The following is a 56623-nucleotide window of genomic DNA, read 5'->3' on the forward strand; positions in this document are numbered from 1 at the left end:
GTTGCTGCTGGTGTGTTCGATGATTGGGTGGGTGGCAGCGTGGCTGGCAACCGTTCAACATTTACGTCACTTTACTCCCGACTAATAAAAGCGTGATATAATCTTTCCCTGCACCGAGATGTTCGCTCTGCAGGGAAAGCGTCCCTGTTGTCTCTTCCCCTGTTATCATCTCCATGTCACATTTTGTGCGTAATTTATTCACCGTTGCACCTGGAACTTGTGGATAAAATCACTGTCTGATAAAAGAGTGAATGCTAATCTCGTTGCTCAAACGCTTTGGCATGGTTGTTGCCTGACGGGGACAACCTGGACCAGAAGAAACACTGAGAGGAATGAATGACCAAAGAAATGCAAACTTTAGCTTTAGCCCCTGTTGGTAACCTGGAATCTTACATCCGGGCTGCGAACACCTGGCCGATGTTAACGGCCGAGGAAGAAAAGGAGCTTGCTGAAAAGCTGCATTACCAGGGCGATCTGGAAGCAGCGAAAAAGCTGATCCTGTCTCACCTGCGCTTTGTTGTTCACATTGCTCGTAATTATGCGGGCTATGGCCTGCCGCAGGCGGACTTGATTCAGGAAGGTAACATCGGCCTGATGAAGGCTGTGCGTCGCTTTAACCCGGAAGTGGGTGTGCGACTCGTCTCCTTCGCCGTACACTGGATCAAAGCAGAAATTCATGAATACGTGCTGCGCAACTGGCGTATCGTGAAAGTCGCCACGACAAAAGCGCAACGCAAACTGTTCTTCAACCTGCGTAAAACCAAGCAGCGTCTGGGCTGGTTCAATCAGGATGAAGTGGAAATGGTGGCGCGCGAGCTGGGCGTATCCAGCAAAGACGTGCGTGAGATGGAATCCCGTATGGCCGCGCAGGACATGACCTTTGATATGTCCTCCGACGACGACGCATCCGACAGCCAGCCAATGGCACCGGTTCTTTATCTGCAGGATAAAACCTCTAACTTTGCTGACGGCATCGAAGAGGACAACTGGGAAGATCAGGCCGCGAACAAGCTGAGCTATGCGATGGAAGGCCTCGACGAACGTAGCCAGGATATTATCCGCGCCCGCTGGCTGGACGAAGACAACAAGTCCACGCTGCAGGAGCTGGCCGACCGCTACGGCGTCTCTGCGGAACGTGTCCGTCAGCTTGAAAAGAACGCCATGAAAAAACTTCGCGCCGCTATCGAAGCGTAATTTCCGCGAAGTACACCGAGAACCCCTGGATGAGAGTCTGGGGGTTTTGTTTTTTTAGCGCCCGCTCTGGCGAATTCCCTCCCCCTGGCAAACACTTACTGATGCGCTAAGCAGGCGACTTTCTCAGGGGGACAGGGTGAAAAACAACGAACTGAACGACCGGCGTTTACAGGCGACGCCGCGTGGCATCGGCGTGATGTGTAACTTCTATGCCGATAAAGCAGAAAACGCCACGGTGTGGGATGTCGAGGGCAATGAGTACATCGACTTCGCCGCCGGTATCGCGGTGCTGAATACCGGCCATCGCCATCCCAAAGTCATTTCCGCCATCGAAAAACAACTCCACGCCTTTACCCACACGGCGTACCAGATCGTGCCGTACGAAGGCTACGTGGCGCTTGCCGAGCGCATCAACGCACGGGTGCCGATTGACGGCCCTGCCAAAACGGCGTTCTTCTCGACGGGCGCAGAAGCTGTGGAAAACGCCGTAAAAATTGCCCGCGCCTTTACCAGACGTCCTGGCCTTATCACCTTCGGCGGCGCGTTCCACGGCCGCACCTTTATGACCATGGCGCTGACCGGCAAGGTTGCGCCGTACAAGCTCGGCTTTGGGCCCTTCCCCGGCTCGGTGTATCACGCGCAGTATCCGAATGAACTGCACGGCGTCAGCACCGCTGAGGCGTTGAAAAGCCTGGAACGTATCTTTAAAGCGGATATTGCTCCTGACCAGGTCGCGGCGATCATTCTCGAACCGGTTCAGGGGGAGGGTGGCTTCAACATCGCTCCTGCTGATTTTATGCAGGCGCTGCGCGCCCTGTGCGATACCCACGGCATTTTGCTGATTGCCGACGAGGTCCAAAGCGGCTTCGCCCGCACCGGCAAGCTGTTCTCGATGGAACAGCACTGCGTGAAACCGGATCTGATCACCATGGCGAAAAGCCTGGCGGGCGGGATGCCGCTCTCGGCGGTGTCGGGACGTGCTGAGGTGATGGATGCGCCCGCGCCGGGCGGGCTGGGTGGCACCTACGCAGGTAACCCGCTGGCGATTGCGGCGGCGCATGCCGTACTGGACGTGATTGATGAGGAAGATCTCTGTACGCGATCGGCGCATCTTGGCCATCACCTGGTGGAAGTGCTGAACAAAGCGAAGGAACACTGCCCGTATATCGCGGATATTCGCGCCCAGGGCTCGATGGTGGCGGTTGAGTTTAACGACCCGCAAACGGGCCAGCCTTCGCCGGAATTTACCCGCCAGGTGCAGGAGCGGGCGTTGCAGGAAGGGCTGCTTCTTCTGAGCTGCGGCGTCTACGGCAACGTCATTCGTTTCCTGTATCCGCTGACGATTCCCGAAGTGCAGTTCCGTAAAGCGCTGGACATTATCTCCGCCTCGCTGACACGTTAAAGCCATATGCCCGGCGAAAACCTCTGCCGGGCCTATCATATATTCATTTCAAATTAGCTATTCCAAAATCATAAAAATCGGGTATGTTTTAGCAGAGTATGCTGAAAAAGCGCGAACAGCACACCTATAACTGACATAAAGCGCTGCACAACAACATCACAACAATCGTAATAACCATAATAATGGGGAATCTCAGGATGAACATGAAGGGTAAAGCGTTACTGGCAGGATGTATCGCGTTGGCATTCAGCACCATGGCGCAGGCAGACATTAAAGTGGCTGTGGTTGGCGCCATGTCCGGACCGGTAGCGCAGTACGGCGACCAGGAGTTTACCGGCGCAGAACAGGCGGTTGCAGACATTAATGCCAAAGGCGGTATTAAGGGCGAAAAACTGCAGATCGTAAAATATGATGATGCCTGTGACCCGAAACAAGCGGTCGCGGTCGCGAACAAAGTGGTGAACGACGGGATCAAATACGTTATCGGTCACCTGTGCTCTTCTTCTACTCAGCCCGCGTCTGACATCTACGAAGACGAAGGTATCCTGATGATCACCCCGGCTGCGACCGCACCGGAGCTGACCGCGCGCGGCTACAAGCTGACCCTGCGCACCACCGGGCTGGACTCTGACCAGGGCCCAACCGCGGCGAAGTACATCGTTGAAAAAGTGAAGCCGAAGCGCATTGCCATCGTTCATGACAAGCAGCAGTACGGTGAAGGTCTGGCGCGTTCAGTGCAGGACAACCTCAAGAAAGCCAATGCCGATGTGGTGTTCTTCGACGGGATCACCGCCGGTGAGAAAGACTTCTCCACCCTGGTGGCGCGTCTGAAGAAAGAGAATATTGACTTCGTATACTACGGCGGCTACCACCCGGAAATGGGCCAGATCCTGCGCCAGGCGCGCGCAGCGGGTCTGAAAACCCAGTTCATGGGCCCGGAAGGGGTGGCGAACGTTTCTCTGTCTAACATCGCAGGTGAATCCGCTGAAGGCCTGCTGGTGACCAAACCGAAGAACTACGACCAGGTCCCTGCGAACAAACCTATCGTAGATGCCATCAAGGCGAAGAAACAGGATCCAAGCGGCGCGTTCGTCTGGACCACCTATGCGGCGCTGCAGTCTCTGCAGGCGGGCCTGAACCAGTCAGCCGATCCGGCTGAGATTGCCACCTGGCTGAAAGCGAACACGGTTGAGACCGTCATGGGGCCTCTTTCCTGGGACGCGAAGGGCGACCTGAAGGGCTTCGAGTTCGGCGTGTTTGACTGGCATGCTAACGGCACGGCGACCGACGCAAAATAAACGCAAATGGCAACCGTAAGGTTGCCATTTTAGTGTTTGCACCCTCTCCCCGTGGGAGAGGGCCGGGGTGAGGGCATCAGACCGCACAGCACCTCGTAGGCCGGGTAAGGCGCAGCCGCCACCCGGCTTTCTTTTAGCGCTTCTCCCACCCGCTCTCCTGCGCCGTAAAGCCTAACGCCTGCATAAACGCCGCCATCACGTCGCGGTCTTCCACGCCAACGTCGGCCATCCACCAGGAGGTCACGCTCGGGTTTTCGCGGATCACTTCTTCAATTAAATACTGTCCCACGCCGCGACGACGGGTGACGTCACGCACGCGCAGCGAGTCCAGCGCCCCTTCTGTACCGCTCAGGGTGACGCGAACCGCTGCCAGCAGGCGCTCGTTAAAACGCGCGGCATAAATGCGGTGGGTCTCATCCACGCGTAGCGACGAAGGGGAATATTCCGGCCAGATCTTGCCCAGGTCGATATGATCCTGGTCGCTAAAGGTCACCAGACGCACGATAGTCAGTTTCATTAGCTACTTGTCCAAATCAAATTGAGTAGAGGCAGTGTACTCAATTTATTCACTCAGGGGCTTCCTCTTTTTATTCTCATTCGCCAGGTGATTAGTTTTTTGGCAACGCGTTGGGCAGTTTGAAAACACATGGATCGAAAAATACGCAGAATTTTAACCTGATGGGTAGTGATTTATTCGGCGCTTTGTACCGTTATTTTATGCTGCAAACTGCACTTTTAGTTGTTTATCTCTGCCTGATTTCAGAATATTATCTTTGCTTAATCGCCTGAAAAATAGAGATTTTAGTCTGGTTTTTGACAAAAACCTGCGCTAAACCATTAAAGGCACTGGTAAAAATAGCGTTGTTCATTAAAAGTACAGAATGCTTTTTAACCATAATAAAACAAAATATAAACACGACATCACGAATGGGGATTCAGAGATGAAAAGGAACGCGAAGACGTTAATCGCGGGGATGGTCGCACTGTCGATCTCGCATGCCGCCATGGCGGAGGACATTAAAGTTGCGGTAGTGGGTGCGATGTCCGGCCCTGTTGCCCAGTGGGGTGACATGGAGTTCAACGGTGCGCGCCAGGCCATCAAAGACATCAACGCTAAGGGCGGCATCAAAGGCGACAAGCTGGTGGGCGTAGAATATGACGACGCCTGCGATCCGAAACAGGCCGTCGCGGTCGCTAACAAAATCGTCAACGATGGCATCCAGTATGTGATCGGCCACCTGTGCTCGTCGTCCACCCAGCCCGCGTCTGATATCTACGAAGACGAAGGCATTCTGATGATCACCCCCGGTGCGACTAACCCGGAACTGACCCAGCGCGGCTATCAACACATTATGCGTACCGCGGGGCTGGACTCCTCTCAGGGGCCAACCGCCGCCAAATACATCCTTGAAACCGTCAAGCCGCAGCGTATCGCCATTATTCATGACAAGCAGCAGTACGGTGAAGGCCTGGCGCGCTCCGTTCAGGACGGCCTGAAAAAAGGCGGCGCAAACATCGTCTTCTTCGACGGGATTACCGCCGGTGAGAAAGACTTCTCCGCGCTGATCGCTCGTCTGCAAAAAGAGAATATCGACTTTGTTTACTACGGCGGCTACTACCCGGAGATGGGGCAGATGCTGCGTCAGGCGCGCGCCACCGGTCTGAAGACCCAGTTTATGGGGCCAGAGGGTGTGGGCAATGCTTCCCTGTCCAACATCGCCGGGGATTCTGCCGAAGGCATGCTGGTGACGATGCCAAAACGCTATGACCAGGATCCGGCCAACAAGGCTATCGTGGATGCGCTCAAGGCGCAGAAGAAAGATCCGAGTGGTCCGTACGTCTGGATCACCTACGCCGCCGTGCAGTCTCTGGCCACCGCGCTGGATCGTACCGGCAGCAAAGAACCGCTGGATCTGGTGAAAGATTTAAAAGCACACGGGGCGAACACCGTGATTGGGCCGCTGAACTGGGATGAGAAAGGCGATCTGAAGGGATTTGAGTTTGGTGTCTTTAAGTGGCACGCCGACGGGTCATCCTCGGCCGCCAAATAATTATCCCACCGCCCGGACTGACGGGCGGGTATAAAAAGGTTTACATATGTCCGAGCAGTTTCTCTATTTCCTGCAGCAGATGTTTAACGGCGTCACGCTGGGAAGCACCTACGCGCTGATCGCCATCGGCTATACGATGGTTTACGGCATTATCGGCATGATTAACTTCGCCCACGGCGAGGTCTACATGATCGGTAGCTATGTCTCCTTTATGATTATCGCCGCCCTGATGATGATGGGCATCGACAGCAGCTGGCTGCTGGTCGCCGCCGGGTTTGTCGGCGCGATTGTGATTGCCAGCGCCTACGGCTGGAGCATCGAGCGCGTGGCCTACCGGCCGGTGCGCAGCTCCAAACGCCTGATTGCGCTGATTTCCGCCATCGGGATGTCGATCTTCCTGCAAAACTACGTCAGCCTGACCGAAGGCTCGCGCGACGTGGCGCTGCCAAGCCTGTTTAACGGCCAGTGGATTGTGGGGGCCAGTGAAAACTTCGCGGCCTCTATCACCACCATGCAGCTGGTTATCTGGGTCGTGACCTTTATTGCGATGCTTGCCCTGACGCTGTTCATCCGCTACTCGCGGATGGGACGCGCCTGCCGCGCCTGCGCAGAAGACCTGAAGATGGCGAGCCTGCTCGGCATCAACACCGACCGCGTGATTGCCCTGACCTTCGTGATTGGCGCCGCGATGGCGGCGGTGGCGGGTGTCCTGCTCGGCCAGTTCTATGGCGTGATCAACCCGTACATCGGCTTTATGGCCGGGATGAAAGCCTTCACCGCGGCGGTGCTGGGCGGTATCGGCAGTATTCCGGGCGCGATGATTGGCGGCCTGATCCTGGGCGTGGCGGAAGCGCTCTCCTCGGCGTATCTGAGCACGGAATATAAAGATGTGGTGTCGTTTGCCCTGCTGATTCTGGTTCTGCTGGTCATGCCTACCGGCATTCTGGGCCGTCCGGAGGTAGAGAAAGTATGAAACCGATGCATTTTGCAATGGCGCTGCTCTCTGCCGCCATGTTCTTCGTGCTGGCAGGCGTCTTTATGGGCGTCCAGTTAGGTCTGGATGGGACGAAGCTGGTGGTGGATACCGCACCCGACATCCGCTGGCAGTGGGTATTTATCGGCACTGCCGTGGTGTTCCTGTTCCAGCTGTTGCGTCCGCTGTTCCAGAAGTCGCTGAAAAACGTCTCCGGGCCGAAATTCGTTCTGCCGGCCATCGACGGGTCTACCGTTAAGCAGAAGCTGTTCCTCGTGGCGCTGCTGGTGGCTGCCGTGGCGTGGCCGTTTGTGGTCTCTCGTGGCACCGTGGATATCGCTACCCTGACCATGATCTACGTGATCCTCGGTCTCGGTCTGAACGTGGTGGTGGGGCTCTCTGGCCTGCTGGTGCTGGGCTACGGCGGCTTCTACGCCATCGGCGCCTACACCTTCGCGCTGCTGAACCACTATTACGGCCTCGGCTTCTGGACCTGCCTGCCGCTGGCGGGGCTGGTCTCAGCCGCGGCAGGCTTCCTGCTCGGCTTCCCGGTACTGCGCCTGCGCGGTGACTACCTGGCGATTGTGACCTTAGGCTTTGGCGAAATCGTCCGTATCCTGCTGCTGAACAACACCGAAGTGACCGGCGGCCCGAACGGCATCAGCCAGATCCCGAAACCAACCTTCTTTGGCCTGGAGTTCAGCCGTACCGCCCGCGAAGGCGGCTGGGACACCTTCAGTAACTTCTTCGGCGTGAAGTATGACCCGTCCGACCGCGTCATCTGGCTCTATCTGGTGGCGCTGCTGCTGGTGGTGATTACCCTGTTCGTGATTAACCGTCTGCTGCGCATGCCGCTGGGCCGTGCGTGGGAAGCGCTGCGCGAAGATGAGATTGCCTGCCGTTCCCTGGGCCTGAACCCGACCCGCATCAAGCTGACCGCGTTCACCATCAGCGCCGCGTTTGCCGGTTTCGCCGGGACGCTGTTTGCCGCGCGTCAGGGCTTCGTCAGCCCGGAATCGTTCACCTTTGCCGAATCCGCTTTTGTGCTGGCGATTGTGGTGCTCGGCGGGATGGGCTCGCAGTTTGCCGTTATCCTCGCGGCCATCCTGCTGGTGGTCTCGCGCGAGCTGATGCGCGACTTTAACGAATACAGCATGTTAATGCTGGGTGGTTTGATGGTGCTGATGATGATCTGGCGTCCGCAGGGCTTGCTGCCGATGACCCGTCCACAGCTGAAGCTGAAGAACGGGCAAGCGAAAGGAGAGCAGGCATGAGTCAGCCATTATTATCCGTTAACGGTCTGATGATGCGTTTTGGCGGCCTGCTGGCGGTCAACAATGTGTCACTGGATCTGCACAAGAAAGAGATTGTCTCCCTGATTGGCCCGAACGGCGCGGGGAAAACCACCGTCTTTAACTGCCTGACCGGTTTTTACAAGCCGACGGGCGGCACCATCATGCTGCGCGACAAGCATCTTGAAGGGCTGCCGGGCCAGCAGATTGCCCGCATGGGCGTGGTGCGTACCTTCCAGCACGTGCGTCTGTTCCGCGAGATGACGGTGATTGAGAACCTGCTGGTCGCGCAGCATCAGCAGCTGAAAACCGGGCTGTTCTCCGGCCTGCTGAAAACCCCGGCCTTCCGCCGCGCCCAGGATGAAGCGCTCGATCGCGCCGCCACCTGGCTCGACCGCATTGGCCTGCTGCAGCACGCCAACCGTCAGGCGAGTAACCTGGCCTACGGCGACCAGCGTCGTCTGGAGATTGTGCGCTGCATGGTGACCCAGCCGGAGATCCTGATGCTCGACGAACCGGCGGCGGGCCTCAACCCGAAAGAGACCAAAGAGCTGGACGAGCTGATTGCCGAGCTGCGCGATCACCACGACACCACCATTCTGCTGATTGAGCACGACATGAAGCTGGTAATGGGCATTTCCGACCGTATCTACGTGGTTAACCAGGGTACGCCGCTGGCAAACGGCACGCCGGAAGAGATCCGCAACAACCCGGACGTGATCCGCGCATACCTGGGCGAGGCATAAGATGGAAAAAGCGATGTTAACGTTCGACAAGGTCAACGCGCACTACGGCAAGATCCAGGCGCTGCACGATGTCAGCCTGCATATCAATCAGGGTGAAATCGTTACCCTGATTGGCGCCAACGGCGCGGGCAAAACCACGCTGCTCGGCACCCTGTGCGGCGACCCGCGCGCCACCAGCGGGCGGATTGTGTTTGATGGCAAAGACATTACCGACTGGCAGACGGCCAGAATCATGCGTGAGGCGGTGGCGATTGTCCCGGAAGGGCGTCGCGTCTTCTCGCGTATGACGGTGGAAGAGAACCTGGCGATGGGCGGTTTCTTCGCCCATCGCGATGAATACCAGACCCGCATCAAGTGGGTGTACGAACTCTTCCCGCGCCTGTGGGAGCGTCGCATTCAGCGTGCGGGCACCATGTCCGGCGGTGAACAGCAGATGCTGGCAATTGGCCGCGCGCTGATGAGCCAGCCGCGTCTCCTGCTGCTGGACGAGCCGTCGCTCGGTCTTGCGCCGATCATCATCCAGCAGATATTCGACACCATCGAGCAGCTGCGTAAAGAGGGGATGACCATCTTCCTCGTCGAGCAGAACGCCAACCAGGCGCTGAAGCTCGCTGACCGTGGCTACGTGCTGGAGAACGGCCGCGTGGTGCTGGAAGACACCGGCGATGCGCTGCTGGCGAACGAAGCGGTGCGGAGCGCTTACCTGGGCGGCTGAGCCGTCTGTATCGCCCGGTGGCGCTGCGCTTACCGGGCCTACAGGGATCGAGTAGGCCGGGTAAGGCGTAGCCGCCACCCGGCTTTTTTAACCACTACACCCCTTCACACAACCATCATCCCCCTGACCCTTTACTGTCACTTATCTGTAAACAAACAGTTATTTTTCTGTCATTCGAGCATGTCATGTTACCTCGCGAGCATAAAACGCGTGATATCGCGCATCCGGCACAATAAGAGAGATGACAATGACATCGTTACGACACACAGCTTTGGGTCTGGCACTGGGTCTGGCTTTTGCGACGAACGCAATGGCTGTGACGACCATTCCGTTCTGGCATTCCATGGAAGGGGAGTTGGGTAAAGAAGTTGACTCCCTGGCGCAGCGTTTCAACGACACCCATCCGGATTACAAAATTGTGCCGGTGTACAAAGGTAACTACGAGCAGAGCCTGAGCGCGGGCATCGCCGCCTTCCGTACCGGCAACGCGCCTGCACTGTTACAGGTTTATGAAGTGGGCACCGCCACCATGATGGCCTCCAAAGCTATCAAGCCGGTGTATGAAGTGTTCAAAGAGGCGGGTATCAACTTTGATGAATCCCAGTTTGTGCCGACCGTAGCGGGTTACTACACCGATTCCAAAACCGGACATCTGCTGTCTCAGCCGTTTAACAGCTCCACGCCGGTGCTGTACTACAACAAAGACGCCTTCAGGAAAGCCGGTTTAGACCCGGAGCAGCCGCCAAAAACCTGGCAGGACCTGGCCGAATACACTGCGAAGCTGAAAGCGGCGGGGATGAAGTGCGGCTACGCCAGCGGCTGGCAGGGCTGGATCCAGATTGAAAACTTCAGCGCCTGGCACGGCCTGCCGGTGGCGACCAAAAACAACGGCTTCGACGGCACCGATGCGGTACTGGAGTTCAACAAGCCGGAGCAGGTGAAGCACATTGCGCTGCTGGAAGAACTCAACAAGAAGGGCGACTTCAGCTACTTCGGGCGTAAAGACGAATCCACCGAGAAGTTCTACAACGGCGACTGCGCCATTACCACCGCCTCGTCCGGCTCGCTGGCGGATATCCGTCACTACGCCAAATTCAATTACGGCGTGGGCATGATGCCGTATGACGCTGACGTGAAGGGCGCGCCGCAGAACGCCATCATCGGCGGGGCGAGCCTGTGGGTGATGCAGGGTAAAGACAAGGGCACCTATAAAGGCGTGGCCGAATTCCTCGACTTCCTGGCGAAGCCGGAAAACGCTGCCGAATGGCACCAGAAGACCGGCTACCTGCCGATCACCAAAGCCGCGTATGACCTGACCCGCGAGCAGGGCTTCTACAGCAAGAACCCGGGCGCGGACATCGCGACGCGTCAGATGCTGAACAAGCCGCCGTTGCCGTTCACCAAAGGCCTGCGCCTGGGCAACATGCCGCAGATCCGCACCATCGTGGATGAAGAGCTGGAAAGCGTGTGGACCGGGAAGAAAACGCCACAGCAGGCGCTGGATTCCGCAGTAGAGCGCGGGAATCAGCTGCTGCGCCGCTTTGAGCAGTCGACGAAATCGTAATCCGTGATTCGCCCGGTGACGCGTAGCGATCCGGGCCTACGGGGATCGTGCGGGCTGATGCCCTCACCCCAACCCTCTCCCACGGGGAGAGGGAGAAATATTTGTAGGCCGGGTAAGGCGCAGCCGCCACCCGGCATTGCTCAGGAACCCAATCTCAATGTCATCATCCCGTCCGGTGTTCCGTTCCCGCTGGCTGCCGTACCTGTTGGTCGCGCCTCAGCTGGTCATCACCGTTATCTTCTTTATCTGGCCTGCGGGCGAAGCACTGTGGTACTCGGTACAAAGCGTCGATCCGTTTGGGCTCTCCAGCCAGTTTGTCGGGCTGGACAACTTTACCGCGCTGTTCCATGACAGCTACTACCTGGACGCCTTCTGGACGACGATGAAGTTCAGCGCGCTGGTCACCGTCAGCGGCCTTGTCGCCTCGCTGTTTTTCGCCGCGCTGGTGGACTACGTGGTGCGCGGCAGTCGTATTTATCAGACCCTGATGCTGCTGCCGTACGCCGTGGCACCCGCCGTCGCTGCCGTACTGTGGATTTTCCTGTTTAACCCCGGTCGCGGGCTGATCACCCATTTCCTGGCAGAGTTCGGCTACGACTGGAACCACGCCCAGAACAGCGGTCAGGCGATGTTCCTGGTGGTGTTCGCCTCGGTGTGGAAGCAGATCAGTTACAACTTCCTGTTCTTCTTTGCCGCGCTGCAGTCCATTCCCCGTTCGCTGGTGGAAGCCGCCGCGATTGACGGCGCAGGGCCGATTCGTCGCTTCTTCAGGCTGTCGCTGCCGCTGATCGCCCCAGTGAGCTTCTTCCTGCTGGTGGTTAACCTCGTGTACGCCTTCTTCGACACCTTCCCGGTGATCGATGCGGCCACCGCAGGCGGCCCGGTGCAGGCGACCACGACGCTTATCTACAAGATCTACCGCGAAGGCTTCGCCGGGCTGGATCTCTCCGCCTCCGCCGCGCAGTCGGTGGTGTTGATGTTCCTCGTCATCATCCTCACGGTGGTGCAGTTCCGCTATGTCGAAAGTAAGGTGCGCTACCAATGATTGAGAACCGTCGCGGGCTGACGATTTTCAGCCACACCATGCTGATTCTGGGGATTATCGTCATCCTCTTCCCGCTGTACGTGGCCTTTGTCGCCGCCACGCTGGACACCAAAGCGGTGTTCGACACGCCGATGACGCTGATCCCAGGCACACATCTGTTCGAGAACATGAAGACCATCTGGACCCAGGGCGTGGGCGCCAACAGCGCGCCGTTCTGGCTGATGATGCTCAACAGCTTCATCATGGCGTTCGGCATTACGGTCGGCAAAATTACGGTGTCGATGCTCTCGGCCTTCGCCATCGTCTGGTTCCGTTTTCCGCTGCGCAACCTGTTTTTCTGGATGATTTTTATCACCCTGATGTTGCCGGTGGAGGTGCGTATCTTCCCTACGGTGGAAGTGATCGCCAACCTGAAGATGCTCGACAGCTACGCGGGCTTGACCCTGCCGCTGATGGCCTCGGCGACCGCCACATTCCTGTTTCGCCAGTTCTTTATGACCCTGCCGGACGAGCTGATTGAAGCGGCGCGCATTGATGGCGCATCGCCGATGCGTTTCTTCCGCGACATCGTGCTGCCGCTGTCGAAAACCAACCTTGCGGCGCTGTTTGTGATCACCTTTATCTACGGCTGGAACCAGTACCTGTGGCCGCTGCTGATTATTCAGGACGTCAATCTCGGCACCGCCGTGGCGGGCATCAAAGGCATGATTGCCACCGGCGAAGGCACCACCCTCTGGAACCAGGTGATGGCGGCGATGCTGCTTACCCTTATCCCACCCGTAGTCATTGTTTTAGCCATGCAGCGCGCGTTTGTCCGCGGCCTGGTCGATAGCGAGAAATAAGATGGCAGGTTTAAAACTTCAGGCAGTAACCAAAAGCTGGGACGGCAAAACCCAGGTGATTCAGCCGCTCACGCTCGACGTGGCGGACGGGGAGTTTATCGTGATGGTCGGCCCGTCCGGCTGTGGCAAATCCACCCTGCTGCGCATGGTGGCGGGGCTGGAGCGCGTGACCTCCGGGGATATCTGGATTGACCGCCAGCGCGTCACCGAGATGGAGCCGAAAGACAGAGGCATCGCGATGGTCTTCCAGAACTACGCTCTCTATCCGCACATGAGCGTGGAAGAGAACATGGCCTGGGGGCTGAAAATCCGCGGCATGGGCAAAGGCCATATCGAGGAGCGCGTGAAAGAAGCCGCCCGTATTCTGGAACTGGACGGCCTGCTCAAGCGCCGCCCGCGCGAGCTCTCCGGCGGCCAGCGCCAGCGCGTAGCGATGGGGCGCGCCATCGTGCGCGACCCGGCGGTATTTCTGTTCGACGAGCCGCTCTCTAACCTCGACGCCAAGCTGCGCGTGCAGATGCGCCTTGAGCTGCAGCAATTGCACCGTCGTCTGAAAACCACGTCGCTGTACGTTACCCACGATCAGGTCGAAGCCATGACCCTCGCCCAGCGCGTGATGGTGATGAACAAAGGCGTTGCCGAGCAGATTGGTACCCCGGTGGAAGTCTACGAGAAACCAGCCACCCGTTTCGTGGCGAGCTTTATCGGCAGCCCGGCGATGAACCTGCTGGAAGGGCGCATCAGCAGTGCGGGCTCGCACTTTGAGCTGGAAAGCGGGATGGCATTGCCGATCAACTGGTACTATCGTGGCTACGCCGGGCGTAAGATGACGCTCGGTATCCGCCCGGAACATATCGGTTTAACCACTCAGGCGGAAGGCGGCGTGCCGCTGGTGATGGACACGCTGGAGATGTTGGGTGCAGATAACCTGGCGCACGGGCGCTGGGGCGAGCAAAAAATGGTGGTGCGGCTGGCACATCAGGAGCGCCCTAAAGCAGGCAGCACGCTGTGGCTGCACCTGCCGGAAAATCATCTGCACCTGTTTGACGGTGAAACAGGACAACGAGTATGAGCAACTGGCCTTATCCCCATGTCGTCGCCCACCGGGGCGGCGGTAAGCTGGCGCCGGAGAATACCCTGGCGGCGATTGACGTTGGCGCGCGCTACGGCCACACGATGATCGAGTTCGACGCCAAGCTGTCGAAAGACGGCGAGATTTTCCTGCTGCATGACGATAACCTCGAACGCACCAGCAACGGCTGGGGCGTCGCGGGCGAGCTGCCGTGGCGCGATCTGCTGAAAGTCGACGCCGGAAGCTGGTACAGCGGCGAATTCAAAGGCGAACCGCTGCCGCTGCTGGCGGAAGTGGCCGATCGCTGTCGCCAGCACGGCATGATGGCCAATATCGAAATTAAACCGACCACCGGCACCGGGCCGCTGACGGGCAAAGTCATTGCCCTTGCCGCGCGCGAGCTGTGGGAGGGGATGACCGCACCGCTGCTGTCATCATTTGAAATCGATGCGCTGGAGGCCGCACAGGCCGCAGCGCCGGAACTGCCGCGCGGACTGCTACTGGACGAGTGGCGCGAGGACTGGCGCGAGCTGACGACGCGCTTAGCGTGTGTCTCTATTCATCTGAATCACAAGCTGCTGGATGAGGCGCGGGTGAAGATGCTGAAAGACGCGGGCCTGCATATTCTGGTTTACACCGTCAATAAACCCCAGCGTGCGGCCGAACTGCTGCGCTGGGGCGTGGACAGCATCTGTACCGATGCGATTGACCTGATCGGCCCGGACTTTAGTTCTGCGGATTAAGCATACTGCCATTCGACTGCGGCGGCAGCATATGCTGCTGTCCGCTACCTGACGAGGTCATCCCACCTAACATTCCGCCGTTTTTGTTCGGCAACGGCTGCTCGCGCACCTGCCCCTGCTGCACGCGCTGGGTGTTGGCGTTCATCTGATTTTGCAGGCTTTGTTGCTGCATCTGGGTCTGCGTTCTCAGTTGCTGATTCAGCATCCCTTTTTGCTGCTGTTGCTGGCTCATCATCTCGGTCTGCATACGCTGCTGGCTCGGGATGACATACCCCTGCTGGTTCGGGTTATTCATGGTGTTGAGTGGCTGTGCGAGCGTCGCAAAGGGGATCAGCGCCGTAAGTATCAATAAGCGTTTCATTGTCATTTCCTCCTTTTGAGGTCTCTCTTAAGTTTACCCTGATTTCACCATGACGATGATTTTTTAGGAGTTGTGAACCAGGCTTAAGCGGGGAATATGGATCCCTTCACCTGGAGAACAATAATGATGAAACCAACGTTTTTGCGCTGGGTCGCCCTCGCCGCGCTGATGGCAGGCGGTACATTTAGCGTGGCGGCCAACCCGCCCGCGGCGCCTCCGGTCTCTTACGGCGTGGAGGAAGATGTTTTTCATCCCGTGCGGGCAACCCACGGCATGGTGGCATCCGTGGATGCGCTGGCGACCCGCGTGGGCGTCGATATTCTCAGGCAGGGCGGTAACGCGGTGGATGCGGCGGTCGCCGTGGGCTATGCGCTGGCGGTGACGCACCCGCAGGCGGGGAACCTGGGCGGCGGTGGCTTTATGATGCTGCGCACCAAAGACGGGAAAACCACCGCCATCGACTTCCGTGAAATGGCACCTTCTCAGGCATCACGGGACATGTTCCTTGATGACCAGGGGAACCCGGACAGTAAAAAATCCCTGACCTCGCATCTCGCGTCCGGCACGCCGGGTACCGTTGCGGGCTTCTCGCTGGCGCTGGAAAAATACGGCACGATGCCGCTGAATAAGGTTGTACAGCCTGCTATCAAGCTGGCGCGGGAGGGCTTTGTGGTGAATGACGCGCTGGCAGACGACCTCAAAACCTACGGCAGCGAAGTGATTCCGAATCACGAAAACAGCAAGGCCATCTTCTGGAAAGACGGTGAACCGCTGAAGAAGGGCGATAAGCTGGTGCAGAAGAACCTCGCTAAAAGCCTGGAGTTGATTGCGGAGCACGGTCCTGATGCCTTCTACAAAGGGGCGATTGCCGACCAGATTGCGCAAGAGATGCAGAAGAACGGCGGGTTCATCACCAAAGCGGATCTGGCGGACTACAAGCCGGTGGAGCGCGAGCCGATTAGCGGCACCTACCGCGGCTATGAGGTCTTCTCCATGCCGCCGCCGTCTTCCGGTGGCATTCACATTGTGCAGATCCTCAACATTCTTGAAAACTTCGATATGCACAAGTTCGGCTTCGGCAGCGCGGATGCCATGCAGGTGATGGCGGAAGCGGAAAAACGCGCCTACGCCGACCGCTCGGAATATCTCGGCGATCCGGACTTCGTGAAGGTGCCGTGGCAGGCGCTGACTAATAAAGCCTATGCCAAATCTATTGCCGATCAGATCGACATCAACAAGGCTAAGCCGTCGAGCGAGATCCGCCCCGGCAAGCTGGCGCCGTATGAAAGCAACCAGACCACCCACTTCTCGGTGGTGGATAAAGACGGTAACGCGGTGGCGGTGACCTATACGCTCAACACGACCTTCGGCACCGGGATTGTGGCGGGTAACAGCGGCATTCTGCTGAATAACGAGATGGATGACTTCTCTGCCAAGCCGGGCGTGCCGAACGTCTACGGGCTGGTCGGCGGCGATGCGAACGCGGTAGGGCCGAAGAAACGCCCGCTGTCGTCCATGTCGCCCACCATCGTAGTGAAAGAGGGCAAAACCTGGCTGGTAACCGGTAGCCCGGGCGGCAGCCGGATTATCACCACCGTATTGCAGATGGTGGTGAACAGCATCGACTTTGGGATGAACGTCGCCGAAGCCACCAACGCCCCACGTTTCCACCATCAGTGGCTGCCGGACGAGCTGCGCGTCGAGAAGGGCTTTAGCCCGGACACCATTAAACTGCTTGAGCAGCGTGGGCAGAAGGTGGCGGTGAAAGAGGCGATGGGCAGCACCCAGAGCATTATGGTGGGGCCGGACGGAGCGCTGTTTGGCGCATCAGATCCGCGTTCGGTGGATGATTTGACGGCGGGGTATTGATTATTCCCCTCACCCTAACCCTCTCCCCATAGGGGAGAGGGGATTGCACGGTGCGGTCTTTTCTCCCTCGCCCCTATGGGGAGAGGGCCGGGGTGAGGGGAGTGTGTCACTTCATTCTCGCCATATAATACGCGTCCACATATTCGCCGTTGCGCAGGGCATAGCGCTTGCCGGTGCCTTCAATTTCGAACCCGTATTTTTTGTACACCGCAATCGCCGGCTCGTTATCGACAAACACCGTCAGCTCAATGCGGTCAACGCGCAGCCAGTTATCGCACATATCAATCATGGTGCGCATCAGCGCGCTGGCAACGCCCCGGTTTTGCCACTGCGCGCCGACACAAATCCCAAAATCAGCCACATGGCTGCGGCGTGGGCGTTGCGCGACGGCGATGCACAGATGCCCGGCGACATTACCGTCTATACAGGCGACCAGTTGCTTAATGCCAGGCTGGTCGGTGAGTCGTTCTTGCCACATTTGCTCAGATGGATGAGGAACCTGTAGTGTGTTGTGGTACACCTCCGGTTGGGCGTGGATCTGACGAATGGCGTCATAATCTTTCGGTTCCGCATGGCGTATCACTATCTCACTCATTCCTTGTTCCTCAGTCAGTTAAACGTCCCTTCCAACATCAATGACTTTAAAATTTGAGTCAACCGCTATTTTTTGCAAAAAGTATTGGACAAGTGCGAATGAGAATGATTATTATTGCTCTGCATTCAGGAAGACCCCTACGGGAACCTGAAAGCACGACATTGCTCACATTGCTTCCAGTATTACTTTAGCCAGCTTTTAGCTGGCTTTTTTTTGTTATGGTTAGACTCAGTAACCTTCCAAAAGGACTGAGCTATGACACTACATTGCGCATTTATTGGATTTGGTAAAAGTACGACCCGCTATCACCTGCCGTATGTTCTTAACCGCAAAGACAGCTGGCATGTGGCCCATATCTACCGCCGCCGCGCGAAGCCGGAAGAGCAATCTCCGCAGTATTCCCACATCCACTTCACCAGCGATCTCGATGAGGTGCTTAACGACCCACAGGTGAAGCTGGTGGTTGTCTGCACCCACGCCGACAGCCATTTTGACTATGCCAAACGCGCGCTCAATGCGGGTAAAAACGTGCTGGTAGAAAAGCCGTTCACCCCGACTATTGCCGAAGCGAAAGAGCTGTTCGCGCTGGCGAAAAGCAAAGGCCTGACCGTCACGCCGTATCAGAACCGTCGCTTTGACAGCTGCTTCCTGACGGCGAAAAAAGCGATTGAAAGCGGCAAGCTCGGCAACATCGTGGAAATCGAAAGCCACTTCGATTACTACCGTCCGGTGGCGGAAACGCAACCCGGACTGCCTCAGGATGGTTCGTTCTATGGTCTGGGCGTGCACACCATGGACCAGATCATCTCCCTGTTTGGCCGCCCGGACCACGTGGCGTATGACATTCGCAGCCTGCGCAACAAAGCCAACCCGGACGATACCTTCGAAGCCCAGCTGTTCTACGGCGATCTGAAGGCCATCGTCAAAACCAGTCACCTGGTGAAAATCGACTACCCGAAATTTATCGTTCACGGCACTAAAGGTTCGTTTATCAAATACGGTATCGACCAGCAGGAGACCAGCCTGAAGGCCAATATCATGCCGGGTGAACCAGGCTTTGCCGCGGACGATTCCGTGGGCGTGCTGGAGTATGTGAACGACGAGGGCGTGACGGTCAAAGAAACGCTGAAGCCGGAAACCGGCGACTATGGCCGCGTCTATGATGCGCTGTTTGAGACCCTCACAAACGGCATGGCGAATTACGTCAAGGAATCTGACGTTCTGACCAACCTCGAAATCCTTGAACGGGCCTTCGAACAGGCTTCTCCTGCCACGATAACCCTCGCAAAATAAGCAAAAACGGCTCCTCTGCACTTGTTCACAATTTTTGAACAGAGGAGTCAATTTTCACCCCCTATGATCCCAGGCCGTTTGCGTCCACACTTACTCCATCGAAACGAACTGAGGGTGAAAACAATGATCTACTTACGCAAAGCAAACGAACGTGGTCACGCGAATCATGGCTGGCTGGACTCATGGCATTCATTCTCGTTTGCCGACTACTACGACCCGAACTTCATGGGCTTCTCCGCACTGCGCGTGATTAACGATGACGTGATTGATGCGGGCCAGGGCTTCGGTACCCACCCGCACAAAGACATGGAAATCCTGACCTATGTGCTGGAAGGCGCGGTTGAGCACCAGGACAGCATGGGCAACAAAGAGCAGGTTCCGGCGGGCGAGTTCCAGATTATGAGCGCGGGTACCGGGGTGCGTCACTCTGAGTACAACCCAAGCAAAACGGAAAAACTGCACCTGTATCAAATCTGGATCATTCCAGAAGAGACCGGCATCACGCCGCGCTACGAGCAGCGCCGCTTCGACGCGAAACAGGGTAAACAGCTGGTGCTCTCCCCGGATGCGCGTGAAGGCTCCCTGAAAGTGCATCAGGATATGGAGCTGTACCGCTGGGCGCTGGCGAAAGATGAACAGTCCGTGCATCAGATTGCCGCTAACCGCCGCGTCTGGATCCAGGTGGTGAAAGGCGACGTGTCCATCAACGGGACCAAAGCGACAACCGCCGATGGTCTGGCCATCTGGGACGAGCAGGCGATCTCCGTGCATGCCGACAGCGAAAGCGAAATTCTGCTGTTTGACCTGCCGCCGGTGTAATAAAACATAAATAAATCCCCATCCTTCCCTTTGACAGGGGAAGGATGGGCTTTGTCCGTGGTAAACTGAGCAAATCTCTCACTTCAAGATTTCTCAGGACGATGAAAAAGAAACGCCCCGTACTTCAGGATGTCGCCGATCGCGTCGGTGTGACCAAAATGACGGTCAGCCGTTTTTTACGTAACCCGGAACAGGTTTCCGTGGCGTTACGTGGCAAGATTGCCGCTGCCCTTGATGAACTGGGTTATATCCCCAACCGCGCGCCCGATATTCTCTCCAATGCGACCAGCCGCGCGGTGGGCGTTCTGCTTCCTTCTTTGACCAACCAGGTTTTCGCCGAAGTATTACGTGGAATCGAAAGCGTTACCGATGCGTTTGGCTACCAGACCATGCTCGCCCACTACGGGTACAAGCCGGAACTTGAAGAGGAACGTCTTGAATCGATGCTTTCCTGGAACATTGACGGCCTGATTTTAACCGAACGAACCCACACTGCCCGGACGCTCAAAATGATTGAAGTGGCCGGTATCCCAGTCGTGGAGCTGATGGACAGCCAGTCGCCGTGCCTCGACATCGCCGTGGGGTTTGATAACTTCGAAGCGGCGCGTCAGATGACGGCGGCCATCATCGCCCGCGGGCATCGTCATATCGCCTATCTGGGTGCGCGTCTTGATGAACGTACTATCATCAAACAGAAGGGATACGAGCAGGCGATGCTCGACGCGAACTTAACCCCGTACAGCGTGATGGTGGAGCAGTCCTCTTCCTATACGTCGGGTATTGAGCTGATGCGTCAGGCACGACGCGAGTATCCGCAACTGGACGGTATTTTCTGTACCAACGATGACCTTGCGGTCGGCGCAGCATTTGAGTGTCAGCGTCTGGGGCTGAAGATCCCTGATGATATGGCGATCGCCGGTTTCCACGGCCACGATATTGGCCAGGTGATGGAGCCGCGTCTGGCGAGCGTCCTGACGCCGCGTGAACGTATGGGCCGTATTGGCGCAGAACGCCTGCTGGCGCGCATTCGTGGCGAGACGGTGACCCCGAAAATGTTAGATTTAGGTTTCACCTTGTCACCGGGTGGATCTATTTGAACTGACAAATTTGAAGTAGCTCACACTTATTCACTTCGCGCACGTTTGGATATTGCTTCTCTTTTGCCCCAGCAGGACAATGTTACCGATAACTGTTACCCGTAACAATTGACTGAGGGACACCCTTTGAGCACGACTAATCACGATCACCACGTCTACGTCCTGATGGGCGTTTCCGGTAGCGGGAAATCAGCCGTGGCCAGCGAAGTGGCGCATCAACTCCAGGCTGCGTTTCTTGATGGCGACTTCCTCCATCCGCGCAGCAACATCATGAAAATGGCCTCCGGCGAGCCGCTGAACGACGACGACCGCAAACCGTGGTTGCAGGCGCTGAACGACGCCGCATTCGCGATGCAGCGCACCAACAAAGTCTCCCTGATCGTCTGCTCCGCGCTGAAAAAAACCTATCGCGACCTGCTGCGCGACGGCAACCCAAACCTCTCTTTCATCTACCTGAAAGGGGATTTCGAGGTGATTGAAAGCCGCCTGAAGGCGCGTAAAGGTCACTTCTTCAAAACCCAGATGCTGGTAACGCAGTTCGAAGCGCTGCAGGAACCGGGTGAAGACGAAAAAGACGTCTTAGTGGTTGATATCGATCAGTCACTGGAGGGTGTTGTTGCCAGCACCATCGAGGTCATTAATAAAAGGCAGTAAGTTTTGAGTACATTAACGCTAGTTTTGACAGCAGTGGGTTCGGTATTGCTGCTGCTGTTTTTAGTGATGAAGGCGCGTATGCACGCCTTTGTTGCTTTGATGGTGGTTTCTATTGGTGCAGGTCTCTTTTCCGGTATGCCGCTCGACAAGATCGCCGCGACGATGGAAAAAGGGATGGGCGGTACGCTGGGCTTCCTGGCGATTGTGGTCGCGCTGGGCGCGATGTTTGGCAAGATTTTGCACGAGACGGGTGCGGTCGACCAGATTGCCGTCAAGATGCTGAAATCCTTTGGCCACAGCCGTGCGCACTACGCGATTGGTCTGGCCGGTCTGATTTGCGCGCTGCCGCTGTTCTTCGAAGTGGCCGTTGTGCTGCTGATAAGCGTCGCATTCTCCATGGCGCGCCATACCGGTACTAACCTCGTGAAGCTGGTCATTCCGCTGTTTGCGGGCGTGGCGGCGGCTGCGGCGTTTCTGCTGCCGGGACCCGCCCCGATGCTGCTGGCATCCCAGATGCACGCCGACTTTGGCTGGATGATTCTGATTGGCCTGTGCGCGGCAATCCCGGGGATGATCATCGCCGGCCCGCTGTGGGGCAATTTCATCAGCCGTTACGTTGAGCTGCATATTCCGGATGACATCACCGAGCCGCACCTGGGCGAGGGCAAAATGCCATCCTTCGGCTTCAGCCTGTCGCTGATCCTGCTGCCGCTGGTGCTGGTGGGTCTGAAAACCATCGCTGCGCGCTTTGTGCCGGTGGGGTCCACTGCCTACGAGTGGTTTGAGTTCATCGGTCACCCGTTCACGGCAATTCTGGTGGCGTGTCTGGTGGCGATTTACGGCCTGGCGATGCGTCAGGGGATGCCAAAAGACCGGGTGATGGAGATTTGCGGTGCGGCGCTGCAGCCTGCGGGGATTATCCTGCTGGTGATCGGTGCAGGCGGCGTATTCAAGCAGGTGCTGGTGGATTCCGGCGTGGGCCCGGCTCTGGGTGAAGCGCTGACCGGGATGGGCCTGCCGATTGCGGTGACCTGCTTTGTGCTGGCTGCGGCGGTACGTATCATCCAGGGTTCTGCTACCGTGGCGTGTTTAACGGCCGTGGGTCTGGTGATGCCGGTGATTGAACAGCTGAACTACTCCGGTGCCCAGATGGCCGCGCTTTCTATTTGTATCGCGGGCGGTTCGATTGTGGTCTCTCACGTTAACGACGCCGGCTTCTGGCTGTTCGGTAAGTTTACCGGCGCCACCGAAGCGCAAACCCTGAAAACCTGGACGCTGATGGAAACCATTCTCGGCACGACGGGTGCAATTGTCGGGATGATTGCCTTTACGCTGCTCAGCTAAATGCGGTGATTTAACAAGGCTAAAAATAAGGCCCGGTAGCGTCAGCGCTTACCGGGCCTTTTTATTATCCAGGGCGTCAGGCCGGGCCATAACCCGGCATTGTGTTACTCACCCTGCGTGGCGCTCTCAATCGTCAAGCGCACGTCCGAGGTAATCAGCTCTGCCAGCATCTGGTACACCTTCAGCGTCTCTTCCGGCTCAGCATCACCCGTATCGCTGATGAAGCCTTCATCACGCAGCGTCAGCACCAGGGAACTGAAGACCGCTTTGTCGAAGAATTCAGGGGCGTTAATGCCGTGCAGAACGGACAGGCGCTGGGCCAGCGTCCGGCTCTCCTTCTCCAGCGTACCGCGGTTGATAGACGGATTCGCGCTCAGCAGCCAGAACGTAATGGCGTAGCGCTGCAGCGTTTCGCGCGCACCGGCCGCCAGCAGCTGCAGGGTGCGGGAGCGTGACGGATTGATGTGCAGCTCGTCGTTGTTCAGGGTAATCAGCCCCTGGCGACGCATCTCTTCCGTCATCTTATCCAGTTCTGTCGCCAGCTCATCCTTACTCCAGCGCAGGAACAGCTCCGCTTTCAGCATCGGATAGATGGTCTCAAGATGGCGCAATAGCTCCTGACGGGAGATATGACGATGCTGGGTAATAATGGCGGCCATGAGCGACGGCAGCATCAGCATATGCGTGATGTTGTTGCGGTAGTAGGTCATCAGCACTGCCTGCTCGCGCGGCAGAATGATGATGTCGCCGATCGTGTCCTTTTCGACTTCAAACTTGTTCATCTGCAACGCGTGATCGATAAGTTCACTGGCGGTTGCAGAAGGCACGGTCGAATCAACCGAATACGGCACGTTACGCATCATATCCAGATAGCAATCCAGCTGCTCCGTGAGCTGTTCACGGGTCAGCGAGCGCTGGCGTGAAGCCAGAAGTGCCGTACAGCACAGGTTCATGGCGTTAGCCGCACCGGCGTTGTTAATGCGCACCATCAGCTCGGATGCGATGCCGTTAACCGTTGGCGTCAGCCAGGCCGGACGCACCGCTTCGATAGGATCGATGGACTCGCGCCACTCCGGAACGTGGTGGTTCAGGTACGTCATCAGCGGCATCGGCTCACCGAAGTTCACGTAGCCCTGACCGAGATTGCGCAGCTTGCTCAAGCCGCGCAGCATCTGCGGCAGGCTCTCTTTCTCTTTGGTCGCACCACGCAGCTCTTTCGCGTACGTGCCCACTTCCATCACGTGCTCGTAGCCGATGTAGATAGGCACTAGCGTGATCGGACGGGTACCTCCGCGCAGCATCGCCTGGATGGTCATCGACAGCGTGCCGGTCTTCGGATCGAGCAGACGTCCGGTACGGGAACGACCGCCCTCCACGAAGTACTCCACGGAATAGCCGCGGCTGAACAGCTCGCCAAGATACTCGCGGAACACGGTGGAGTAGAGCTTGTTGCCCTTGAAGGTACGACGAATAAAGAACGCGCCCAGGCGGCGGAAAATCGGACCTGCTGGCCAGAAGTTCAGGTTGATACCGGCTGCGATGTGCGGTGGTACCAGCCCCTGATGATAGAGCACGTAGGAAAGGAGCAGGTAGTCCATGTGGCTGCGGTGGCAGGGGACATAGACAATCTCATGGCCATCATGCGCCAGCTGACGCACGCGCTCGGCGTTATGGACGTTAATGCCCTGATAGAGGCGGTTCCACGTAAAGCCGAGAATACGGTCAGAAAGGCGAATCATCTCGTAAGAGAAGTTCGCTGCAATCTCTTCCATCAGCGCAATGGCGTTCTGCTGGGCTTTCTCATGCGAAATTTTCTTGCTGCGCGCTTCATCTTCAACGGCGCGGGCAATCGCTTTGGAGGCCAACAGCTTGTTGAACAGATCCTGACGAGCCGGGAGGCGTGGTCCTACGGCAGCCAGGCGCTGACGGGCGAAGTGCATACGCGCCACGCGCGCCAGTTTTTGCGCGATGATCTTGTCGGTGCCGTGCTCGTCCGCCATGCGACGCAGCGAAACGGAAGGGGAGAAACGCACAAAGCTGTCGCGTCCCAGCCAGGAGACCGCGAAGAACTTCTGGATGCCGTTAAGCATGCGCAGCGGCGGATTCTCTTCGCCTTTTTCACGGCCCGGACGACGACCAAACATCACCGATACCGGCACCATCTGCACATCCAGATCGGGATTGCTGCGGTGCAGGTCGAGATAGTCATGGAACAGCTTGATGGACTCTTCTTTTGGCGTGTAATAGGTAAACACGCGCGGTCCACCGTGAATGAACACGTAGCGCGGCAGCAGCGTACCGTCAACTTCCAGCGGTTCAAGCGGGTCAGGTAAGTCATGCGCCAGACATTGGGCGCGAAGCGTCAGTAAGTCAGCCTTCGAGTTATAAGGCAAAACGTACATAATGGGGCGTGACGTATCGAGCCCCAATTCCAGCGCGGGTTCTGCTGGGATAGACTTGCTTTTTACCAGGATGCTTAATGGTAAATTAAGTAATTTGTAGTAAATTCGTGGCCAGCCGGACATAAACGATGTAAAGCCTCTGGTTAATAATGCAATTGCGGCGCAAGGATAACAGAAAGCGCGCAAAATTTCTGTTGTTACCCGTCATACTTCAGGCTGTAGCGAAACGCGCTACGGCTCCTGTTACTGACGCTCTTTTTTAAAAAAGGTTCTTTTAATGGCCAATAATACCACTGGGTTAACACGTATCATCAAAGCCGCCGGCTATTCATGGAAAGGTTTCCGTGCCGCATGGGTCAACGAAGCCGCCTTTCGCCAGGAGGGCGTCGCCGCTATCATCGCGGTGATCGTCGCCTGTTTCCTTGATGTTGATGCGATTACCCGCGTACTGCTTATCGGTTCCGTTCTTCTGGTGATGATAGTGGAAATTCTTAATAGCGCTATTGAGGCCGTTGTGGATCGCATTGGTTCCGATTTCCATGAGCTTTCTGGCCGTGCAAAAGACATGGGCTCTGCTGCCGTGTTGCTGGCGATTATCACTGCCGTTATCACCTGGGTCACGCTGCTTTGGTCACATTTCCGATGAGCCTCGAGGAATAATTAAGTCCCTGGTTTTTTGTGCAGTTTTTGGTTCCAAAATCGCCTTTGACTGTATATACTCACAGCATAACTGTATATACACCCAGGGGGCGGAATGAAAGCGTTAACGACCAGGCAGCAAGAGGTGTTTGATCTCATCCGGGATCATATCGGCCAGACGGGTATGCCACCCACGCGTGCGGAAATCGCGCAGCGTCTGGGTTTCCGTTCTCCAAATGCTGCCGAAGAACACCTGAAAGCGCTGGCGCGTAAGGGCGTGATTGAGATTGTCTCGGGCGCGTCACGGGGTATCCGCCTGCTGGTGGAAGAAGAGACGGGCATTCCGCTGATAGGGCGTGTTGCTGCCGGTGAGCCTTTACTGGCTCAGCAGCATATTGAAGGTCACTACCAGGTCGATCCTGGCATGTTCAAACCGAGCGCTGACTTCCTGCTGCGCGTCAGCGGCATGTCGATGAAAGACATCGGTATTCTTGATGGCGATCTGCTTGCGGTGCATAAAACACAGGATGTGCGAAACGGCCAGGTGGTGGTGGCGCGCATTGATGACGAAGTGACCGTTAAGCGTCTGAAAAAACAGGGTAACAGCGTACAGTTGCTGCCTGAAAACAGCGAGTTTTCACCCATTGTGGTCGATCTCCGCGAACAGAACTTCTCTATCGAAGGACTGGCGGTCGGGGTGATTCGCAACGGTGAATGGCTGTAACCTCTTCCTCACAGGCTATGGCACCGCTGTAGCCTGATTCATTCCCCACTCCCGGTATCTTTCATGTCACTGCTGACGGCATCCGATAAGGCATTGTGGCGTCTTGCTCTGCCGATGATTTTCTCCAATATTACCGTGCCCTTGCTGGGACTGGTCGATACTGCCGTTATAGGCCATCTTGATTCACCGGTTTATCTTGGCGGCGTGGCGATTGGCGCGACGGCAACCAGCTTCCTGTTTATGCTGCTGCTCTTTTTGCGCATGAGCACTACCGGTCTTACCGCACAGGCTTATGGCGCGAAAGATCCGCTGCGTCTGGCGCGCGCGCTGGTGCAGCCGCTGATCCTCGCGCTTGGCGCGGGTGCGTTCATCGTTTTATTGCGGGCACCCCTGATCGATCTTGCGCTTCATATTGTTGGCGGCAGCGAGGCGGTATTAGAGCAGGCGCGACGTTTCCTTGAAATCCGCTGGCTCAGCGCGCCCGCATCGCTGGCTAACCTGGTTCTGCTGGGGTGGCTACTGGGCGTGCAGTACGCCCGTGCGCCCGTGATTTTGCTGGTGGTGGGTAACCTGCTCAATATCGTTTTGGATGTCTGGCTGGTCATGGGTCTGCATATGAACGTGCGGGGTGCGGCGCTGGCGACGGCGATTGCCGAATACGGGACCTTTATCATTGGCTTGTGGATGGTCTGGCGGGTACTGGCCATGCGCGGGATCTCCCTGGCGCTGCTCAAAACCGCATGGCGCGGCAATATCCGTAAGCTGCTGGCCCTCAACCGTGACATCATGCTGCGCTCGCTTCTTCTCCAGCTTTGCTTCGGGGCACTGACGGTTTTCGGGGCTCGACTGGGGCCAGACATCGTCGCGGTCAACGCAGTATTGATGACGTTGCTGACATTTACCGCCTACGCGCTGGACGGTTTTGCCTATGCGGTTGAAGCGCATTCCGGGCAGGCGTACGGGGCGCGCGAAAGCGGGCAGCTACGGGATGTCTGGCGGGCAGCCTGCCGTCAGTCGGGACTGGTGGCGCTGGCATTTGGCCTGGTTTACGCCTGCTTTGGTGAGCAGATCGTTGCATTGCTTACCTCTCTCCCTGCGCTACGCGAGCTGGCGAGCCACTATCTCATCTGGCAAGTCGTTTTACCGGTGGTTGGCGTCTGGTGTTATCTGCTGGACGGCATGTTTATTGGTGCGACGCGCGGGGCCGAAATGCGTAACAGCATGGCCGTCGCGGCGGCCGGGTTTGGCCTGACGCTGCTGACGCTCCCCTGGCTGGGGAATCATGGTTTGTGGCTGGCCCTGGCCGTCTTCCTCTCACTGCGCGGGTTGTCGCTGGCGTTTATCTGGCATCGACACTGGCAAAACAATACCTGGTTTCCCCCACGCTCCGATATATCGTGACGGTTAAAGATTCCGAATATGAAATTAACCACGGAATCCTTAACTACAATAATTATCACGTCCAGCAGAAAAGAACGTAACGGACGTTACGACCCGACGCTTAACGAAGAGGACACGATGATGAATAAAGACGAAATCGGCGGCAACTGGAAGCAGTTCAAAGGTAAAGCGAAAGAACAGTGGGGTAAGCTGACGGATGACGACATGACCGTCATCGAAGGTAAACGCGATCAGCTAGTCGGTAAAATTCAGGAACGTTACGGCTACGCAAAAGACCAGGCGGAAAAAGAAGTGGGCGACTGGGAAAAACGCAACGACTACCGCTGGTAACGCTGAATAACCCACAGGGCGGCTCTAAGCCGCCTTTTCTTTTGCCGTTAACGCGGCTTTTTCTTCACCAGAATAGAGTGGTCGTGCTGACACGCGTCCTGATGACGACAGGCTTCCACCTCCACGCACGCGGAACAGAGCCCGTGCGCCTCAATCACGTTATGACGCAGGGCAAAACCCATTTTCGCTGCCAGCGTATGCATAATATCTTCCACGCCTTCCGCAGCCTCTTCTTTCACCACGCCGCAGCGGTCACAGATAAACATCGCCGATGTGTGGGTGGGCTGATCGAACAGATGGCACAGCACATAGCTGTTAGTGGATTCCACCTTGTGCACAAAACCTTGTTCAAGCAGGAAATCCAGTGCGCGATAGACCGTTGGCGGCTTTGCCTGCGGCTCGCTTTCGCGCAGCAGATCCAGCAGATCGTAGGCGCTGATGGCACCCTGCTGCAGGCTCATCAGGCGTAAGACTTCAAGGCGCTGCGGAGTCAGGCGCACATTGCGTTGCGCACACAGCTTTTCGGCCTGCGCTAACAGCTCTTTTGTGGACTTATCCATGTAGCACCCCGGATGTTATAGGACGGAAAACCCCCACTTTATCATGTTCTGCTAAAAACACCGAGATCCGCCAGTCTGTGCTATACCTGACCCATCGCAAACCGGGAGATGCATAATGAAAAGACCTGACTGTATTCGGCACTGGCGCGACGTGGAAGGCGCGGATGACTCGACCTACCCCGACAGCGATGAGCTGTTCTCTATCGGCGCACCGCTGGCTCGCAGGCTTGGGCTCGGGCGTATTGGCATCCATCATGAGCGCCTGCCGCCGGGGCGCAGAACGTCCTATCCGCATGCGGAGAGCGACGAAGAAGAGTTTATTTACGTGCTCGAAGGTTACCCTGAAGCCTGGATTAACGGCTACTTGTGGAAGCTGGAACCTGGCGACAGTGTAGGTTTTCCCGCCGGCACCGGCATCTGTCATACCTTTATCAACAACACGGACGACGAGGTTCGGTTACTGGTCGTTGGCGAGGCCAACAAGAAGCACAACCGCATCTACTATCCGCTCAACCCTGAGTATGCCGCCACGCGGGAAGATCGCTGGGTAGACCATCCCCCACAGTTTTTTGGGCCGCATGATGGAAAACCTGGGAAAAAATAATTTCCTCTTCTATAAATATTGAGGGCCGTCACAAAATATAACAGGCCGTAAGGGAGTTTTACTTAGGGAAAGAAATAGCGGGTCTTTTACTACTTATTCACAGCAATAGTTCGTTCCTGTTTGGGTGATAACAGACAGGGGTTATTTCATAACAGACTATAACGGGCATACTGTGAAAAAAAATTTTAAATTTTCGGTGGTTAGCATTGCTGTCTCCTTGTTTATGGCAAATCAGGCGGGAGCAGCCAATACCTGGACAGAATCACGCAGCGACGCAATGGGTGGCACCGGCGTGGCTTCGGGAAGCTATGGTAGTGGGGCGTTAATCAACCCCGCGCTGCTGGCAAAGGCAAAACCGGACGATGATGTGACGGTCATATTGCCTTCGGTTGGCGCGCAAATCACGGATGAAGACAATCTTCAGGACGAGATTGATAACATCAACGACAAAATTAATCACTACAAGGATGTGGTTGATAATCTCACGCCACGAGAAATTATCACCAATCCATTAGGTTCCATTAATCAATTCCAGGGCGCGGCCAAAGATCTGGCCGATGAGCTGGACTATCTCAAAGGCAAAACCGCACGCGCAACGGCAGGGGCAGGGCTTGCGGTGAGTATCCCTAACGATGTCCTTTCGGTAGCCTTCATGGCGAAAGGCTATGCCCATGGCCGGGTGAGCTCGTCTATCGATCAGCAAGATATTGATTATCTGCGTGGTATTCAACGAAGTAATGTGGTGGCGGCCGGTGTTGCGCTGGATGCTGCGCTGAACGGTACGGATCAGATCACCAAGAACCTCAACTCCACGGCGTCCGGCCGGGCGGCGATTGTCTCCGACTACGGTGTTGCCGTTGCCCGTCAGTTTGATCTCGGCGGCGTCCCGGTTTCCGTGGGCGTAACACCAAAACTGCAAAAAACCTGGGTCTATAACTACACCACGTCAATCTACGATTACGACAGTAACAAGTGGAACGACAGCCGCTACCGTACTGATGATACGGGCTTCAACGTGGATGCCGGTATTGCGGCCGATTTCGGCGAAAACTGGACCGTCGGCGTGAGCGGACAAAACCTGATGTCGCGTGATATCGACACCAAAGATATCCGTATCCGCAATGGCCGTACGGGAGAAGTGGTGAGTTATAAAGACACCTACCAGATCCGTCCGCTGGTGACCGCCGGTGCCGCCTGGCACAACGATCTGGTGACGCTGACCGCCGATGGCGATCTGACCGAAACCAAAGGCTTCAAGAGCGAAGATACGTCGCAGTACGTGGGTGTCGGTGCCGAGGTGACGCCGCTGAGCTGGCTGGCGGTCCGTGCGGGTTATCGTGCCGACGTGAAGGGTAACGACAGCAATGTCTTTACCGGCGGTGTCGGTTTCGCGCCGTTTAGCACCGTGCATGTTGACCTGATGGGCCTGTACGGTGAAGACGAAACCTGGGGCGCAGGGGCTCAGCTGAGCATGACGTTCTAAAGTTAACCGGAGGCGCTGCGCCTCCGGCTTTTCTTTGTGCTATAGTAGCGCCCCTTTTCCACCAGATGCTTAAAACTTCGCCATGTCGTCAGAATTACAGACCGCTTTCCCTGCACACCGTTTTTCCATTGCGCCGATGCTCGACTGGACGGACAGACACTGCCGCTATTTCCTGCGCCAGCTCTCCCGCCATACGTTGCTGTACACCGAAATGGTGACCACGGGCGCAATCATCCACGGGAAGGGCGACTATCTGGCCTATAGCGAAGAAGAGCATCCGGTTGCCCTGCAGCTGGGCGGCAGCGATCCGGCCGCGCTGGCGCAGTGTGCGAAGCTGGCGGAAGCGCGCGGCTACGACGAGATCAACCTGAACGTTGGCTGTCCGTCCGACCGTGTGCAAAACGGTATGTTCGGTGCCTGCCTGATGGGGAATGCCCAACTGGTGGCGGACTGTATCAAGGCGATGCGTGATGTTGTTTCCATTCCGGTGACGGTCAAAACCCGTATCGGGATTGACGACCAGGACAGCTACGAATTCCTGTGCGATTTCATCAATACGGTCTCCGGAAAGGGTGAATGCGAGATGTTCATCATCCATGCGCGAAAGGCCTGGCTCTCCGGCCTGAGCCCGAAAGAGAACCGTGAAATCCCGCCGCTGGACTACCCGCGTGTGTATCAGCTGAAGCGTGACTTCCCGCACCTGACCATGTCCATTAACGGCGGCATCAAGTCGCTGGAAGAGGCCAAAGCGCACCTTGAACATATGGATGGGGTGATGGTTGGGCGCGAGGCGTATCAGAATCCGGGCATTCTGGCGACGGTCGATCGCGAAATCTTTGGCATCGAAGGTGCAGACACCGATCCGGTTGCCGTCGTGCGGGCGATGTATCCTTACATTGAACGCGAGCTGAGCAACGGTACGTATCTCGGTCATATCACCCGCCATATGCTTGGGCTGTTCCAGGGCATTCCGGGCGCGCGTCAGTGGCGTCGCTACCTGAGCGAAAACGCACATAAAGCCGGTGCCGATATCGAGGTGCTTGAATATGCGCTGCGACTGGTGGCAGACAAGCGATAACTTTCGCTAAAAGTTCGTCAAATTCACCACGAACTGCGAATTCTCGCGGGGCGTTTTGCTTTAAGAACAACACGTTATGTCTGGCATGATTCTTGTAATGTTTGCAGCATCATTCGGGAACTCGTGGGAGAGCACCATGCTGGAACTACTTTTTGTGATTGGCTTTTTTGTCATGCTGTTAGCAACGGGCATTTCGCTGCTCGGCATTCTGGCGGCTATCGTGGTGGCGACGGTCGTCATGTTTATTGGCGGATTGTTTGCGCTGACGATCAAACTGCTGCCGTGGCTACTGCTGGCCGTGGCGGTGGTGTGGGTGATACGGGCGATTAAATCGCCAAAAGTGCCCAGTTATCAGAGCAATAACCGCTTCCGTTACTAAGGTATTGAGGGGTTCGTCACAGAGTTGTAACTTTTCCGGCAGCATGGCTTAGAACAGAATAGGATTTACTTATCGAATCTGTCACTATGACTGCCGTTAAAGAATTCATCGCGCTGTACCCTACATACAGCCGAACTAAAAAAAGAAAGGGCTTCCCACGGGAAGCCCAATTTCTTTTTGGGGCTCAGGGAATCAACAAACTCGACCCCTGCGTTGCCCGGCTCTCCAGCACCTCATGCGCACGCTGCGCATCGGCTAGCGGGTATTTCTGCGCTTCTGCCACATCCACCTTAATGACGCCGCTGGCGATCAGAGAGAACAGCTCATTGCTGGCTTCCTCAAGTTCTTCCCGGTTGGTGATGTAACCCTGCAGGGAAGGGCGCGTGACGTACAGCGAGCCTTTCTGGTTCAGGATGCCGAGATTCACGCCGGTGACAGCACCTGAGGCGTTTCCGAAGCTCACCATCAGCCCACGACGCTGCAGGCAGTCCAGCGATGCCTCCCAGGTGTCTTTCCCAACCGAGTCATACACGACACGCACCTTTTTGCCGCTGGTGATCTCCTTCAGCCGTTCGACAATGCTCTCTTCACGGTAGTTGATCACCTGCCAGGCGCCCGCCTGCAGTGCGCGCTGCGCTTTTTGGGCATTGCCCACGGTGCCGATCAGTTTTGCGCCCAGCGCTTTTGCCCACTGACAGGCGATGAGCCCGACACCACCCGCCGCGGCATGAAACAGGAACTGCTCATCGGGTTTAATTTCATAGGTTTTACGCAGCAGGTAGTAAACGGTTAACCCTTTCAGGAAGGAGGCTGCCGCCTGCTCAAAGGAGATGGCATTAGGCAGCAGGGCGGCTTTATCCGCCGGGACGTTGTGGACGGAGCTGTAAGCGCCCAGCGCAGATTGTGCATACACCACGCGGTCGCCCTCTTTAAGATGCTTAACCGCGCTGCCCACTTTGATGACGAGACCGGCTGCCTCGGTGCCCAGTCCGCTCGGCATCGACGGAGGCGGGTAGAGCCCGCCGCGAATATAGGTGTCGATGTAGTTTATGCCGATGGCTTTGTTTTCAACCTGCACTTCGTTTTCGCCAGGCGCGGTGGGGGTGAACTCCACCGCGTTGAGTACTTCTGGACCGCCGTGCTTAGCAAATTCTATTCGTAATGCCATGATTCCTCCGAGGCAGAGTTGTGGTAACCTTTGTGGTCCCTAATATATAATTAAATATTTATTTAATTATTCGATCTCGGTAACTCCATTCACTATGGCAGGAAACAAACCCTTCAACAAACAGACTGAACCTCGCGAGCGTGATTTCCAGGTCGCAGGGTTAAAAGTCCCGCCGCACTCGATTGAAGCGGAACAGTCGGTGTTGGGCGGTTTAATGCTGGATAACGAACGCTGGGACGACGTCGCCGAGCGCGTGGTGTCTGAGGATTTCTACACCCGTCCGCACCGTCATATCTTTACCGAAATGGCGCGCCTGCAGGAGTCGGGTAGCCCAATTGACCTGATCACGCTCGCGGAATCGCTGGAGCGCCAGGGACAGCTGGACAGCGTCGGCGGGTTTGCCTATCTGGCAGAACTGTCAAAAAACACGCCAAGTGCGGCAAACATCAGCGCTTATGCCGACATCGTGCGTGAACGTGCCGTTGTCCGCGAGATGATCTCGGTGGCGAATGAGATCGCCGAAGCCGGTTTTGATCCGCAGGGTCGCACCAGTGAAGACCTGCTCGACCTTGCCGAGTCCCGCGTCTTCAAAATCGCTGAAAGCCGCGCCAACAAAGACGAAGGCCCCAAAAATATCGCCGACGTCCTCGACGCCACCGTTGCCCGTATCGAACAGCTGTTCCAGCAGCCGCACGACGGTGTGACTGGGGTGAACACCGGTTATGACGATCTCAACAAGAAAACCGCCGGTCTGCAGCCGTCGGATTTGATTATCGTCGCGGCGCGTCCGTCGATGGGTAAAACGACCTTTGCGATGAACCTCGTCGAAAACGCGGCGATGTTGCAGGATAAGCCGGTACTCATTTTCAGTCTTGAGATGCCCTCTGAGCAGATCATGATGCGTTCTCTGGCATCGCTGTCGCGCGTGGACCAGACCCGCATCCGTACCGGCCAGCTCGACGATGAGGACTGGGCGCGCATCTCCGGCACCATGGGCATTCTGCTGGAAAAACGTAACATCTATATTGATGACTCTTCCGGCCTGACGCCGACGGAAGTCCGTTCCCGCGCGCGTCGTATCGCCCGTGAACACGGCGGTATCGGCCTTATCATGATCGACTACCTTCAGCTGATGCGCGTCCCGTCGCTCTCCGACAACCGTACGCTGGAGATCGCCGAAATTTCCCGCTCGCTCAAGGCGTTAGCTAAAGAGCTGCACGTGCCGGTGGTGGCGCTGTCGCAGCTTAACCGCTCTCTGGAACAACGTGCCGACAAGCGCCCGGTCAACTCCGACCTGCGTGAATCCGGCTCCATCGAGCAGGATGCCGACTTAATCATGTTTATCTACCGTGATGAGGTTTATCACGAGAACAGCGACCTGAAAGGGATCGCCGAAATTATTATTGGTAAACAACGTAACGGCCCAATCGGGACGGTACGTCTGACCTTTAACGGACAGTGGTCGCGTTTCGACAACTATGCCGGTCCTCAATATGATGATGAGTAATTTCTAAGGAATTCAAATGCAAGCGGCAACTGTTGTGATTAACCGCCGCGCTCTGCGACACAACCTGCAACGTCTGCGTGAACTGGCCCCCGCCAGCAAGCTCGTTGCAGTCGTGAAAGCGAACGCTTACGGACACGGTCTTCTTGAGACCGCGCGAACGCTCCCCGATGCCGACGCCTTTGGCGTCGCCCGTCTTGAAGAAGCTCTCCGCCTGCGCGCGGGGGGGATTACCCAACCGATTCTGCTCCTCGAAGGCTTTTTCGAAGCCGCCGATCTGCCAACTATCGCGGATCAGCATCTGCACACGGCGGTACACAACGAAGAACAGCTGGCCGCACTGGAAACCGCTGAGCTGAGCGAGCCGGTGACCGTGTGGATGAAGCTTGATACGGGCATGCATCGTTTGGGCGTGCGTCCGGAAAGCGCGGAAGCGTTTTATCAGCGTTTATGCCGGTGTAAAAACGTGCGCCAGCCGGTGAATATTGTCAGCCACTTCGCCCGTGCCGATGAGCCTGAGTGCGGGGCGACCGAGCGGCAGCTGGATATCTTTAATACCTTCTGCGAAGGCAAGCCGGGGATGCGCTCGATCGCCGCATCCGGCGGGATCCTGCTGTGGCCGCAGTCGCATTTCGACTGGGCGAGACCGGGCATCATTCTTTACGGCGTGTCGCCGCTGGAGAATAAACCCTGGGGGCCGGACATGGGTTTTCAGCCAGTCATGTCTCTGGTGTCTACTCTGATTGCCGTGCGCGAACACAAAGCCGGTGAGCCGGTGGGCTACGGCGGCACCTGGATCAGCGAGCGTGATACCCGCCTCGGCGTCGTGGCGATGGGCTATGGCGACGGCTATCCGCGCGCTGCACCCACGGGTACGCCGGTGCTGGTCAACGGTCGCGAAGTGAAGATCGTTGGCCGCGTGGCGATGGACATGATTTGTGTCGATCTGGGGCCTGAAGCCCAGGATAAACCCGGCGACGATGTGGTAATGTGGGGGGAAGGTTTACCCGTTGAACGTATTGCTGAAATCACGAAAGTAAGTGCTTACGAACTTATTACCCGCCTGACGTCTCGGGTGGCGATGAAGTACGTCGACTAACATTTTATTCCAGGGAAGGATAATGTCCCCTTCAGAAATCGCTGCGTGTCTGGCCTATGCTCTCTCCGTCTGGCTGGCCGCCAGAAACAATATCCATACGTGGTGGATAGGTATCATTGGTAGCGGGCTTTATGCCTGGGTCTTCTATTCTGTGCAGCTTTATGCTGACGTTACCCTTCAGTTCTTTTTCATCATAACGAGCATAACCGGCTGGCTGCATTGGCTTAAAGGCAATCATGGAGAGGTCTTGCCTGTTCGTCGTACCAGACCGGGACATTTTTTTATGCTTTTAGCCTGCGCCGTAAGCGTAGCAGCGGCGTACGGGTGGATATTGCATCTCTATACCAATGCATGGGCCCCCTGGCTGGACTCCATCATTTTGACATTCAGTATTCTTGCTCAGTTTATGTTGATGGGACGGCGTCTGGAAAACTGGTACATCTGGCTTGCCGTTAACACGCTGGCAGTACCGCTGTACGCGACGAGAGAACTGTATCTTACCGCCGGTTTATATCTGGTGTTTTGGTTTAATGCGTGGCACGGACTGTATCAGTGGCGCAAGGAGATCCGTGCGCAATGACGCTGTATGCCAACGGCCTGGTGGTAGGCAAATTCGCACCATTACATGCGGGCCATGAAGCGCTTATCAATACGGCACTTGAGCAGTGCGAGACGGTCTGTATCATCAGCTATTCGTCGCCGGAAATACGCGGTTACGAACCTGAAAAGCGGCTTAACTGGTTAACAACGCGCTTCCCACAATGTCGCCACCTCGTGCTTTCGCCGCAAGTGTTGGCTTCATATGGCCTTGCGCCACCGCCACCGAATGACGCTGATGACGATCTTCACCGGCATTACGTTGCAACGCTATGTGAGGACATTCTGCATTGTCAGCCAGAGGCGGTATTTACTGCCGAAGACTATGGAGACGGGTTTGCCACTGTCCTGAGCCAGCGTTTCGGACGACCGGTTGCGCACGTGCGTCTCCAGCGTCAACAGGGACCAGAAGCTCCATCGGGAACGCTCATCCGCTCTGATGTTCATCGTTATCGCAAGATGATGTCCCCTGAGGTGTATCGCAGCTTTGTTTTTCGTATCTGCTTATTAGGTGGAGAATCGACGGGCAAAAGCACGCTTGCAAAGGCACTGGCGCAAACGCTAAACGTTCCGTACGTTGCAGAGTATGGTCGTGAACACTGGGAAAAGAAGAACGGCATCCTTGATCTGGAGGATTTGCTGCATATTGCCCGCGAGCAGGTGCGTCGGGAAGAATCAGCCTGCACGGCGCCTTATCTGGTCTGTGATACGTCACCTTTAACGACCCTGTTTTACGCGCTCGATCAGTTTGGCAGCGCGCCGCAGGCGTTAATGGCGCTTGCTGAACGAGACTATGCACTGGTCGTGCTTTGCGGAGATGATTTTCCGTTTGTGCAGGATGGCACCCGGCAGGGGGAGGCGTTTCGCCACAGACAGCAGGTATGGTATGAAGCAGAGCTATCACAACGAAACATTCCTTTTCTGCGCGTGCAGGGCTCACTGCCTGAACGAATCGATTGCATTTGCCGATATATCGAGTGTCTGGCCTGATATCGCACTCGACCTTCACCTGCTTCCGGTTTATTGTTGAAATCCCTGCCTCATCGAATTCCGGAGAACCATCGCGTGTTTCAGAAAGTTGACGCCTATGCCGGCGACCCTATCCTCTCCTTAATGGAGCGTTTCAAAGAAGATCCTCGCAGCGACAAAGTGAACCTCAGCATCGGTCTGTATTACAACGAGGATGGCATTATTCCTCAATTAAAAGCCGTAGCTGAAGCCGAAGCGCGTCTGAACGCTGTTCCACACGGCGCTTCTCTGTATCTGCCGATGGAAGGGCTAAACGCTTATCGCAACACCATCGCACCGCTGCTGTTCGGCGCCGATCACGCGGTGCTCGCGCAAAAACGCGTGGCGACCATCCAGACGCTGGGCGGCTCGGGTGCGCTGAAAGTGGGCGCAGACTTCCTGAAAAAATATTTCCCGGATTCAGGCGTGTGGGTCAGCGACCCGACGTGGGAAAACCACGTTGCGATCTTCGAGGGCGCGGGCTTTAAGGTGGCGACCTATCCGTGGTTCGACAGCGAAACGAACGGCGTGCGCGTTGACGCGCTGCTGGAAAAACTGAACACCCTGCCGGAGCGCAGTATTGTGCTGCTGCATCCGTGCTGCCATAACCCGACCGGTGCCGATCTCACCAATGCCCAGTGGGATGCGGTGATTGAGGTGCTGAAGGCCCGTAACCTGATCCCATTCCTCGATATCGCCTATCAGGGCTTTGGCGCAGGTATGGAAGAAGACGCCTATGCCATCCGCGCCGCTGCCAGCGCGGGACTGCCTGTTCTGGTGAGTAACTCCTTCTCTAAAATCTTCTCCCTGTACGGTGAACGCGTTGGTGGTCTTTCCGTGGTATGTGAAGACGCCGAAGCAGCCAGCCGCGTGCTGGGCCAACTGAAAGCGACGGTGCGCCGTATCTACTCCAGCCCGCCAAACTTTGGTGCGCAGGTGGTGGCGACGGTTCTCGGTGACGAAACGCTGAAAGCGTCCTGGCTTGGCGAAGTGGAGGCGATGCGTAAGCGCATCCTGTCGATGCGTCAGGAGCTGGTTAATGTCCTGAAAGAGGCTGTGCCTGGGCATAACTTTGATTATCTGCTCAAGCAGCGCGGGATGTTCAGCTATACCGGACTGAGCGCGGCGCAGGTCGATCGCCTGCGCGAAGAGTTCGGCGTCTACCTGATCGCCAGTGGCCGTATGTGCGTGGCGGGCCTGAATGCCGGCAACGTTCACCGCGTGGCGCAGGCGTTTGCAGCTGTGATGTAAGTACTCACTACTTATTATCTCCCTCTCCCTGTGGGAGAGGGCTGGGGTGAGGGCATCAGGCCGCAGAAAATCTTGCCCGGTGGCGGCTGCGCCTTACCGGGCCTACATCACTCATCCACTCTTTGTGATCGTCTTCTTTTTATTCCGCTTCATAAGCAAAAACTCCTTCCCTTCACCTCCCGCTGGGGTTATGGTCGGATAGTTTTTTGACCATTCACTCAAAATAAAACGATAACAAGCTGAATATTCAGGGGAAAATATGCGCAAGATCACACTGGCGCTCAGCGCCGCCTGCTTATTGTTCTCACTTAACAGCGCCGTCGTCGCGCGAGCTTCCGCCCCGACGCCGCTTTACACCGGCACTACCGCCGCCATTCTCGCCGAGCAGGCACCCATTCACTGGGTTTCCGTGGCCCAAATCGAAAACAGCCTGATGGGGCGCCCACCAATGGCCGTGGGCTTCGATATTGACGATACCGTGTTGTTCTCAAGCCCAGGATTCTGGCGCGGCAAAAAAATGTATTCTCCCGACAGCGAAGCGTATCTGAAGAACCCGGAGTTCTGGGAAAAAATGAATAACGGCTGGGACGAGTACAGCATTCCGAAAGAGGTCGCCCGGGCGGTAATTGCTATGCATGTTAAGCGTGGCGACAGTATTTATTTCGTCACCGGTCGTAGCCAGACCAAAACGGAAACCGTCTCCAGAACACTGCAGGACGATTTCCAGATCCCGGCAGCCAACATGAACCCGGTCATTTTTGCCGGTGACAAAGAGGGGCAAAACACCAAAATCCAGTGGCTGGAAAAGAAAAACATCAAAGTGTTTTATGGCGATTCGGATAACGACATTACCGCCGCGCAGGATGCAGGAGCCAGAGGGATCAGGGTGTTACGCGCGTCTAACTCAACCTATCGACCGCTGCCGATGGCCGGAAAGTTTGGCGAAGAGGTGATCGTCAACTCGGAGTACTGAGTCCCTGGCAGCGAGTTTGACTCTTTTTTAATCAAATCTCGCTGCTGCGGGTTTTACCTTTCGTCTTCTTGCTGCACACTTAGAAAGATTCATCTTTCATCACGGAGCAGCCTATGTGGTACCAACAGACCCTGACCTTAAGCGCGAAGCCACGCGGATTTCACCTGGTGACGGATGAAGTCATCGGGCAACTCCGCGACCTGTCGCGCGTCAGAACGGGTTTGCTGCATCTGCTGCTTCAGCATACGTCTGCCTCTCTGACGCTGAATGAAAATTGCGATCCCACCGTCCGGTCTGACATGGAGCGGCATTTTCTGAAGAGCGTCTCGGACAACGCCCCTTACGAGCATGACTATGAGGGGGCAGACGATATGCCTTCGCATATTAAGTCCTCTTTGCTGGGCGTATCGTTGATGCTGCCGGTCCACAACGGGCGGCTGCTGTTGGGCACGTGGCAGGGGATCTGGCTGGGAGAGCATCGCATTCACGGTGGTTCGCGTAAAATTATCGCCACGCTACAAGGGGAATAAAGATGACAATTTCGGAGATACTTCAGTACTGCATGAGCAAGCCCGGCGCGGAGCAGAGCGTCCACAGCGACTGGAAGGCCACGCAGGTTAAGGTGGGGGATGTGCTGTTTGCGATGGTGAAAGAGGTGGAAGGCCGTCCTGCGGCATCGCTGAAAACCAGCCCTGAACTGGCCGATTTACTCCGTCAGCAGCATGATGACGTGAGGCCGAGCCAGCACCTCAATAAGGCGCACTGGAGCACCGTCTATCTGGATGGATCGATTCCAGGCTCACAAATTTACTACCTGGTGGACGCATCCTATCAGCAGGCGGTTGAGCTGCTGCCGGAAACGACCCGACAGCAGCTCTCCGTGTGACAATTACAGCAACGGTTTAAGGAAGCGCGCGGTGTGCGAGGCTTCGCACTCTGCAACGGTCTCTGGCGTACCGGAGACGAGGATTTCACCGCCGCCGCTGCCGCCTTCCGGGCCGAGATCGACAATCCAGTCCGCGGTTTTAATCACGTCCAGGTTATGTTCGATGACCACGATAGTGTTGCCCTGATCGCGCAGTTGATGCAGCACGTCCAGCAGTTGCTGGATGTCGGCAAAGTGCAGACCGGTGGTCGGCTCATCCAGGATATACAGCGTCTGGCCAGTACCGCGTTTTGACAGCTCGCGCGCCAGCTTCACGCGCTGCGCTTCACCGCCGGACAGCGTCGTGGCGGACTGCCCCAGACGAATGTAGGTCAGGCCGACGTCCATCAGCGTCTGCAGCTTACGCGCCAGCGCCGGAACGGCGTCAAAGAACTCGCGCGCCTCTTCGATGGTCATGTCCAGCACTTCGTGGATGGTCTTGCCCTTGTACTTAATCTCCAGCGTTTCGCGGTTATAGCGTTTGCCTTTGCACTGGTCGCACGGCACGTAGATATCCGGCAGGAAGTGCATCTCAACCTTGATCACGCCATCGCCCTGGCACGCTTCGCAGCGGCCGCCGCGTACGTTAAAGCTGAAACGCCCTGGCGTATACCCGCGTGAACGCGCCTCCGGCACACCGGCAAACAGTTCACGCACCGGCGTGAAAACACCGGTATAGGTTGCCGGGTTAGAGCGCGGCGTACGGCCAATCGGGCTCTGGTCGATATCGATAACTTTATCGAAATGCTCCAGCCCCTGAATGTCGCGGTACGGTGCCGGCTCTGCCAGCGTCGCACCGTTTAGCGCGGTCTGTGCAATCGGGAACAGCGTATCGTTGATCAGCGTGGATTTACCGGAGCCGGACACGCCGGTGACACAGGTAAACAGCCCGACGGGCAGGGTCAGGGTGACGTCTTTCAGGTTATTGCCGCGCGCGCCGGTCAGCTTCAGCACTTTTTCCGGATCCGCTGCCACGCGCTGTTTGGGTACATCAATCTTGCGCTTGCCGCTCATGTACTGGCCAGTCAGCGACTCGGGCACCGCCATAATGTCCTTGAGCGTGCCTTCCGCCACCACCTGACCGCCGTGCACGCCAGCGCCCGGGCCGATGTCGATCACGTGGTCAGCGGCGCGAATGGCATCTTCGTCGTGCTCGACCACAATCACCGTGTTGCCGAGATTGCGCAGGTGGATCAGGGTGCCGAGCAGACGTTCGTTATCGCGCTGGTGCAGGCCGATTGACGGCTCGTCCAGCACGTACATCACGCCCACCAGGCCCGCACCAATCTGGCTCGCCAGACGAATACGTTGAGCTTCACCCCCGGAGAGCGTTTCTGCCGAGCGGGAAAGCGTCAGGTAGTTCAGGCCGACGTTCACCAGGAACTTCAGGCGATCGCCAATCTCTTTCAGGACTTTTTCGGCGATTTTCGCGCGCTGGCCAGAGAGCTTCAGGTTATTGAAGAAGTCCATCGCGTGGCCGATGCTCATGTCTGAGATGGTCGGCAGCGCCGTATTTTCCACAAACACGTGGCGCGCTTCGCGACGCAGGCGCGTGCCCTCGCAGGTGGCGCAGGAGCGGTTGCTGATGAACTTCGCCAGCTCTTCGCGCACCGCGCTGGATTCGGTCTCTTTGTAGCGGCGCTCCATATTGTGCAGCACCCCTTCGAACGGGTGGCGACGCACGGAGGTATCACCGCGATCGTTCATGTATTTGAACTCGATGTTCTCTTTGCCAGAGCCGAACAGGATCACTTTGTGTACGTTCGGGCTCAGGCTGGCCCACGGCGCTTCCACGTCGAACTTGTAGTGCTCCGCCAGCGACTTCAGCATCTGGAAGTAATAGAAGTTACGCTTGTCCCAGCCGCGAATGGCGCCGCCCGCTAACGAAAGCTCCGGATTTTGGATCACGCGGTCCGGATCGAAATACTGCTGCACGCCCAGGCCGTCACACGTCGGGCAGGCGCCCGCCGGGTTGTTGAACGAGAACAGGCGCGGTTCCAGCTCGCGCATGCTGTAGCCGCAAATCGGGCAGGCAAAGTTGGCGGAGAAGAGCAGCTCTTCCGCTTTCGGGTCGTCCATGTCGGAGACCACGGCCGTGCCGCCGGAGAGTTCCAGCGCCGTTTCAAACGATTCTGCGAGACGCGTGGCGAGATCGTCACGCACCTTAAAGCGATCAATCACCACCTCGATGGTGTGCTTCTTCTGCAGTTCCAGCTTGGGCGGATCGGACAGGTCACACACTTCGCCGTCAATACGGGCGCGGATATAGCCCTGGCTTGCCAGGTTTTCCAGCGTTTTGGTGTGCTCACCCTTACGCTCTTTGATGATCGGCGCCAGCAGCATCAGGCGCTTGCCTTCCGGCTGCGACAGGACGTTGTCCACCATCTGGCTCACGGTCTGTGCCGCCAGCGGGACGTCGTGGTCCGGGCAGCGCGGCTCACCCACGCGGGCATATAGCAGACGCAGGTAGTCATGGATTTCGGTAATGGTACCGACCGTTGAACGCGGGTTATGCGAGGTGGATTTCTGCTCAATAGAGATAGCAGGGGACAACCCTTCAATGTGGTCGACATCCGGTTTTTCCATCAGCGACAGGAACTGACGCGCGTACGCAGAGAGTGATTCAACGTAACGACGCTGTCCTTCGGCATACAGGGTGTCGAAAGCCAGTGAGGATTTGCCAGACCCCGACAGCCCGGTCACGACAATCAGCTTGTCGCGAGGGATTATCAGGTTGATATTCTTGAGATTGTGGGTGCGGGCGCCCCGAACTTCGATCTTATCCATTCACCTTTCCCGGTTGGAACACGGATTGCCTGGTTTGTTTGAAGGACAAACGGCTGTCAGAAACGGCTAATTATGACACAATTTGACCTGTTTGAATATACAGTATTGGAATGCATTTTCTGATTCGCTGTGTAACAATGTCGAGTTGCGGGAGAACTCTGGAACGTGCTACGCAACTATCAAAGTGCAGCATGGAAATGGTACACTCGCGCGTTTACACTATTAAGAAACGTATTCAGGAGACACGAACATGGCCAGCAGAGGCGTAAACAAGGTGATTCTCGTCGGTAATCTGGGCCAGGACCCGGAAGTACGCTACATGCCGAGTGGTGGCGCAGTTGCCAACATTACGCTGGCTACTTCCGAATCCTGGCGTGATAAAGCGACCGGTGAGATGAAAGAGCAGACCGAATGGCACCGCGTTGTGCTGTTTGGCAAACTGGCCGAAGTGGCCGGTGAGTATCTGCGTAAAGGTTCTCAGGTCTATATCGAAGGCCAGCTGCGCACCCGCAAATGGACCGATCAGTCCGGTGCTGAGAAGTACACGACGGAAGTGGTGGTTAACGTCGGCGGCACCATGCAGATGCTGGGTGGCCGTCAGGGCGGCGGCGCACCAGCAGGTGGCGGCCAGCAGCAGGGCGGTTGGGGTCAGCCTCAGCAACCGCAGGGTGGCAACCAGTTCAGCGGCGGCGCGCAGTCTCGCCCGCAGCAGCAGTCTGCTCCTGCACCGTCTAACGAACCGCCAATGGATTTCGACGACGACATTCCGTTCTGATTTCCGCGTTCCCCAAACAAAAAACCCAGACATCGTCTGGGTTTTTTTATTCCATAAGGGATCAGGTAATCACCATCGGCCAGTCTGGTGGCGTGTGACTCATCGCCTCAACCATCACCACTTTGATATTTTCCCAGACGGCGGCCATATCCAGCAGGGTAATGCCAAGCAGACCCGTTGCAAACCAGCAGGCAGCCCCCAGCCCCAACAGCGTGCTGATGACAGCGAGACCCGCGTAGTCAGATTTACGAAACTGAATGTTCAGCGTGCTGGCCAAAAACATCAGTACCGCACTCAACAAAGGCCAGCGCAGGAGTACCATGCTGGTAGTAATGGTTGCCATAAAACCCATCCTCTATAAAACAGACGAACTGAATGAAACAGAATGTTTTCGTTACATAAGTTGTGTGAACTATATCACGTTTGCTGTTTTATTCGCCAGTCCCGGGATGATGAAAAACGAGCGATTCATAGTTGCCGAGAATCAGTGGGTGCCTGAGTGAAAATATATCTTTGCTGGCTAAGTTCCCCAGTTCCCGCACTCTTTATAATGAATTCATTAAGATAGCAAAACTGATGCAAAAGGACGCACTCTGTACAATGTTTACAGCAATAACCCTATGGCTTATGCTTGAGTGGACAATTAATTTTACTCGCAGCTAACCTTTCAGGTTTTTGAATTTCATTATTTTTTTATTTATTTGTACGTTTTTAATTACACACAACGTTGTTTTTAATTCGCTACGCTGAGATTCAGCCTGCGCGTTGGTTTGTCGATTTTTCGAATCTGAAGAAAGTTGCGTCCGGTTTATCGCCTGATAATCAGCGAAAAAAATGAAAGAAAACCGACGTGAGATTGTTAATGACAGCATGCAGGCATTGCATGCGCTGGCTAAGTTAATGCCCCAGCTTCATGCTCAATGTTCTCTGGCCGACATGCTGGCGACCATCAGTCGCGCGCTGGGCGCAAGCCTTGCCTGGGTCAGCGTTAACGGTGATGACGGGCTGAAGCGCGTGGTGTCCGCCGGGGAGATGACCTGCCATCCCCTCGACGTGGCCGATTTCCTGGCGAACACGCTGCTTCAGCGGCATCATCGATCGTGGCGGGTGGTCTACTGGAAAGAGAATATTGGCCGCACGTTATTTCCTCCTCAGCACCCGGGCTATGCGCAACTGCAAAGCGGTGTGCTGTGCAAGCTTTCAACCCAAAACTGGCACTGCAGCGGCTATTTCTTTTTAGCGTTCGAAGAAAGGCTTTCTTCTTTGCCGATTCTGAAAAATATCGTCGTGGTGCTGGTCGAAAAATTAAAAGACTATTTTGCGGAAATTATTGCCCGAGAAAAAACGGCGCAGGAAATGCAGCGCGTCGTGACGCAATATAAGACGCTCTTTGAACGCGCCCCGGTTTTAATGAACTCTTTCGACAAATTTAACCGCTGCGTGCTGTGGAATGCCGAATGTGAAAAAGTATTCGGCTGGACGATGGCGGAGATCGCGGAACATGCCGATCCGCTTTCGCTGTTTTATCCCGATCCTGAAGAGCGGCGACGGGTAAGAGAGTCGGTCAATGTCTCGCCGCTGAAGGATATGTATGAGTGGCATCCGCTACGCAAAGACGGCACCCCGCTGACGGTGCTGTGGTCAAACATTCTGTTGCCGGACAACTCTATCCTCAATATTGGGCTGGATATCACTGAGCGGAAAAAAGCCGAACAGCAGCTCGAGGTTAAAGCCACCACTGACGATCTCACCGGGTGCTTTAACCGGTCGGCGATTTTGCAGCAGTTGGAGCTTGCGCTGGCCGCCAGTGCCAGGCAGGAGGCTAACAGCCATTTTTGCGTCCTGATGTTTGACCTGGATTTTTTCAAACAGATCAACGACGAGTGGGGACACCCGGTGGGCGATGCGGCGCTTCTTCACTTCTGTAATGCTATCCGTGAGTTGGCCCCTTCAGGCTCCGCATTAGGGCGCGTGGGAGGGGAGGAATTTTTGCTCCTGCTGGCGCAAACTGACGGTAATGGCGCTGCGCAACTGTCCGCCAGGTTGCGCACCGTTCTGCAAACTCATCCGCTGATTGTGGGCGAGAGAACGCTGTCGCTGTCGTTTAGCGCAGGGGTCGTGGAAGTCCGCGGGGGACAGCGGGATACTTCAGCCTTGCTAAGGCGTGCTGATAAAGCGTTATATGAGGCTAAGCATTTGGGGCGAGGAAAAACGGTGGTGGCGGCTGATTATTTATAAATCAGTGAACACAATACACCCGATCAAATAGCATAAAACGTCATGATGACGGTGTGCTTTTTTCATGCTGCCAGAAGTTTGGCTTAATCAACAATCGTCTGTTGTGTTATCTTCCCACCGCCCTTACGGGCTGGATAATTATTTTCCTTAATTGAAACGGAACGAATACTTACAGTTTCACTTACGGGAAAATATTATCGTCATAACGAAATTTAAGATTTTTAATACGAAAAGTCAGTTGCTAACTTCGCATGATTCATGCAACGTAATCACCTGTTTAACACAGCATCCGGCCTTCATTACTACAGGCGTACAACATGCAGGGATATAGGGCGGGAAATGAATCGTAGCGCGCAGCGCAAGATGCTCAGGGTGGTAGGGATCATCATGGTAGTTATGCTGCCGGTGATGCTTGCGCTATGGTTTGCCCAGCTAAGAGCCGTGTCTGAAACAAGCGCCCAGCTACGGACATTTGCTGAACTGGCTTTAGACAAAACAGAGCTGGTTATACAGCAGGTTGATCTGGCCCGGGACGAGGCGGAAAAATATCGGGGCGAGCTTTGCACCCCGGGACACCGTCAATATATGTTGAACGTTGTTCGTGGCCGCCTGTTTGTTGCCGATTTAATTTATGCTGAAGGTCAGAATTTTCTTTGTTCGACCGTTTTTACACCGGATCGTCCCTACGCCATTCCCGTCGCTAATTACACGCGTAAACCTGACGTCGCTATCTATTATTATCGCGATACCCCATTTTATACTGGTTATAAAATGACATATATGCAGCGTGGAAATTATGTGGTGGTCGTTAATCCGCTTTCATACAGCGAAGTCATGTCCGCGGATCATTCTCTCTCGTGGGGTGTATACGACACGGTAACCAATGCTTTCTTTTCCGTCAGTCAGAAAGCCAATGTTTCTTTATTAAATTCGATGATTCGGGATAAGGAATCGGTATTTCAAAAAGATAACCGTTTTTATACGATCGTCACATCACCCAAAAGACCGATTGCGGCCATCGTGTCGACATCGAATAAACGCTTTTATGAAACGCTTTATCATCAGGCGACATTAACGCTGCCGCTGGGAATGATTTGCAGCATTATTATTTTACTGGTCTGGTCCCGCACCCATCGTGAGCTCAATTCGCCAGGGCGTTTACTGCACAGGGCGCTGAACAAACGCCAGCTTTGCGTGCACTATCAGCCGATTATTGATATCAAGAACAACCGGTGTGTCGGCGCGGAGGCGTTATTACGCTGGCCTGGTTTTAACGGGCAGGTGATGAGCCCGGCTGAGTTTATTCCGCTGGCTGAAAATGAGGGGATGAGCGAGCGGATTACGGATTATGTCGTTGAGGAAGTGTTCAGTGATTTAGGCCATTTCCTGGCCGAGCATCCGCATCTCTATATTTCGATTAACCTGTCGGCGACGGATTTCCACTCCTCGCGGCTGATCGCCATGATTTCTGAGAAGGCCCGCCACTATGCCGTCCGCGCGCAGCAAATCAAAATTGAAGTGACGGAACGCGGTTTTATCGATGTGCCTAAAACCACGCCGGTGATTCAGGCTTTTCGTCAGGCGGGGTATGAAGTCGCCATCGATGATTTCGGTACCGGTTACTCGAACCTGCACAACCTCTACTCGCTGAACGTCGATATTCTGAAAATCGACAAATCGTTTATCGATACCTTAACGACCAACAGCACCAGCCACCTGATCGCCGAGCATATTATCGAGATGGCGCAAAGCCTGCGGCTGAAAACCATTGCGGAAGGGGTTGAGACGGCAGAGCAGGTGAGCTGGCTGTTGAAGCGCGGCGTCCAGTTTTGTCAGGGGTGGCACTTCGCGAAAGCGATGCCGCCCCAGGAATTTATGACCTGGCAGCAGCAACCTTTGCACTGAGCGTGATTAATTTAACTGGTGGCGATAGTCGCTCGGCGTGCGGTCAAACTCGCGGCGAAACACGCGGGAAAAGGTTTGTTGCGACACATAGCCAAGATCCATCGCGATATCAAAAATCGGCCGCTGCGTTGAGCGTAGCGCCTGCGCCGCCAGCAGCAGTCTGCGCTGACGAATGTACTCACCCAGCGTCTGATGCATGACCGTACGGAACATTCTCTGTAAATACCATTTCGAATAGCCCGACTTTTTCGCGACCACATCAATGTTCAACGGTTGGTCGATATGGTCATCAATCCATTCAATAAGCGTCTGAATAATCTGCTGATGCGACATAAGGTTGCCCCTCTGTAGATACAACTATCTCGGTTAATTCGTCGTTTTCTCTGCGGGGGAGTATAATTCCTCAAGTTAACTTGAGGTAAAGAGGTTTTATGGAAAAGAGATTGCCGCGCATTAAAGCGCTGTTAACCCCCGGCGAAGTGGCAAAGCGAAGCGGCGTTGCGGTATCGGCGCTCCACTTCTATGAAAGCAAAGGGTTAATTAAAAGCATCCGTAACGGCGGCAACCAGCGTCGCTATACCCGCGACGTGCTCCGATACGTGGCGATTATCAAAATTGCGCAACGAATCGGAATTCCCCTGGCCACGATCGGCGAGGCATTTGGCGTGCTGCCGGAAGGGCACACGCTGAGCCCGAAAGAGTGGAAAGAGCTGTCGTCCCAGTGGCGTGAAGAGCTGGACAGGCGTATTCATACGCTGGTCGCGCTGCGTGACGAACTGGATGGCTGCATTGGCTGCGGTTGCCTGTCGCGCAGCGACTGCCCGCTGCGTAACCCCGGGGACAAACTGGGCGAGCAGGGGACGGGAGCGCGATTGCTGGAAGAGGATTGAGATTGTGCGGCCAGTTTGCCGGGTGGCGGCTGCGCCTTACCCGGCCTACAAAACCGAGAACGTAGGTCGGCAAAACCCCACATACATAAAGAACTAAAGCGCCACAAAGGGCGCTTTAGTTTTTCCCGGTCTTTGTCTTTCTCTCTATCCCGCTGGTTCACGGGAGGGTTTCCCCCGACATCAGCACCCCTCGTGTCGAGCTGGTTGGGGAGGTTCCGGATTGTGCTGACACTTTAATTCTATGCAAGGCCCGTTTTTTCGCCAGCGACGCTGACCGGTTTTTAGCCGAATTTTTTTCGCGGTGTTGTTCAATTTTCTATAGTTAAAAAGTATGAATAACAGGAGAAAGCCATGCTCACGGTACACCACCTAAACCAGTCGCGCTCGCACCGCGTAATCTGGGCGCTGGAAGAACTCGGTCTGCCTTATGAGATCGTTCATTATCAGCGCGAAAAGAACATGCTGGCACCTGAGGCGCTCAAAAAGGTGCATCCGTTGGGCAAATCACCGGTCATCGAAGATAACGGACTGATCCTCGCAGAGTCAGGCGCCATTCTGGAGTATCTGCAGGAAACATACGATGCTGAGTCGCGGCTTAAGCCTTTAGATCCGGCGCATAAGGTGCAGTACCGCTTCTGGCTGCACTACGCGGAAGGGTCGCTGATGCCGCTGCTGTTAATGAAGCTGGTCTTCAACAGCCTCGGCAAGCCGCCCGTGCCGTTTGGTATCCGAACCCTGGGGAAAGCGCTGGGGCAGGGGGTGCAGAAAGCGTACCTCAACCGCCAGCTGGAAACCCATGCACGCTTTATTGAGTCGCACCTTGCTAAAAACAGCTGGTTTGCCGGGGATTCGCTCAGCATGGCCGACATCCAGATGAGTTTCCCGATCTTTGCCCTGCTGGCGCGCGGCGGTATTAATAACCTGCCGCATAGTCAGGCATGGAAAACGAAGGTTGAAAACAGCCCTGGCTGGCAACGAACCCTGGCACAAGGGGGGCCGTTATCCATCCCGGGGGAGGATTGAAATGTAAACAAATTGCGCATAGACGATAACGTTTGCGCATCCTCTGTTTATTTCTTCAGCGTCATAAGTGAATTTTAGCGAAAAACGATAAAGTTCAGTTGAAAAGGGCGTTGATTAGGCTAGATAATCGTTTGCCTTAATTTGACCACCCGTTTGTAAGCGCGGAGCTAAACGTTTGCTTTTTCTGTGACGCCCTTTCGTCGCAAACGCAACACAAGGATTTGACGTTTAGCTGGCAGTGGCGTCTCCACCTCGCTTACGGACTTCCTAAAAAACTCTCAGGGGATGTTTTCTATGTCTACGCCATCTGCGCGTACTGGCGGTTCACTTGACGCCATGTTTAAAATTTCGGCCCGCGGCAGCACCGTGCGCCAGGAAATCGTTGCCGGTTTGACAACGTTTCTGGCGATGGTGTATTCCGTCATCGTTGTGCCGGGCATGCTGGGCAAAGCGGGCTTCCCGCCAGCAGCTGTCTTTGTAGCGACCTGCCTTGTGGCCGGCGTGGGCTCTATCGTGATGGGCCTGTGGGCGAACCTGCCGCTGGCGATTGGTTGCGCCATCTCCCTGACCGCGTTTACCGCGTTCAGCCTGGTGCTGGGCCAGCACATCAGCGTACCGGTTGCTCTGGGCGCCGTGTTCCTGATGGGTGTGCTGTTTACCGTTATTTCAGCGACCGGCATCCGTAGCTGGATCTTGCGCAACCTGCCGCAGGGCGTGGCGCACGGTACCGGCATCGGCATCGGCCTGTTCCTGCTGCTGATCGCCGCCAACGGCGTCGGTCTGGTCATCAAGAACCCGCTGGACGGTCTGCCGGTGGCGCTCGGCCATTTCGCCAGCTTCCCGGTGATCATGTCGCTGATCGGGCTGGCGGTGATTATTGGTCTGGAAAAACTGAAAGTCCCGGGCGGCATTCTGCTGACTATTATCGGCGTTTCCATTGTCGGCCTGATTTTCGATCCGAACGTCCATTTCTCCGGCATTTTCGCCATGCCGTCGCTGAGCGATGACAAAGGCAACTCTCTGATTGGCAGCCTGGATATCGTTGGCGCGCTGAACCCGGTCATCCTGCCAAGCGTGCTGGCGCTGGTAATGACCGCTGTGTTTGACGCGACCGGTACCATTCGTGCGGTGGCCGGTCAGGCGAACCTGCTGGATAAAGACGGTCAGATTATTGACGGCGGCAAAGCGCTGACGACGGACTCCCTGAGCAGCGTCTTCTCAGGCCTGGTGGGCGCAGCGCCTGCGGCGGTGTACATCGAGTCCGCAGCGGGTACGGCGGCAGGCGGTAAAACCGGCCTGACGGCGATCACCGTTGGCGTGCTGTTCATGCTGATCCTGTTCCTCTCTCCGCTCTCCTACCTGGTTCCGGCGTACGCGACCGCGCCAGCGCTGATGTACGTTGGCCTGCTGATGCTGAGCAATGTGGCGAAAATCGACTTTGCGGATTTCGTGGACGCGATGTCTGGCCTGATTACCGCGGTCTTTATCGTGCTGACCTGTAACATCGTGACCGGCATTATGATCGGTTTCGCGTCGCTGGTGATTGGTCGTCTGGTCTCCGGGGAGTGGCGCAAGCTGAACGTTGGCACCGTTGTGATTGCCGTTGCGCTGGTGGCGTTTTACGCGGGCGGCTGGGCAATCTAAATTGGCCTTTGATGCGAAAACGGGTGGCTCAGGCCGCCCGTTTTTATTTTCAGGACTCATCCTGTTGCCTTTTGCGTTACTCTGGTGAAGATAGAATAAAAGGCACGACGCCTTCCGGAGTACATAAGCAACACAGCAAACAGGGAACGCATGGAAATCTTCTTCACAATACTCATCATGACCCTTGTGGTCTCGCTATCCGGGGTGGTTACACGCGTACTGCCCTTTCAGGTCCCCCTGCCATTAATGCAAATTGCCATCGGCGCGCTGCTGGCGTGGCCGACGTTTGGCCTGCACGTGGAATTTGACCCCGAACTGTTCCTCGTGCTGTTCATTCCGCCACTGCTGTTTGCGGATGGCTGGAAAACGCCCACGCGCGAATTCCTTGAGCACGGGCGAGAGATCTTCGGCCTGGCGCTGGCGCTGGTGGTGGTCACCGTCGTCGGGATTGGTTTTCTGATCTACTGGACGGTACCGGGCATTCCGTTAATTCCTGCCTTTGCGCTGGCCGCCGTACTGTCGCCAACCGATGCCGTGGCGCTGTCCGGTATTGTGGGCGAAGGCCGCATTCCGAAGAAAATCATGGGGATTTTACAGGGTGAGGCGCTGATGAATGACGCCTCCGGCCTGGTTGCCCTGAAGTTTGCCGTGGCCGTTGCGATGGGCACGATGGTCTTTACCGTCGGCGGCGCGACGCTGGAGTTCTTTAAGGTAGCCATCGGCGGTATTCTCGCGGGCTTCGTGGTGAGCTGGCTGTACGGCCGCTCATTGCGCTTCCTCAGCCGCTGGGGCGGCGATGAACCCGCGACGCAGATCGTGCTGCTGTTCCTGCTGCCGTTCGCCTCTTATCTGATTGCCGAACATATCGGCGTGTCGGGCATTCTGGCGGCAGTGGCGGCAGGGATGACCATCACCCGCTCCGGCGTGATGCGCCGCGCGCCGCTGGCCATGCGTCTGCGTGCAAACAGCACCTGGGCCATGCTGGAGTTTGTCTTTAACGGCATGGTGTTCCTGCTGTTGGGCCTGCAGCTGCCGGGCATTATGGAATCCTCGCTGGTGGCGGCCGAAGCCGATCCGAACGTTGAAGTCTGGATGCTGTTTACCGACATCGTGCTGATCTACCTTGCGCTGATGCTGGTGCGTTTCGGCTGGCTGTGGACGATGAAAAACTTCAGCGTCCGCTTCCTGAAGAAAAAGCCGATGGAGTTTGGTTCGTGGACAACGCGTGAACTGCTGATTGCCTCTTTTGCGGGCGTACGCGGGGCGATCACCCTTGCCGGTGTCCTCTCCATTCCGCTGCTGCTGCCGACGGGCGACGTCTTCCCGGCGCGTTACGAGCTGGTGTTCCTGGCGGCGGGCGTCATTCTGTTCTCACTGTTTGTCGGCGTGATTATGCTGCCGATTTTACTCCAGCATATTGATGTCGGTGATTCGACCCAGCAGCACAAGGAAGAGCGCATTGCGCGTGCAGCGACCGCCGAAGTGGCGATTGTCGCCATCCAGAAAATGGAAGAGCGTCTGGCCGCGGATGCGGAAGAGAACATCGATAATCAGCTGCTGACGGAAGTGAGTTCCCGCGTAATTGGTAATCTTCGCCGCCGCGCGGACGGGCGTAACGATGTGGAAAGCTCGCTGCAGGAGGAGAACCTGGAACGCCGGTTCCGTCTGGCAGCGCTGCGCTCAGAGCGTGCCGAACTGTACCACCTGCGCGCCACGCGCCAGATCAGCAACGAGACGCTGCAAAAGCTGCTGCACGATCTGGACCTGCTGGAAGCGCTGTTGATAGAGAATCAGTAGCGCTGTTTTGCCGGGTGGCGGCTTCGCCTTACCCGGCCTACGGTTCGAACGTAGGCCGGTAAGCGCAGCGCCACCGGGCACTATTCAGACCGTACCCAAAACCCCTCACAACACTGCAGCCACGCCTGCGCGCTCTGCGACAAATAGACCCCTTCACGCCAGATCATCCCTAACTGCCAGTGCAGATCGCTCTCCAGTGGGATCCAGCGCAGCGTGTTTTTATCCAGACGCTCGCAAATCGGCTGCGGCAGAATGGCAATCCCCACGCCGGCCTGCACCATCGCTGCCAGGAAATCCCATTGTCCGCTGCGTACCGCAATGCGCGGCTTGACGTTATGCTGGTTAAACAGCGTCATCAGCTGGCGGCTGAGGGCGAAGTCTTCGTTGTAGATCAGCAGAGGGTGCTCGCCGAGCAGTTCAGGCTTCACCGACTCCCTCTTTAGCCAGTCGCCGGAGCGGGGCACCAGCACGCACAGCGGGTGGCTAAAGAGCGGAAGCGTCGCCAGGCCGCTCTCTTCCTCAACGGGGAGGGCGGTCATTGCCACGTCGAGCTCGCCGTTAGTGACCGCTTGTTGGACGGTTAACCCACCAAACTCCGAAATCTTCAGCTCTACGCCGGGATAACGCTGGCGAAACAGGCTAATCGGTCCGGCCATCATCATGCCGACCATCGGGGGAATGCCGAGGCGAAGCACCCCTTTGGTCAGATGATTAATATCGTCCAGCTCTGCTTCCAGCTGGCGGAACTCCGCCAGAATCGCCAGTCCGCGTTCGAACACCACGCGTCCGGTGTCGGTCAGCAGCAGCTTGCGCCCGTCGCGGATCAGCAGGGTACAGTTCAGTTCATCTTCGAGGTTTTTCAGCATCTTGCTGATGGTGGGCTGGGTAACAAACAACTTCTCCGCTGCGCGGGTAAAACTTTGCTGACGAACCACTTCGACAAAATAGCGCAGCGTTCTTATGTCCATGATTATTCCTCGAAACTATACCTTTGATGATTTTAATTCATTTCAGTCCACACCGTGCGCTCACTATACTGGCGCCTCGTCTCATTTTTGAGGAAAACCCCCATGGCCGTGGCGTTAAGCCGTGTTACGCCTGCCGTTGTACAACGACTCCAGGTCCCGGTTCAGGTACTGCTCTACGCGGGACTGTTTGTTTTCGCCGAATATCTTGTCGGCTGGCTCCACCTGCCGTTGCCTGCCAACCTGGTGGGGATGCTGTTGATGCTGACGCTCATCCTCTGTCGCGTGATCCCCCTTAACTGGGTGCGCGCCGGGGCGCGCTGGCTGCTGGCGGAGATGCTGCTGTTCTTTGTTCCTGCCGTGGTGGCGGTGGTGAACTATGCGCAACTGCTGATGGTGGACGGCTGGCGAATCTTTGCGGTGATCGCGCTGAGTACGTTGATGGTGCTGGGGGCGACCGCCTGGGTCGTGGATAAAGTCTACCGGTTTGAAATCAGCAGGCACAAACATGACTAACTTTCAGATCAGCGTCTTGTGCCTGATCGCGACGCTCGGGATCTACTTCGCCAACAAGCGGCTGTATCGCCGATTTCATGCGCTGCCGCTGATGCCGCTGGTCTTCACGCCGATCCTGCTGGTGCTGATGCTGGTCTTCGGCCACATTTCCTGGCAGAACTACATTGGTGAATCCCACTGGCTGCTGTGGCTGCTCGGCCCGGCGACCATCGCCTTTGCCGTGCCCGTTTATGACAACCTGGCGATTATCAGGCGCCACTGGATGTCGCTCAGCGCAGGCGTGATCACCGCCACGGTGGTCGCGGTCTGTAGCTCCGTCTGGCTGGCGAGACTGTTTACGCTGCCCGATGAAATTCAGCGCAGCCTGGCCGTGCGCTCGGTGACCACGCCGTTTGCGCTGGCGGCGGCTAAACCCCTCGGCGGACAGCCGGATCTGGTGGCGCTGTTTGTGGTGGTGACGGGCGTCTTCGGGATGGCAGTGGGCGATATGCTCTTTCTGCGGCTTTCTATTCGGGAAGGAATGGCCAAAGGCGCGGGATTTGGCGCGGCGTCGCACGGCGCGGGCACGGCACGTTCCTATGAGCTGGGCCAGCAGGAGGGCGTTGTCGCGAGCCTGGTGATGATGCTGTCGGGCGTGGTGATGGTGCTGGTTGCGCCGCTGGTGGCGTGGGTGATGTTTTAAGCTCCCCGACCAGAATGGCCGGGGAGAAAGGTTTAGTGCGCGCGGCCCTGCTCAACGCCAAGACCGGTTTGTGAACGAATAAACTGGGCGCGGAATTTCTCGCGCTCCAGGTTACCCTCCGGCGAATTGTCGGTGGCCGAGAAGACCCAGATACCGATAAACGCCACGGCAATGGAGAACAGCGCCGGGTATTCATACGGGAAGATGGCGCTGGCGTGACCGAGGATCTGCACCCAGATTGTCGGGCCCAGAATCATCAGAATCACCGCCGTCAGCAGCCCCAGCCAGCCGCCAATCATCGCGCCAC

56 protein-coding genes (2 of these 56 only partly in view) are annotated in these 56623 nt (G+C 56.4%); 45 read left to right on the forward strand and 11 right to left on the reverse strand.

Translation table 11 applies throughout. From position 1 onward, the window contains the following. From ftsX to livJ, 4 genes are all read left to right on the forward strand, one after another. Positions 1-85 carry the 3' portion of a permease-like cell division protein FtsX gene (ftsX, locus tag ACMGGU_RS22845; protein WP_045909157.1) on the forward strand. Its footprint begins 971 nt before the window's first position, so 85 of the gene's 1056 nt are visible here — the last part of the coding sequence; the start codon falls outside the window, past its left edge; the stop codon is at positions 83-85. A 251-nt stretch (positions 86-336) separates the two neighbouring features. Further along, positions 337-1194 (forward strand): RNA polymerase sigma factor RpoH, encoded by an 858-nt coding sequence (gene rpoH, locus ACMGGU_RS22850; RefSeq protein WP_008500093.1) that lies wholly within the window; start codon positions 337-339, stop codon positions 1192-1194. Positions 1195-1330: 136 nt separating this feature from the next. Further along, positions 1331-2596: a 4-aminobutyrate--2-oxoglutarate transaminase gene (locus tag ACMGGU_RS22855; RefSeq protein ID WP_406915997.1), complete on the forward strand. Its 1266-nt coding sequence runs from the start codon at positions 1331-1333 to the stop codon at positions 2594-2596. Positions 2597-2793: 197 nt separating this feature from the next. After that, on the forward strand, positions 2794-3894 hold the full coding sequence (gene livJ / locus ACMGGU_RS22860) for a branched chain amino acid ABC transporter substrate-binding protein LivJ (protein WP_072163886.1): 1101 nt from the start codon (positions 2794-2796) through the stop codon (positions 3892-3894). A 133-nt stretch (positions 3895-4027) separates the two neighbouring features. Here the strand turns inward: livJ and panM are convergent, their stop codons facing one another. Beyond that, a complete protein-coding gene (panM, locus tag ACMGGU_RS22865; RefSeq protein ID WP_045909159.1) occupies positions 4028-4411 on the reverse strand; it encodes an aspartate 1-decarboxylase autocleavage activator PanM in 384 nt (127 codons plus the stop codon). Positions 4412-4835: 424 nt separating this feature from the next. On the opposite strand from panM, the gene livK reads away from it, so the two are divergent. The 10 genes from livK (at position 4836) to ugpQ (ending at position 14937) form a co-directional block, all read left to right on the forward strand. Then, positions 4836-5945 (forward strand): high-affinity branched-chain amino acid ABC transporter substrate-binding protein LivK, encoded by a 1110-nt coding sequence (gene livK / locus ACMGGU_RS22870; protein ID WP_008500098.1) that lies wholly within the window; start codon positions 4836-4838, stop codon positions 5943-5945. A 46-nt stretch (positions 5946-5991) separates the two neighbouring features. Then, entirely contained in the window at positions 5992-6918 is a 927-nt protein-coding gene (gene livH, locus ACMGGU_RS22875; RefSeq protein WP_008500099.1) for a high-affinity branched-chain amino acid ABC transporter permease LivH, read from the forward strand. Continuing rightward, the gene (livM, locus tag ACMGGU_RS22880) at positions 6915-8192 is read left to right on the forward strand and encodes a branched chain amino acid ABC transporter permease LivM (protein ID WP_045909161.1); all 1278 of its coding nucleotides are present in this window, start codon (positions 6915-6917) and stop codon (positions 8190-8192) included. Before livH ends, livM begins: the two co-directional genes overlap by 4 nt. Further along, complete coding sequence (gene livG, locus ACMGGU_RS22885; RefSeq protein ID WP_024906698.1) at positions 8189-8956, forward strand: high-affinity branched-chain amino acid ABC transporter ATP-binding protein LivG; 768 nt, start codon at positions 8189-8191, stop codon at positions 8954-8956. The genes livM and livG overlap by 4 nt, the downstream gene beginning before the upstream one ends. A gap of 1 nt (position 8957) precedes the next feature. Next, positions 8958-9671 carry a high-affinity branched-chain amino acid ABC transporter ATP-binding protein LivF gene (livF, locus tag ACMGGU_RS22890; protein ID WP_008500102.1) on the forward strand — a complete coding sequence of 238 codons (714 nt, stop codon included), beginning with the start codon at positions 8958-8960 and terminating at the stop codon, positions 9669-9671. A gap of 247 nt (positions 9672-9918) precedes the next feature. Continuing rightward, entirely contained in the window at positions 9919-11235 is a 1317-nt protein-coding gene (gene ugpB / locus ACMGGU_RS22895; protein WP_008500103.1) for a sn-glycerol-3-phosphate ABC transporter substrate-binding protein UgpB, read from the forward strand. Between the two features lie 157 nt (positions 11236-11392). Continuing rightward, positions 11393-12280, forward strand: a complete 888-nt coding sequence (gene ugpA / locus ACMGGU_RS22900; RefSeq protein WP_032650577.1) for a sn-glycerol-3-phosphate ABC transporter permease UgpA — start codon at positions 11393-11395, stop codon at positions 12278-12280. Beyond that, positions 12277-13122, forward strand: coding sequence for a sn-glycerol-3-phosphate ABC transporter permease UgpE (ugpE, locus tag ACMGGU_RS22905; protein ID WP_013099125.1), 846 nt, complete (start codon positions 12277-12279; stop codon positions 13120-13122). The genes ugpA and ugpE overlap by 4 nt, the downstream gene beginning before the upstream one ends. Position 13123: 1 nt before the next feature. Beyond that, entirely contained in the window at positions 13124-14194 is a 1071-nt protein-coding gene (locus ACMGGU_RS22910) for a sn-glycerol-3-phosphate import ATP-binding protein UgpC (RefSeq protein ID WP_045909162.1), read from the forward strand. Then, positions 14191-14937: a glycerophosphodiester phosphodiesterase gene (ugpQ, locus tag ACMGGU_RS22915; protein WP_008503355.1), complete on the forward strand. Its 747-nt coding sequence runs from the start codon at positions 14191-14193 to the stop codon at positions 14935-14937. The genes ACMGGU_RS22910 and ugpQ overlap by 4 nt, the downstream gene beginning before the upstream one ends. Here ugpQ and ACMGGU_RS22920 read toward each other — a convergent pair. Then, on the reverse strand, positions 14921-15298 hold the full coding sequence (locus ACMGGU_RS22920) for a DUF2756 family protein (protein WP_196353074.1): 378 nt from the start codon (positions 15296-15298) through the stop codon (positions 14921-14923). The genes ugpQ and ACMGGU_RS22920 overlap by 17 nt on opposite strands. Positions 15299-15421: 123 nt before the next feature. Here ACMGGU_RS22920 and ggt point away from each other — a divergent pair, with 123 nt between their 5' ends. Then, positions 15422-17167, forward strand: coding sequence for a gamma-glutamyltransferase (gene ggt / locus ACMGGU_RS22925; RefSeq protein WP_420300951.1), 1746 nt, complete (start codon positions 15422-15424; stop codon positions 17165-17167). Positions 17168-17273: 106 nt separating this feature from the next. On the opposite strand, the gene yhhY is transcribed toward ggt, so the two are convergent. Next, the gene (gene yhhY / locus ACMGGU_RS22930; protein WP_063622869.1) at positions 17274-17762 is read right to left on the reverse strand and encodes an N-acetyltransferase; all 489 of its coding nucleotides are present in this window, start codon (positions 17760-17762) and stop codon (positions 17274-17276) included. Between the two features lie 255 nt (positions 17763-18017). Here yhhY and ACMGGU_RS22935 point away from each other — a divergent pair, with 255 nt between their 5' ends. The 5 genes from ACMGGU_RS22935 to gntU all read left to right on the forward strand — a co-directional run bounded on the left by ACMGGU_RS22935 (position 18018) and on the right by gntU (position 22969). Continuing rightward, a complete protein-coding gene (locus tag ACMGGU_RS22935; protein WP_069719701.1) occupies positions 18018-19055 on the forward strand; it encodes an oxidoreductase in 1038 nt (345 codons plus the stop codon). Positions 19056-19178: 123 nt separating this feature from the next. Next, the gene (locus ACMGGU_RS22940; RefSeq protein ID WP_021242746.1) at positions 19179-19874 is read left to right on the forward strand and encodes a pirin family protein; all 696 of its coding nucleotides are present in this window, start codon (positions 19179-19181) and stop codon (positions 19872-19874) included. Positions 19875-19975: 101 nt separating this feature from the next. Next, entirely contained in the window at positions 19976-20971 is a 996-nt protein-coding gene (gene gntR / locus ACMGGU_RS22945; RefSeq protein WP_021242747.1) for a gluconate operon transcriptional repressor GntR, read from the forward strand. A 126-nt stretch (positions 20972-21097) separates the two neighbouring features. Beyond that, complete coding sequence (gntK, locus tag ACMGGU_RS22950; protein ID WP_008503362.1) at positions 21098-21625, forward strand: gluconokinase; 528 nt, start codon at positions 21098-21100, stop codon at positions 21623-21625. Between the two features lie 3 nt (positions 21626-21628). Beyond that, positions 21629-22969: a gluconate transporter gene (gene gntU, locus ACMGGU_RS22955; protein ID WP_014833577.1), complete on the forward strand. Its 1341-nt coding sequence runs from the start codon at positions 21629-21631 to the stop codon at positions 22967-22969. Between the two features lie 104 nt (positions 22970-23073). On the opposite strand, the gene plsB is transcribed toward gntU, so the two are convergent. Next, positions 23074-25494, reverse strand: a complete 2421-nt coding sequence (plsB, locus tag ACMGGU_RS22960) for a glycerol-3-phosphate 1-O-acyltransferase PlsB (protein WP_021242749.1) — start codon at positions 25492-25494, stop codon at positions 23074-23076. 154 nt (positions 25495-25648) lie between these two features. On the opposite strand from plsB, the gene ACMGGU_RS22965 reads away from it, so the two are divergent. From ACMGGU_RS22965 to ACMGGU_RS22980, 4 genes are all read left to right on the forward strand, one after another. Next, positions 25649-26017 (forward strand): diacylglycerol kinase, encoded by a 369-nt coding sequence (locus ACMGGU_RS22965; protein WP_021242750.1) that lies wholly within the window; start codon positions 25649-25651, stop codon positions 26015-26017. Between the two features lie 108 nt (positions 26018-26125). Next, complete coding sequence (lexA, locus tag ACMGGU_RS22970) at positions 26126-26734, forward strand: transcriptional repressor LexA (RefSeq protein ID WP_045909165.1); 609 nt, start codon at positions 26126-26128, stop codon at positions 26732-26734. 63 nt (positions 26735-26797) lie between these two features. Further along, positions 26798-28135, forward strand: a complete 1338-nt coding sequence (dinF, locus tag ACMGGU_RS22975) for an MATE family efflux transporter DinF (RefSeq protein ID WP_252077957.1) — start codon at positions 26798-26800, stop codon at positions 28133-28135. A gap of 120 nt (positions 28136-28255) precedes the next feature. Beyond that, positions 28256-28465 carry a CsbD family protein gene (locus tag ACMGGU_RS22980; RefSeq protein WP_014830284.1) on the forward strand — a complete coding sequence of 70 codons (210 nt, stop codon included), beginning with the start codon at positions 28256-28258 and terminating at the stop codon, positions 28463-28465. Between the two features lie 47 nt (positions 28466-28512). On the opposite strand, the gene zur is transcribed toward ACMGGU_RS22980, so the two are convergent. Further along, complete coding sequence (zur, locus tag ACMGGU_RS22985; RefSeq protein ID WP_008503369.1) at positions 28513-29025, reverse strand: zinc uptake transcriptional repressor Zur; 513 nt, start codon at positions 29023-29025, stop codon at positions 28513-28515. Between the two features lie 115 nt (positions 29026-29140). Between zur and ACMGGU_RS22990 the strand changes: the two genes are divergently transcribed. From ACMGGU_RS22990 to pspG, 4 genes are all read left to right on the forward strand, one after another. Beyond that, positions 29141-29629 carry a cupin domain-containing protein gene (locus ACMGGU_RS22990; protein ID WP_048030220.1) on the forward strand — a complete coding sequence of 163 codons (489 nt, stop codon included), beginning with the start codon at positions 29141-29143 and terminating at the stop codon, positions 29627-29629. Positions 29630-29801: 172 nt separating this feature from the next. Continuing rightward, positions 29802-31112 carry a conjugal transfer protein TraF gene (locus tag ACMGGU_RS22995; RefSeq protein WP_252077958.1) on the forward strand — a complete coding sequence of 437 codons (1311 nt, stop codon included), beginning with the start codon at positions 29802-29804 and terminating at the stop codon, positions 31110-31112. A gap of 82 nt (positions 31113-31194) precedes the next feature. After that, entirely contained in the window at positions 31195-32190 is a 996-nt protein-coding gene (dusA, locus tag ACMGGU_RS23000) for a tRNA dihydrouridine(20/20a) synthase DusA (protein WP_235401119.1), read from the forward strand. A 136-nt stretch (positions 32191-32326) separates the two neighbouring features. Continuing rightward, positions 32327-32569 (forward strand): envelope stress response protein PspG, encoded by a 243-nt coding sequence (gene pspG / locus ACMGGU_RS23005; protein ID WP_229226675.1) that lies wholly within the window; start codon positions 32327-32329, stop codon positions 32567-32569. A gap of 184 nt (positions 32570-32753) precedes the next feature. On the opposite strand, the gene ACMGGU_RS23010 is transcribed toward pspG, so the two are convergent. Then, on the reverse strand, positions 32754-33737 hold the full coding sequence (locus tag ACMGGU_RS23010; protein ID WP_229226674.1) for a quinone oxidoreductase: 984 nt from the start codon (positions 33735-33737) through the stop codon (positions 32754-32756). Positions 33738-33831: 94 nt separating this feature from the next. Here ACMGGU_RS23010 and dnaB point away from each other — a divergent pair, with 94 nt between their 5' ends. From dnaB to ACMGGU_RS23050, 8 genes are all read left to right on the forward strand, one after another. Next, positions 33832-35244 (forward strand): replicative DNA helicase, encoded by a 1413-nt coding sequence (dnaB, locus tag ACMGGU_RS23015; RefSeq protein ID WP_008503375.1) that lies wholly within the window; start codon positions 33832-33834, stop codon positions 35242-35244. A 16-nt stretch (positions 35245-35260) separates the two neighbouring features. Next, positions 35261-36340, forward strand: coding sequence for an alanine racemase (gene alr / locus ACMGGU_RS23020; RefSeq protein ID WP_229226673.1), 1080 nt, complete (start codon positions 35261-35263; stop codon positions 36338-36340). A gap of 22 nt (positions 36341-36362) precedes the next feature. Beyond that, positions 36363-36920, forward strand: coding sequence for a nicotinamide riboside transporter PnuC (pnuC, locus tag ACMGGU_RS23025; RefSeq protein WP_023293520.1), 558 nt, complete (start codon positions 36363-36365; stop codon positions 36918-36920). Next, a complete protein-coding gene (locus tag ACMGGU_RS23030) occupies positions 36917-37927 on the forward strand; it encodes an AAA family ATPase (protein ID WP_045909171.1) in 1011 nt (336 codons plus the stop codon). The genes pnuC and ACMGGU_RS23030 overlap by 4 nt, the downstream gene beginning before the upstream one ends. A 75-nt stretch (positions 37928-38002) precedes the next feature. Continuing rightward, a complete protein-coding gene (gene tyrB / locus ACMGGU_RS23035; RefSeq protein ID WP_048030232.1) occupies positions 38003-39196 on the forward strand; it encodes an aromatic amino acid transaminase in 1194 nt (397 codons plus the stop codon). A 259-nt stretch (positions 39197-39455) separates the two neighbouring features. After that, positions 39456-40169 carry an acid phosphatase AphA gene (aphA, locus tag ACMGGU_RS23040; RefSeq protein ID WP_045909173.1) on the forward strand — a complete coding sequence of 238 codons (714 nt, stop codon included), beginning with the start codon at positions 39456-39458 and terminating at the stop codon, positions 40167-40169. Positions 40170-40282: 113 nt separating this feature from the next. Continuing rightward, on the forward strand, positions 40283-40699 hold the full coding sequence (locus tag ACMGGU_RS23045; RefSeq protein ID WP_420300952.1) for a secondary thiamine-phosphate synthase enzyme YjbQ: 417 nt from the start codon (positions 40283-40285) through the stop codon (positions 40697-40699). A 2-nt stretch (positions 40700-40701) separates the two neighbouring features. Further along, positions 40702-41055 (forward strand): MmcQ/YjbR family DNA-binding protein, encoded by a 354-nt coding sequence (locus tag ACMGGU_RS23050; RefSeq protein ID WP_008503382.1) that lies wholly within the window; start codon positions 40702-40704, stop codon positions 41053-41055. 3 nt (positions 41056-41058) lie between these two features. On the opposite strand, the gene uvrA is transcribed toward ACMGGU_RS23050, so the two are convergent. Next, a complete protein-coding gene (uvrA, locus tag ACMGGU_RS23055; protein WP_045909175.1) occupies positions 41059-43881 on the reverse strand; it encodes an excinuclease ABC subunit UvrA in 2823 nt (940 codons plus the stop codon). A 250-nt stretch (positions 43882-44131) separates the two neighbouring features. Between uvrA and ssb1 the strand changes: the two genes are divergently transcribed. After that, positions 44132-44656 (forward strand): single-stranded DNA-binding protein SSB1, encoded by a 525-nt coding sequence (gene ssb1, locus ACMGGU_RS23060; protein WP_008503384.1) that lies wholly within the window; start codon positions 44132-44134, stop codon positions 44654-44656. A gap of 61 nt (positions 44657-44717) precedes the next feature. Here the strand turns inward: ssb1 and ACMGGU_RS23065 are convergent, their stop codons facing one another. Continuing rightward, on the reverse strand, positions 44718-44999 hold the full coding sequence (locus tag ACMGGU_RS23065) for a YjcB family protein (protein WP_045261050.1): 282 nt from the start codon (positions 44997-44999) through the stop codon (positions 44718-44720). 491 nt (positions 45000-45490) lie between these two features. Between ACMGGU_RS23065 and ACMGGU_RS23070 the strand changes: the two genes are divergently transcribed. Together ACMGGU_RS23070 and ACMGGU_RS23075 are read left to right on the forward strand one after the other, a co-directional pair. Continuing rightward, entirely contained in the window at positions 45491-46894 is a 1404-nt protein-coding gene (locus ACMGGU_RS23070; RefSeq protein ID WP_048030236.1) for a sensor domain-containing diguanylate cyclase, read from the forward strand. Positions 46895-47233: 339 nt separating this feature from the next. Beyond that, positions 47234-48799, forward strand: coding sequence for an EAL domain-containing protein (locus ACMGGU_RS23075; RefSeq protein WP_048030238.1), 1566 nt, complete (start codon positions 47234-47236; stop codon positions 48797-48799). A 6-nt stretch (positions 48800-48805) separates the two neighbouring features. Here the strand turns inward: ACMGGU_RS23075 and soxS are convergent, their stop codons facing one another. Further along, positions 48806-49132, reverse strand: a complete 327-nt coding sequence (soxS, locus tag ACMGGU_RS23080; protein WP_008503387.1) for a superoxide response transcriptional regulator SoxS — start codon at positions 49130-49132, stop codon at positions 48806-48808. A gap of 98 nt (positions 49133-49230) precedes the next feature. On the opposite strand from soxS, the gene soxR reads away from it, so the two are divergent. The 4 genes from soxR (at position 49231) to ACMGGU_RS23100 (ending at position 54153) form a co-directional block, all read left to right on the forward strand. Continuing rightward, positions 49231-49689: a redox-sensitive transcriptional activator SoxR gene (gene soxR / locus ACMGGU_RS23085; RefSeq protein WP_008503388.1), complete on the forward strand. Its 459-nt coding sequence runs from the start codon at positions 49231-49233 to the stop codon at positions 49687-49689. A 351-nt stretch (positions 49690-50040) separates the two neighbouring features. Further along, complete coding sequence (locus tag ACMGGU_RS23090) at positions 50041-50712, forward strand: glutathione S-transferase family protein (protein ID WP_104949641.1); 672 nt, start codon at positions 50041-50043, stop codon at positions 50710-50712. Between the two features lie 294 nt (positions 50713-51006). Continuing rightward, positions 51007-52356 carry a guanine/hypoxanthine transporter GhxP gene (gene ghxP / locus ACMGGU_RS23095; protein WP_008503390.1) on the forward strand — a complete coding sequence of 450 codons (1350 nt, stop codon included), beginning with the start codon at positions 51007-51009 and terminating at the stop codon, positions 52354-52356. Positions 52357-52506: 150 nt separating this feature from the next. Beyond that, a complete protein-coding gene (locus ACMGGU_RS23100; protein ID WP_008503391.1) occupies positions 52507-54153 on the forward strand; it encodes a Na+/H+ antiporter in 1647 nt (548 codons plus the stop codon). A gap of 80 nt (positions 54154-54233) precedes the next feature. On the opposite strand, the gene ACMGGU_RS23105 is transcribed toward ACMGGU_RS23100, so the two are convergent. Further along, positions 54234-55121, reverse strand: coding sequence for a LysR family transcriptional regulator (locus ACMGGU_RS23105; RefSeq protein ID WP_024906729.1), 888 nt, complete (start codon positions 55119-55121; stop codon positions 54234-54236). A 102-nt stretch (positions 55122-55223) separates the two neighbouring features. Between ACMGGU_RS23105 and ACMGGU_RS23110 the strand changes: the two genes are divergently transcribed. After that, a complete protein-coding gene (locus ACMGGU_RS23110; protein WP_021242769.1) occupies positions 55224-55634 on the forward strand; it encodes a CidA/LrgA family protein in 411 nt (136 codons plus the stop codon). Further along, positions 55627-56316, forward strand: coding sequence for an LrgB family protein (locus ACMGGU_RS23115; protein WP_045909180.1), 690 nt, complete (start codon positions 55627-55629; stop codon positions 56314-56316). The genes ACMGGU_RS23110 and ACMGGU_RS23115 overlap by 8 nt, the downstream gene beginning before the upstream one ends. A gap of 32 nt (positions 56317-56348) precedes the next feature. Here ACMGGU_RS23115 and actP read toward each other — a convergent pair whose 3' ends face one another. After that, a protein-coding gene (gene actP, locus ACMGGU_RS23120; protein ID WP_045909181.1) for a cation/acetate symporter ActP crosses the window boundary here: on the reverse strand, positions 56349-56623 show its end. 1375 nt of this gene lie beyond the right edge of the window; the window shows 275 of its 1650 coding nt (coding positions 1376-1650); the start codon falls outside the window, past its right edge — the gene reads right to left on this strand; it ends in the stop codon at positions 56349-56351.

The organism is Enterobacter sp. BNK-8, from assembly GCF_048685095.1.
In the GTDB taxonomy this organism is placed as follows: Bacteria; Pseudomonadota; Gammaproteobacteria; order Enterobacterales; family Enterobacteriaceae; genus Enterobacter; species Enterobacter quasiroggenkampii.

Bases quoted from the DNA above. Each gene is read 5' to 3' on its own strand.
- panM (WP_045909159.1), bottom strand. From the start codon at position 4,411: ATGAAACTGACTATCGTGCGTCTGGTGACCTTTAGCGACCAGGATCAT.
- zur (WP_008503369.1), bottom strand. From the start codon at position 29,025: ATGGATAAGTCCACAAAAGAGCTGTTAGCGCAGGCCGAAAAGCTGTGT.
- ACMGGU_RS23030 (WP_045909171.1), top strand. From the start codon at position 36,917: ATGACGCTGTATGCCAACGGCCTGGTGGTAGGCAAATTCGCACCATTA.
- ACMGGU_RS22935 (WP_069719701.1), top strand. From the start codon at position 18,018: ATGACACTACATTGCGCATTTATTGGATTTGGTAAAAGTACGACCCGC.
- livM (WP_045909161.1), top strand. From the start codon at position 6,915: ATGAAACCGATGCATTTTGCAATGGCGCTGCTCTCTGCCGCCATGTTC.
- ACMGGU_RS23090 (WP_104949641.1), top strand. From the start codon at position 50,041: ATGCTCACGGTACACCACCTAAACCAGTCGCGCTCGCACCGCGTAATC.
- ugpB (WP_008500103.1), top strand. From the start codon at position 9,919: ATGACATCGTTACGACACACAGCTTTGGGTCTGGCACTGGGTCTGGCT.
- ACMGGU_RS22980 (WP_014830284.1), top strand. From the start codon at position 28,256: ATGAATAAAGACGAAATCGGCGGCAACTGGAAGCAGTTCAAAGGTAAA.
- soxR (WP_008503388.1), top strand. From the start codon at position 49,231: ATGGAAAAGAGATTGCCGCGCATTAAAGCGCTGTTAACCCCCGGCGAA.
- ACMGGU_RS22920 (WP_196353074.1), bottom strand. From the start codon at position 15,298: ATGAAACGCTTATTGATACTTACGGCGCTGATCCCCTTTGCGACGCTC.
- uvrA (WP_045909175.1), bottom strand. From the start codon at position 43,881: ATGGATAAGATCGAAGTTCGGGGCGCCCGCACCCACAATCTCAAGAAT.
- aphA (WP_045909173.1), top strand. From the start codon at position 39,456: ATGCGCAAGATCACACTGGCGCTCAGCGCCGCCTGCTTATTGTTCTCA.
- ACMGGU_RS22990 (WP_048030220.1), top strand. From the start codon at position 29,141: ATGAAAAGACCTGACTGTATTCGGCACTGGCGCGACGTGGAAGGCGCG.
- alr (WP_229226673.1), top strand. From the start codon at position 35,261: ATGCAAGCGGCAACTGTTGTGATTAACCGCCGCGCTCTGCGACACAAC.
- ACMGGU_RS23045 (WP_420300952.1), top strand. From the start codon at position 40,283: ATGTGGTACCAACAGACCCTGACCTTAAGCGCGAAGCCACGCGGATTT.
- pspG (WP_229226675.1), top strand. From the start codon at position 32,327: ATGCTGGAACTACTTTTTGTGATTGGCTTTTTTGTCATGCTGTTAGCA.
- ACMGGU_RS23065 (WP_045261050.1), bottom strand. From the start codon at position 44,999: ATGGCAACCATTACTACCAGCATGGTACTCCTGCGCTGGCCTTTGTTG.
- lexA (WP_045909165.1), top strand. From the start codon at position 26,126: ATGAAAGCGTTAACGACCAGGCAGCAAGAGGTGTTTGATCTCATCCGG.
- ACMGGU_RS22910 (WP_045909162.1), top strand. From the start codon at position 13,124: ATGGCAGGTTTAAAACTTCAGGCAGTAACCAAAAGCTGGGACGGCAAA.
- ACMGGU_RS23110 (WP_021242769.1), top strand. From the start codon at position 55,224: ATGGCCGTGGCGTTAAGCCGTGTTACGCCTGCCGTTGTACAACGACTC.
- ugpQ (WP_008503355.1), top strand. From the start codon at position 14,191: ATGAGCAACTGGCCTTATCCCCATGTCGTCGCCCACCGGGGCGGCGGT.
- plsB (WP_021242749.1), bottom strand. From the start codon at position 25,494: ATGTCCGGCTGGCCACGAATTTACTACAAATTACTTAATTTACCATTA.
- ugpE (WP_013099125.1), top strand. From the start codon at position 12,277: ATGATTGAGAACCGTCGCGGGCTGACGATTTTCAGCCACACCATGCTG.
- ACMGGU_RS23010 (WP_229226674.1), bottom strand. From the start codon at position 33,737: ATGGCATTACGAATAGAATTTGCTAAGCACGGCGGTCCAGAAGTACTC.
- livK (WP_008500098.1), top strand. From the start codon at position 4,836: ATGAAAAGGAACGCGAAGACGTTAATCGCGGGGATGGTCGCACTGTCG.
- ACMGGU_RS23105 (WP_024906729.1), bottom strand. From the start codon at position 55,121: ATGGACATAAGAACGCTGCGCTATTTTGTCGAAGTGGTTCGTCAGCAA.
- ghxP (WP_008503390.1), top strand. From the start codon at position 51,007: ATGTCTACGCCATCTGCGCGTACTGGCGGTTCACTTGACGCCATGTTT.
- ACMGGU_RS23100 (WP_008503391.1), top strand. From the start codon at position 52,507: ATGGAAATCTTCTTCACAATACTCATCATGACCCTTGTGGTCTCGCTA.
- gntR (WP_021242747.1), top strand. From the start codon at position 19,976: ATGAAAAAGAAACGCCCCGTACTTCAGGATGTCGCCGATCGCGTCGGT.
- soxS (WP_008503387.1), bottom strand. From the start codon at position 49,132: ATGTCGCATCAGCAGATTATTCAGACGCTTATTGAATGGATTGATGAC.
- ACMGGU_RS22940 (WP_021242746.1), top strand. From the start codon at position 19,179: ATGATCTACTTACGCAAAGCAAACGAACGTGGTCACGCGAATCATGGC.
- ssb1 (WP_008503384.1), top strand. From the start codon at position 44,132: ATGGCCAGCAGAGGCGTAAACAAGGTGATTCTCGTCGGTAATCTGGGC.
- ggt (WP_420300951.1), top strand. From the start codon at position 15,422: ATGATGAAACCAACGTTTTTGCGCTGGGTCGCCCTCGCCGCGCTGATG.
- livG (WP_024906698.1), top strand. From the start codon at position 8,189: ATGAGTCAGCCATTATTATCCGTTAACGGTCTGATGATGCGTTTTGGC.
- pnuC (WP_023293520.1), top strand. From the start codon at position 36,363: ATGTCCCCTTCAGAAATCGCTGCGTGTCTGGCCTATGCTCTCTCCGTC.
- dnaB (WP_008503375.1), top strand. From the start codon at position 33,832: ATGGCAGGAAACAAACCCTTCAACAAACAGACTGAACCTCGCGAGCGT.
- dusA (WP_235401119.1), top strand. From the start codon at position 31,195: ATGTCGTCAGAATTACAGACCGCTTTCCCTGCACACCGTTTTTCCATT.
- livF (WP_008500102.1), top strand. From the start codon at position 8,958: ATGGAAAAAGCGATGTTAACGTTCGACAAGGTCAACGCGCACTACGGC.
- ACMGGU_RS23075 (WP_048030238.1), top strand. From the start codon at position 47,234: ATGAATCGTAGCGCGCAGCGCAAGATGCTCAGGGTGGTAGGGATCATC.
- livJ (WP_072163886.1), top strand. From the start codon at position 2,794: ATGAACATGAAGGGTAAAGCGTTACTGGCAGGATGTATCGCGTTGGCA.
- ACMGGU_RS23070 (WP_048030236.1), top strand. From the start codon at position 45,491: ATGAAAGAAAACCGACGTGAGATTGTTAATGACAGCATGCAGGCATTG.
- ugpA (WP_032650577.1), top strand. From the start codon at position 11,393: ATGTCATCATCCCGTCCGGTGTTCCGTTCCCGCTGGCTGCCGTACCTG.
- dinF (WP_252077957.1), top strand. From the start codon at position 26,798: ATGTCACTGCTGACGGCATCCGATAAGGCATTGTGGCGTCTTGCTCTG.
- ACMGGU_RS23115 (WP_045909180.1), top strand. From the start codon at position 55,627: ATGACTAACTTTCAGATCAGCGTCTTGTGCCTGATCGCGACGCTCGGG.
- ACMGGU_RS22965 (WP_021242750.1), top strand. From the start codon at position 25,649: ATGGCCAATAATACCACTGGGTTAACACGTATCATCAAAGCCGCCGGC.
- livH (WP_008500099.1), top strand. From the start codon at position 5,992: ATGTCCGAGCAGTTTCTCTATTTCCTGCAGCAGATGTTTAACGGCGTC.
- yhhY (WP_063622869.1), bottom strand. From the start codon at position 17,762: ATGAGTGAGATAGTGATACGCCATGCGGAACCGAAAGATTATGACGCC.
- rpoH (WP_008500093.1), top strand. From the start codon at position 337: ATGACCAAAGAAATGCAAACTTTAGCTTTAGCCCCTGTTGGTAACCTG.
- ACMGGU_RS23050 (WP_008503382.1), top strand. From the start codon at position 40,702: ATGACAATTTCGGAGATACTTCAGTACTGCATGAGCAAGCCCGGCGCG.